General features: G+C 72.1%; 57 protein-coding genes (1 of these 57 cut by a window edge). 26 read left to right on the top strand and 31 right to left on the bottom strand.

The features are described 5' to 3' along the window. Positions 1-446, bottom strand: the 5' portion of a protein-coding gene (locus ACFC51_RS04200) for an alpha/beta hydrolase (RefSeq protein ID WP_376371373.1). Its footprint begins 313 nt before the window's first position; 446 of the gene's 759 nt are visible here — the first part of the coding sequence; the start codon lies at positions 444-446; its stop codon lies beyond the left edge, outside the window. A 103-nt stretch (positions 447-549) separates the two neighbouring features. On the opposite strand from ACFC51_RS04200, the gene ACFC51_RS04195 reads away from it, so the two are divergent. Next, positions 550-1704, top strand: coding sequence for an adenosine deaminase (locus tag ACFC51_RS04195; RefSeq protein WP_376526911.1), 1155 nt, complete (start codon positions 550-552; stop codon positions 1702-1704). 134 nt (positions 1705-1838) lie between these two features. After that, positions 1839-2141: a hypothetical protein gene (locus ACFC51_RS04190; RefSeq protein WP_329232142.1), complete on the top strand. Its 303-nt coding sequence runs from the start codon at positions 1839-1841 to the stop codon at positions 2139-2141. Positions 2142-2221: 80 nt separating this feature from the next. On the opposite strand, the gene ACFC51_RS04185 is transcribed toward ACFC51_RS04190, so the two are convergent. The 5 genes from ACFC51_RS04185 to afsQ1 all read right to left on the bottom strand — a co-directional run bounded on the left by ACFC51_RS04185 (position 2222) and on the right by afsQ1 (position 6064). Then, complete coding sequence (locus ACFC51_RS04185) at positions 2222-2425, bottom strand: PspC domain-containing protein (protein WP_376371378.1); 204 nt, start codon at positions 2423-2425, stop codon at positions 2222-2224. A 91-nt stretch (positions 2426-2516) separates the two neighbouring features. After that, positions 2517-3092 (bottom strand): VanZ family protein, encoded by a 576-nt coding sequence (locus ACFC51_RS04180; RefSeq protein WP_376371379.1) that lies wholly within the window; start codon positions 3090-3092, stop codon positions 2517-2519. 115 nt (positions 3093-3207) lie between these two features. Then, positions 3208-3858, bottom strand: a complete 651-nt coding sequence (locus ACFC51_RS04175; protein WP_376527063.1) for a hypothetical protein — start codon at positions 3856-3858, stop codon at positions 3208-3210. Continuing rightward, positions 3858-5390, bottom strand: a complete 1533-nt coding sequence (locus tag ACFC51_RS04170; RefSeq protein ID WP_376526909.1) for an ATP-binding protein — start codon at positions 5388-5390, stop codon at positions 3858-3860. The genes ACFC51_RS04175 and ACFC51_RS04170 overlap by 1 nt, the downstream gene beginning before the upstream one ends. Continuing rightward, positions 5387-6064, bottom strand: coding sequence for a two-component system response regulator AfsQ1 (gene afsQ1 / locus ACFC51_RS04165; protein ID WP_015578482.1), 678 nt, complete (start codon positions 6062-6064; stop codon positions 5387-5389). Before afsQ1 ends, ACFC51_RS04170 begins: the two co-directional genes overlap by 4 nt. 169 nt (positions 6065-6233) lie before the next feature. On the opposite strand from afsQ1, the gene ACFC51_RS04160 reads away from it, so the two are divergent. Together ACFC51_RS04160 and ACFC51_RS04155 are read left to right on the top strand one after the other, a co-directional pair. Beyond that, positions 6234-6980 carry a SigE family RNA polymerase sigma factor gene (locus ACFC51_RS04160; RefSeq protein ID WP_376526908.1) on the top strand — a complete coding sequence of 249 codons (747 nt, stop codon included), beginning with the start codon at positions 6234-6236 and terminating at the stop codon, positions 6978-6980. Between the two features lie 217 nt (positions 6981-7197). Then, positions 7198-7365, top strand: coding sequence for a hypothetical protein (locus tag ACFC51_RS04155; protein WP_376371388.1), 168 nt, complete (start codon positions 7198-7200; stop codon positions 7363-7365). A 51-nt stretch (positions 7366-7416) separates the two neighbouring features. On the opposite strand, the gene ACFC51_RS04150 is transcribed toward ACFC51_RS04155, so the two are convergent. After that, entirely contained in the window at positions 7417-8121 is a 705-nt protein-coding gene (locus tag ACFC51_RS04150; RefSeq protein WP_376371391.1) for a uridine kinase, read from the bottom strand. A gap of 63 nt (positions 8122-8184) precedes the next feature. Between ACFC51_RS04150 and ACFC51_RS04145 the strand changes: the two genes are divergently transcribed. Then, positions 8185-8610, top strand: coding sequence for a hypothetical protein (locus ACFC51_RS04145; protein ID WP_376371394.1), 426 nt, complete (start codon positions 8185-8187; stop codon positions 8608-8610). A gap of 55 nt (positions 8611-8665) precedes the next feature. Here the strand turns inward: ACFC51_RS04145 and ACFC51_RS04140 are convergent, their stop codons facing one another. Genes ACFC51_RS04140 through deoC form a run of 3 tightly spaced genes read right to left on the bottom strand, consistent with a single transcriptional unit; the run spans position 8666 to position 11950 of the window. Further along, positions 8666-9568, bottom strand: a complete 903-nt coding sequence (locus ACFC51_RS04140; protein WP_376371396.1) for an aldehyde dehydrogenase family protein — start codon at positions 9566-9568, stop codon at positions 8666-8668. Next, positions 9561-10997 carry an aldehyde dehydrogenase family protein gene (locus ACFC51_RS04135; protein WP_376371399.1) on the bottom strand — a complete coding sequence of 479 codons (1437 nt, stop codon included), beginning with the start codon at positions 10995-10997 and terminating at the stop codon, positions 9561-9563. Before ACFC51_RS04135 ends, ACFC51_RS04140 begins: the two co-directional genes overlap by 8 nt. Before the next feature lie 5 nt (positions 10998-11002). Next, the gene (gene deoC / locus ACFC51_RS04130; protein ID WP_376371452.1) at positions 11003-11950 is read right to left on the bottom strand and encodes a deoxyribose-phosphate aldolase; all 948 of its coding nucleotides are present in this window, start codon (positions 11948-11950) and stop codon (positions 11003-11005) included. Between the two features lie 136 nt (positions 11951-12086). Between deoC and ACFC51_RS04125 the strand changes: the two genes are divergently transcribed. Next, positions 12087-12725 carry a PH domain-containing protein gene (locus tag ACFC51_RS04125; protein ID WP_376371401.1) on the top strand — a complete coding sequence of 213 codons (639 nt, stop codon included), beginning with the start codon at positions 12087-12089 and terminating at the stop codon, positions 12723-12725. A 247-nt stretch (positions 12726-12972) separates the two neighbouring features. On the opposite strand, the gene ACFC51_RS04120 is transcribed toward ACFC51_RS04125, so the two are convergent. The 3 genes from ACFC51_RS04120 to ACFC51_RS04110 form a co-directional block, all read right to left on the bottom strand. Next, positions 12973-14613, bottom strand: coding sequence for a phospho-sugar mutase (locus tag ACFC51_RS04120; protein ID WP_376526906.1), 1641 nt, complete (start codon positions 14611-14613; stop codon positions 12973-12975). 192 nt (positions 14614-14805) lie between these two features. Further along, entirely contained in the window at positions 14806-15630 is an 825-nt protein-coding gene (locus tag ACFC51_RS04115) for a purine-nucleoside phosphorylase (protein ID WP_376371406.1), read from the bottom strand. Positions 15631-15734: 104 nt separating this feature from the next. Beyond that, a complete protein-coding gene (locus ACFC51_RS04110; RefSeq protein ID WP_376371409.1) occupies positions 15735-16172 on the bottom strand; it encodes a gamma-glutamylcyclotransferase in 438 nt (145 codons plus the stop codon). Positions 16173-16424: 252 nt separating this feature from the next. Between ACFC51_RS04110 and ACFC51_RS04105 the strand changes: the two genes are divergently transcribed. After that, positions 16425-17864 (top strand): NAD(P)H-quinone dehydrogenase, encoded by a 1440-nt coding sequence (locus ACFC51_RS04105; protein WP_376371411.1) that lies wholly within the window; start codon positions 16425-16427, stop codon positions 17862-17864. A 124-nt stretch (positions 17865-17988) separates the two neighbouring features. Next, positions 17989-18957: a DeoR/GlpR family DNA-binding transcription regulator gene (locus ACFC51_RS04100; protein WP_376371414.1), complete on the top strand. Its 969-nt coding sequence runs from the start codon at positions 17989-17991 to the stop codon at positions 18955-18957. A 24-nt stretch (positions 18958-18981) separates the two neighbouring features. On the opposite strand, the gene ACFC51_RS04095 is transcribed toward ACFC51_RS04100, so the two are convergent. Together ACFC51_RS04095 and ACFC51_RS04090 are read right to left on the bottom strand one after the other, a co-directional pair. After that, on the bottom strand, positions 18982-19602 hold the full coding sequence (locus ACFC51_RS04095) for a TetR/AcrR family transcriptional regulator (RefSeq protein WP_376371416.1): 621 nt from the start codon (positions 19600-19602) through the stop codon (positions 18982-18984). Positions 19603-19694: 92 nt separating this feature from the next. Continuing rightward, entirely contained in the window at positions 19695-21449 is a 1755-nt protein-coding gene (locus ACFC51_RS04090) for an acetyl/propionyl/methylcrotonyl-CoA carboxylase subunit alpha (protein ID WP_376371418.1), read from the bottom strand. Positions 21450-21827: 378 nt separating this feature from the next. On the opposite strand from ACFC51_RS04090, the gene ACFC51_RS04085 reads away from it, so the two are divergent. Then, the gene (locus ACFC51_RS04085; protein WP_376371454.1) at positions 21828-22271 is read left to right on the top strand and encodes a hypothetical protein; all 444 of its coding nucleotides are present in this window, start codon (positions 21828-21830) and stop codon (positions 22269-22271) included. Between the two features lie 12 nt (positions 22272-22283). Here ACFC51_RS04085 and ACFC51_RS04080 read toward each other — a convergent pair whose 3' ends face one another. The 4 genes from ACFC51_RS04080 to ACFC51_RS04065 all read right to left on the bottom strand — a co-directional run bounded on the left by ACFC51_RS04080 (position 22284) and on the right by ACFC51_RS04065 (position 24952). After that, positions 22284-22895 (bottom strand): nucleoside triphosphate pyrophosphatase, encoded by a 612-nt coding sequence (locus tag ACFC51_RS04080; RefSeq protein ID WP_376371421.1) that lies wholly within the window; start codon positions 22893-22895, stop codon positions 22284-22286. A gap of 54 nt (positions 22896-22949) precedes the next feature. Then, positions 22950-23078: a morphogenic membrane protein MmpB gene (gene mmpB / locus ACFC51_RS04075; protein WP_274543556.1), complete on the bottom strand. Its 129-nt coding sequence runs from the start codon at positions 23076-23078 to the stop codon at positions 22950-22952. Positions 23079-23149: 71 nt separating this feature from the next. Further along, positions 23150-23356 (bottom strand): acyl-CoA carboxylase epsilon subunit, encoded by a 207-nt coding sequence (locus tag ACFC51_RS04070; protein WP_376526904.1) that lies wholly within the window; start codon positions 23354-23356, stop codon positions 23150-23152. A gap of 15 nt (positions 23357-23371) precedes the next feature. Beyond that, on the bottom strand, positions 23372-24952 hold the full coding sequence (locus ACFC51_RS04065) for an acyl-CoA carboxylase subunit beta (RefSeq protein WP_376371426.1): 1581 nt from the start codon (positions 24950-24952) through the stop codon (positions 23372-23374). Between the two features lie 174 nt (positions 24953-25126). Here ACFC51_RS04065 and ACFC51_RS04060 point away from each other — a divergent pair, with 174 nt between their 5' ends. The 5 genes from ACFC51_RS04060 to hutH all read left to right on the top strand — a co-directional run bounded on the left by ACFC51_RS04060 (position 25127) and on the right by hutH (position 31130). Then, positions 25127-25996, top strand: coding sequence for a biotin--[acetyl-CoA-carboxylase] ligase (locus tag ACFC51_RS04060; RefSeq protein WP_376371429.1), 870 nt, complete (start codon positions 25127-25129; stop codon positions 25994-25996). 164 nt (positions 25997-26160) lie between these two features. Further along, positions 26161-27360 (top strand): adenylate/guanylate cyclase domain-containing protein, encoded by a 1200-nt coding sequence (locus tag ACFC51_RS04055; RefSeq protein ID WP_376371430.1) that lies wholly within the window; start codon positions 26161-26163, stop codon positions 27358-27360. A gap of 108 nt (positions 27361-27468) precedes the next feature. Then, a complete protein-coding gene (locus tag ACFC51_RS04050) occupies positions 27469-28281 on the top strand; it encodes an enoyl-CoA hydratase/isomerase family protein (protein WP_376371433.1) in 813 nt (270 codons plus the stop codon). 73 nt (positions 28282-28354) lie between these two features. After that, positions 28355-29521, top strand: coding sequence for a diguanylate cyclase domain-containing protein (locus ACFC51_RS04045; RefSeq protein WP_376371436.1), 1167 nt, complete (start codon positions 28355-28357; stop codon positions 29519-29521). 58 nt (positions 29522-29579) lie between these two features. Next, a complete protein-coding gene (gene hutH, locus ACFC51_RS04040) occupies positions 29580-31130 on the top strand; it encodes a histidine ammonia-lyase (RefSeq protein ID WP_376371439.1) in 1551 nt (516 codons plus the stop codon). Positions 31131-31181: 51 nt separating this feature from the next. Here the strand turns inward: hutH and ACFC51_RS04035 are convergent, their stop codons facing one another. Beyond that, a complete protein-coding gene (locus ACFC51_RS04035) occupies positions 31182-31502 on the bottom strand; it encodes a hypothetical protein (protein ID WP_376371441.1) in 321 nt (106 codons plus the stop codon). A 108-nt stretch (positions 31503-31610) separates the two neighbouring features. Here ACFC51_RS04035 and ACFC51_RS04030 point away from each other — a divergent pair, with 108 nt between their 5' ends. The 5 genes from ACFC51_RS04030 (at position 31611) to gdhA (ending at position 37489) form a co-directional block, all read left to right on the top strand. Continuing rightward, positions 31611-32012 carry a hypothetical protein gene (locus ACFC51_RS04030; RefSeq protein ID WP_376371443.1) on the top strand — a complete coding sequence of 134 codons (402 nt, stop codon included), beginning with the start codon at positions 31611-31613 and terminating at the stop codon, positions 32010-32012. 181 nt (positions 32013-32193) lie between these two features. Then, entirely contained in the window at positions 32194-33462 is a 1269-nt protein-coding gene (locus ACFC51_RS04025) for an Ig-like domain-containing protein (RefSeq protein WP_376371444.1), read from the top strand. A 145-nt stretch (positions 33463-33607) separates the two neighbouring features. After that, on the top strand, positions 33608-35092 hold the full coding sequence (locus tag ACFC51_RS04020) for an ABC transporter permease (protein ID WP_376380340.1): 1485 nt from the start codon (positions 33608-33610) through the stop codon (positions 35090-35092). Positions 35093-35138: 46 nt separating this feature from the next. Continuing rightward, positions 35139-35822, top strand: coding sequence for an ABC transporter ATP-binding protein (locus tag ACFC51_RS04015; RefSeq protein WP_376380343.1), 684 nt, complete (start codon positions 35139-35141; stop codon positions 35820-35822). A gap of 287 nt (positions 35823-36109) precedes the next feature. Continuing rightward, complete coding sequence (gene gdhA, locus ACFC51_RS04010) at positions 36110-37489, top strand: NADP-specific glutamate dehydrogenase (RefSeq protein WP_376380346.1); 1380 nt, start codon at positions 36110-36112, stop codon at positions 37487-37489. 149 nt (positions 37490-37638) lie between these two features. Here the strand turns inward: gdhA and ACFC51_RS04005 are convergent, their stop codons facing one another. Both ACFC51_RS04005 and adhP read right to left on the bottom strand, forming a co-directional pair. Then, positions 37639-38016, bottom strand: a complete 378-nt coding sequence (locus ACFC51_RS04005) for a YrdB family protein (protein ID WP_376526902.1) — start codon at positions 38014-38016, stop codon at positions 37639-37641. 250 nt (positions 38017-38266) lie between these two features. Beyond that, a complete protein-coding gene (adhP, locus tag ACFC51_RS04000; protein ID WP_376380351.1) occupies positions 38267-39289 on the bottom strand; it encodes an alcohol dehydrogenase AdhP in 1023 nt (340 codons plus the stop codon). A gap of 241 nt (positions 39290-39530) precedes the next feature. Between adhP and ACFC51_RS03995 the strand changes: the two genes are divergently transcribed. Next, positions 39531-39887, top strand: coding sequence for a helix-turn-helix domain-containing protein (locus ACFC51_RS03995; RefSeq protein ID WP_376380354.1), 357 nt, complete (start codon positions 39531-39533; stop codon positions 39885-39887). 136 nt (positions 39888-40023) lie between these two features. Here the strand turns inward: ACFC51_RS03995 and msrA are convergent, their stop codons facing one another. The 3 genes from msrA to ACFC51_RS03980 form a co-directional block, all read right to left on the bottom strand. Next, on the bottom strand, positions 40024-40731 hold the full coding sequence (msrA, locus tag ACFC51_RS03990; protein WP_376380357.1) for a peptide-methionine (S)-S-oxide reductase MsrA: 708 nt from the start codon (positions 40729-40731) through the stop codon (positions 40024-40026). A gap of 69 nt (positions 40732-40800) precedes the next feature. Further along, positions 40801-40959, bottom strand: a complete 159-nt coding sequence (locus ACFC51_RS03985; protein WP_376380360.1) for a hypothetical protein — start codon at positions 40957-40959, stop codon at positions 40801-40803. 40 nt (positions 40960-40999) lie between these two features. Beyond that, the gene (locus ACFC51_RS03980; protein WP_376380362.1) at positions 41000-42103 is read right to left on the bottom strand and encodes a hypothetical protein; all 1104 of its coding nucleotides are present in this window, start codon (positions 42101-42103) and stop codon (positions 41000-41002) included. Positions 42104-42182: 79 nt separating this feature from the next. On the opposite strand from ACFC51_RS03980, the gene ACFC51_RS03975 reads away from it, so the two are divergent. Beyond that, complete coding sequence (locus ACFC51_RS03975; RefSeq protein WP_376380365.1) at positions 42183-43328, top strand: cystathionine gamma-synthase; 1146 nt, start codon at positions 42183-42185, stop codon at positions 43326-43328. A gap of 51 nt (positions 43329-43379) precedes the next feature. Here the strand turns inward: ACFC51_RS03975 and ACFC51_RS03970 are convergent, their stop codons facing one another. Then, positions 43380-43571, bottom strand: a complete 192-nt coding sequence (locus tag ACFC51_RS03970) for a DUF1059 domain-containing protein (protein WP_376380367.1) — start codon at positions 43569-43571, stop codon at positions 43380-43382. A 78-nt stretch (positions 43572-43649) separates the two neighbouring features. Then, positions 43650-44180, bottom strand: a complete 531-nt coding sequence (locus ACFC51_RS03965; RefSeq protein ID WP_376380369.1) for a MarR family winged helix-turn-helix transcriptional regulator — start codon at positions 44178-44180, stop codon at positions 43650-43652. A gap of 158 nt (positions 44181-44338) precedes the next feature. Here ACFC51_RS03965 and ilvA point away from each other — a divergent pair, with 158 nt between their 5' ends. The 3 genes from ilvA to ACFC51_RS03950 all read left to right on the top strand — a co-directional run bounded on the left by ilvA (position 44339) and on the right by ACFC51_RS03950 (position 47596). Next, positions 44339-45568 (top strand): threonine ammonia-lyase, encoded by a 1230-nt coding sequence (gene ilvA, locus ACFC51_RS03960; protein WP_376380372.1) that lies wholly within the window; start codon positions 44339-44341, stop codon positions 45566-45568. A gap of 151 nt (positions 45569-45719) precedes the next feature. Then, a complete protein-coding gene (locus ACFC51_RS03955; RefSeq protein WP_376380375.1) occupies positions 45720-46742 on the top strand; it encodes an ATP-binding cassette domain-containing protein in 1023 nt (340 codons plus the stop codon). Further along, entirely contained in the window at positions 46739-47596 is an 858-nt protein-coding gene (locus ACFC51_RS03950) for an ABC transporter permease (RefSeq protein ID WP_376380378.1), read from the top strand. The genes ACFC51_RS03955 and ACFC51_RS03950 overlap by 4 nt, the downstream gene beginning before the upstream one ends. Positions 47597-47657: 61 nt before the next feature. On the opposite strand, the gene greA is transcribed toward ACFC51_RS03950, so the two are convergent. Continuing rightward, positions 47658-48155, bottom strand: coding sequence for a transcription elongation factor GreA (greA, locus tag ACFC51_RS03945; protein WP_376381125.1), 498 nt, complete (start codon positions 48153-48155; stop codon positions 47658-47660). A gap of 188 nt (positions 48156-48343) precedes the next feature. After that, positions 48344-48748 (bottom strand): DUF4307 domain-containing protein, encoded by a 405-nt coding sequence (locus ACFC51_RS03940; RefSeq protein WP_376381128.1) that lies wholly within the window; start codon positions 48746-48748, stop codon positions 48344-48346. A 97-nt stretch (positions 48749-48845) separates the two neighbouring features. Between ACFC51_RS03940 and mca the strand changes: the two genes are divergently transcribed. Together mca and ACFC51_RS03930 are read left to right on the top strand one after the other, a co-directional pair. Then, positions 48846-49727 carry a mycothiol conjugate amidase Mca gene (gene mca / locus ACFC51_RS03935; protein ID WP_376381131.1) on the top strand — a complete coding sequence of 294 codons (882 nt, stop codon included), beginning with the start codon at positions 48846-48848 and terminating at the stop codon, positions 49725-49727. A gap of 1 nt (position 49728) precedes the next feature. Further along, on the top strand, positions 49729-49998 hold the full coding sequence (locus ACFC51_RS03930) for a hypothetical protein (protein WP_376381134.1): 270 nt from the start codon (positions 49729-49731) through the stop codon (positions 49996-49998). 82 nt (positions 49999-50080) lie between these two features. On the opposite strand, the gene ACFC51_RS03925 is transcribed toward ACFC51_RS03930, so the two are convergent. Then, positions 50081-53311 carry a tetratricopeptide repeat protein gene (locus ACFC51_RS03925; RefSeq protein WP_376526900.1) on the bottom strand — a complete coding sequence of 1077 codons (3231 nt, stop codon included), beginning with the start codon at positions 53309-53311 and terminating at the stop codon, positions 50081-50083. A 115-nt stretch (positions 53312-53426) separates the two neighbouring features. Next, on the bottom strand, positions 53427-54383 hold the full coding sequence (locus tag ACFC51_RS03920; RefSeq protein ID WP_376381140.1) for a ScbA/BarX family gamma-butyrolactone biosynthesis protein: 957 nt from the start codon (positions 54381-54383) through the stop codon (positions 53427-53429). Positions 54384-54660 lie beyond the last annotated feature (277 nt).

The following is a 54660-nucleotide window of genomic DNA, read 5'->3' as shown; positions in this document are numbered from 1 at the left end:
TTCACCGGTTCGGGTTCCGGATCCGCGTCCTCCGGGAGCCAGGGTGCCATCGCCAGCACGGAGTTGACGGCGTCGTGCCGGGCGGCGCGCAGGGCGGCCCGGCCCCCCGTGCCGTGCCCGGCGAGGCAGACCGGGACGTCACCGTAGCGGCGTACGACCTCGTCGGCCGCCCAGTGGGCGTCGGCCGCCGGGTCCGCGCCGGCGTTCCGGCCGCGGGTCCGGTAGCGCACGACGTGGACCGCCAGCCCGTCGTCCCGGCCCGCGCGGGCCAGGGTCCGGGCGAGCGGCAGCTGCGCCGCGTACGAAAGGGCGGAAGGACGGCGCCGGGAGTCCGTCCCGCCGTCCGGGAGCAGCAGGACCACGCCGCTGACCTCGGGTGCTTCTCCGGCCGTGAGGACGGCCCGTCCCAGCCTGGCGGCAGGCAGGGGAAGTGCGCGCTGTGCCATGACAGAACAGTGTCAGAAGGGAAGGTGTATTCCATCTGGCTTCACCGTCACTGTTACGCATCGGAGCTCGGCGCTCTACGCGCGTAGGCGCTAGAGTGCCGGGATGACGAGCCAGACCCTGAACGTCCCCGGTCCCGACCAGATCCGCCGCGCGCCCAAGGTGTTGCTCCACGATCATCTCGACGGCGGCCTGCGCCCCGGCACGATCGTCGAGCTGGCCCTGGCGCAGGGCTACGACGCCCTGCCCGAGACCGAGCCCGACAAGCTCGGCATCTGGTTCCGCGAGGCGGCCGACTCCGGTTCGCTGGAGCGCTATCTGGAGACCTTCGCCCACACCTGCGCCGTCATGCAGACCCGTGACGCCCTCTTCAGGGTGGCCGCGGAGTGCGCCGAGGACCTCGCCGAGGACGGTGTCGTCTACGCCGAGGTCCGGTACGCGCCGGAGCAGCACCTCACCGCCGGCCTGTCGCTCGAAGAGGTCGTCGAGGCGGTCAACGAGGGCTTCCGCGAGGGTGAGCGCAGGGCCCGCGAGAACGGCCACCGCATCCGCGTCGGCGCCCTGCTCACCGCGATGCGGCACGCCGCCCGCGCGCTGGAGATCGCCGAACTCGCCAACCGATACCGCGATCTGGGCGTGGTCGGCTTCGACATCGCCGGCGCCGAGGCGGGCTACCCTCCCACCCGCCACCTGGACGCCTTCGAGTACCTCAAGCGCGAGAACAACCACTTCACCATCCACGCGGGCGAGGCCTTCGGCCTGCCGTCGATCTGGCAGGCGCTGCAGTGGTGCGGTGCGGACCGGCTCGGCCACGGTGTCCGCATCATCGACGACATCGAGGTCGCCGGCGACGGCGGCGTGACGCTCGGCCGCCTCGCCTCCTACGTGCGGGACAAGCGGATCCCGCTGGAGCTGTGCCCGACCTCCAACCTCCAGACCGGTGCAGCCGCCTCCTACGCCGAACACCCCATCGGGCTGCTGCGGAAGCTGCATTTCCGCGCCACCGTGAACACGGACAACCGGCTGATGAGCGGGACGAGCATGAGCCGGGAATTCGAGAGGCTGATCGACACCTTCGGATACACGCTCGACGACATGCAGTGGTTCACAGTCAATGCGATGAAATCAGCGTTCATTCCTTTCGATGAACGTCTGGCGATGATCAACGACGTGGTGAAGCCCGGATACGCCGAGCTGAAATCGGAGTGGCTCTTCCGTCAGACCGCTGTGACCAGTGCTTCCTCATCCGTGGCGGGCTGAGCGAACGGACGACGGAGCGGCCGGGATCAAGGAATTCCGGCCGTTTTCCGTGTCGCGGCATGTTTGCGGGAGGGATGCACGGCTGACTACGTTGCAGAGCCGCTCACATCCCCTTCCCCAAGGATGAATGTCACATGAAGCAGTCTGCCGTCAGGATTCTCGGTGTCGCCGCTCTCGGTGCCGCTTTCGCCGCCGCCGGTGCGGGCAGCGCCTCCGCCGTCGCCGTGCCCGTCGACGCCCTGGCCGGAGGCCTGCCCTCCAACATCGCGCTCGACTCCGTCACGGAGGCGCTGCCCGCCGTGCAGAAGGCGGCCGGCGGACTTCTCGACCAGCAGCAGCAGCGCGGGAGCAGCAGCGCCCTCTCGGCGCCCGGCACCAACCTGCTCGGCGGCCTGCCCGCCGGCGGACTGACCGGCGTCCTGCCGATCGGTGGCTGACCGGCCGACGACGCACGTGGGGCGCACACCCTGACCGGGTGTGCGCCCCACAGTCGTCACCCTCCCCGTGGTCCCGGCGGTCACCAGGCCGTGGCGGCCGGGCTCTTCTCCGACGGCAGGAGCACCCACAGCGCCAGGTAGAGCAGGAACTGGGGGCCGGGGAGCAGGCACGACACGAGGAAGATGACACGCATCGTCCCTGCGGAGGTGCCGAAGCGCTGTGCCAGCGCCGCGCACACCCCACCGATCATGCGGCCCTGGCTGGGGCGGACAAGTGCGGCCATGGTGGGCTCCTTCGCGAACCGTTCGGGGAGCGTCTCCGTCGCGCTCCCGATACGTCCATGGTCCCTCCGCGAAGGGGTACGAAGCATCGCTCTACGGGGCGATGCCGACCCCGGTAATCGTCGGGGTGGACCCCTGAGGGGCCTCGGCCCGCGGCGAGCGGGTCCCGTTCCCGAACCGCGACAGGTCACCGGCCCCCGCCCGGTTGCCCCGCCGCATCCGTGACCGCGACAGCGGCACGACCAGCAGATGGGCCAGCGCGACGCCGACGGTGTTGAGGAGCAGCGAGTCGACGTCGACGACCTGCCCGGGGACCCCCGTCTGCGCCAGTTCGATGGCCATCGAGATCAGGGCCCCGGCCGCGACCGTACGGGCGAGCGACGCCCACGGCGAGACCAGCAGCCTGCCGCCGGCCATGGGCAGCAGCACACCCAGCGGTGCCAGCAGCAGCAGGCCCTCACCGATACGGCGGCCGGCCTCGGCCGCGCCCAGGGCCAGGTCCGCCTTGATCCCGGCGAACGGCTGGAGGTTCGCGGCCGTCATCCAGGGAACGTCCAGCGGGCGCAGAGTCAGCCAGCCGACGAACAGAAGGTGCGCGAGGAGGAGGGTTACCCCCGCCGCGCGGAAGCGGATGACGGCCGGGCCGTCCGAACTGTGACGCACGTCCACCAAGACGCCACGACCGGCAGGATCGGTTCCGTACGGTTCCGGGAAGGCGCTGTGACGAGTGGCACGGTCCCCTGGCAGGTACCGGGACCGCCCCGCCGACGCCCCCGCGCGGTTCTCAGTCCCGCCCGAGCGCGCCCGGCGCGGGCCCGTCCCCGGGCCGGATCTTCGTCTCCGACGTGCACAGATAGCCCCGCGGGGCGTAGTTCCCCGGCCCGCCGAGCAGCACCGAGCCCCCGGAACCGAGCGGCTCGCTGTCCGCGTACGTGCACACCACCTGCGCGAGCGCCTCCGCCGGCAGGTCGTCCGGCTGCTCGCTGAGACGCAGGGTGCCCTCCGGGTCCCCCTTGTGCGCGGCGGAGACGCGCAGCGCCACCGGCACGTCGGTGGAGAACCCGGCACGCCGCTCGTCCGCCTCCGGCTCCGCCTGCAACTCGCTCAGGAGCGCCTGCGCGATCAGGAGGGAGCCGGAACGCGTCTCGTCGACCTCGACCGTGCGCTCCACGGTGACCAGCTGCGAGGCGCAGACCAGATAGACCCGCACGGAGACGCTCTCCGCCGGTGGCAGGGTCTCCTGTGCCGAGGCGGTCCGGCACGGCATCCGGGACGGCGCGGCCCCGGCGTCGACCGGCACCGAGGTGCTGCGGATGCCGCAGCCCGCGGTCAGTGCCGCACAGGCCGCGGCCGCGGCCAGCGCGGCGGCGGCGCGTCGCGGTGTCCGGGCCGGCCGGACCGTGCGCGGTGCGCCGTACGCCCGCTCGCTGCGGATCACTTCGCGCCGCCCTTCTCGTTCCCGTCGAGATCCTCGTCCCCCGGGGTGCCGGTCAGTGCCTCCGCGTCCCGCGGGAGCCGCAGCACGAACATCGCGCCCTCGCCGTCCGGCAGGTTGGAGGCCGTGATGTCGCCGCCGTGGATGTGCGCGTTCTCCACCGCGATCGACAGGCCGAGTCCGCTGCCCTCGGAGCGGGGGCGGGAGGCGCTCGCCTTGTAGAAGCGGTCGAACACATGGGGCAGGACGTCCTCGGGGATCCCCGGACCGTGGTCGCGCACCTCGATGACCAGCTCGTCCTCGTCGGTCCGTACGGACACCCGCACCGGTGATCCGCCGTGCTTGAGGGCGTTGCCGATCAGGTTCGCCAGGATCACGTCGAGCCGGCGCGGATCGAGCCGCACCATGATGCCGCGCTCCGCGTCCAGGTCGACCGCGTCGAGCCAGGCGCGGGCGTCGATGCAGGCGGTCACCTGGTCGGCGACGTCGACCGTGTCCAGGACGAGACGGGCCGTGCCGGCGTCGAAGCGGGTGACCTCCATGAGGTTCTCGACCAGGTCGTTCAGCCGCCGGGTCTCGCTCACCACCAGGTGCACGGCGGGAGCGATCATCGGGTCGAGGCTGTCGGCCTCGTCCTCCAGCACCTCGGCGACCGCCGTGATCGCGGTCAGCGGGGTGCGCAGCTCGTGGGACATGTCCGCGACGAACCTCCGGCTCGACTCCTCCCGCGCGCTCATGTCCGCGACCTTCTTCTCCAGGGAGCTCGCGGCCTTGTTGAACGTGTGCGAGAGATCGGCGAGTTCATCGGTGCCGGAGACCACCAGGCGGGTGTCGAGCTTGCCCTCGCCGAGCTTGCGGGCCGCGTCGCCGAGCCGCTGCACCGGCCGCAGCACGGTGGTCGCCGCGGCCTGGGCGAGGAGCGCCGAGCCGACCAGAGCCAGCGCGGTGGCGATGCCCAGGGACCAGGCCAGCGAATTGAGGTCCTCGCGTTCCTGGTCGAGCGACTTGAGCATGTACCCGGCGGGACCACCACCGATGATCTTCGTGCCGGCCACCAGGTACGGGGTGTTGCCGAGCGTGGTGCGCTGCCAGAACAGGTGGTACTCGTAGGTGTTGCTCGACGTCAGCGGCTGCTTCTTGTTCACCTGCTTCTGCAGCGAGGCGGGCACGTCGAGCTTGGTGAAGGAGTCGATGTCGGACGCCCCGGTGACGGGCTTGCCGTCATGGGTGCCGATCAGCAGCACGTGGTAGCCGGGGCTGCTGCTCGCCATCTGCTCGGCCGTGTCCCGCAGTTCGTCCGCCGTGGGCTGCTGCGGCAGCGAGGCCGCCCGGTTCTGCATCTGCCGGCGGAAGTCGCCGAGCGCCGCGTCCTGGGTACGCGTCAGGACGGCCTCGCGGTTCAGCCAGTACGCGATGCCCGAGGCGGACACCGCCGCCGTCAGGGCCACCAGTGCGAACACGACCAGGAGCCGCAACCGCAGGCTGGTCCAGCGAAGACCCGCGCGTATGGAACGCTTCGCGGAATCGCTCACTGAGGCGAATCCAGCCGGTAGCCGACACCGCGCACGGTGCGGATCAGGGTCGGCGAGGACGGCACGTCCTCCACCTTCGCCCGAAGCCGCTGCACACACGCGTCCACCAGACGGGAGTCGCCGAGGTAGTCGTGCTCCCAGACCAGTCGCAGCAACTGCTGCCGTGACAGGGCCTGTCCGGGCCGCCGGCTCAGTTCGAGCAGGAGCCGCAGCTCGGTCGGCGTGAGCTGCAGGTCCTCCCCGTTCTTGGTGACGGTCATGGCCGAACGGTCGATGACCACGCTCCCGAACGTCGCGGAGTCGGTGGACTCCCTCTCCCCCCGGCGCAGGACCGCGCGGATGCGGGCGTCGAGCACCCGCCCCTGCACGGGTTTCACGACGTAGTCGTCCGCGCCGGACTCCAGCCCCACCACGACGTCGATGTCGTCGCTGCGCGCGGTCAGCAGAATGATCGGCAGCTGGTCGGTGCGCCGGATCCTCCGGCAGACCTCGAAACCGTCGATCCCGGGCAGCATCACGTCCAGCACGACCAGGTCGGGCCGCTGCTCCCGGAGCAGCTCCAGGCCGTCCTCTCCCGTCGCCGCGGTGGCCACACGGTGGCCCTGGCGTGACAGCGAGAGTTCGAGGGCTGTGCGGATGGCGTCGTCGTCCTCGATCAGCAACAGGAAAGGCACGGGGGCCATTCTGGCCCATGGTGCTGCCACGTTTCGACAATCCCCCCGACTTGATCGGCCGACATGCCCTGTGACAGGCCTGTGACAGTCGGGGGACAGTGCCATGAAACTGCCCCGGCAAGCTCATTGGCACAGGGAACGAACGGACTCCACCGATGGGGGGCGCCAGATGAACGCACTGCACAGCACCACCTCAAGCGCAGTTGTCACGCGCCTTCACGACGTCGGGCGGGGTCCGGAGAAGGCCGGTGTCCAGGGACGGGGGCGCGTGCGCGGCGCAGTACGTCAGCACACGTCGTACCTGGCGATGGTCGACGCACCCACGGGGGAGCACGGGGGAAGCGCGTACGGGGAGGTCACGGGGGAGCGGAAGCCCCAGGACCGGGCCGAGGACGCCGAAGCGGCGTTCACCGCCTACGTCCAGGAGCGCCGCGCCTCCCTGTACGCGACCGCCTACCACCTGACCGGCGACCGGTTCGAGGCCGAGGACCTGCTGCAGAGCGCCCTCTTCTCGACGTACCGGGCGTGGGACAGGATCAGCGACAAGGCGGCGGTCGGCGGGTACCTCCGCCGCACCATGACCAACCTGCACATCAGCGCGTGGCGCAGGCGCAAGCTCAACGAATACCCGACCGAGGAGCTCCCGGAGACGGTGAGCGACACGGACGCGATGCGGGGCACCGAACTGCGCGCGGTGCTCTGGCAGGCGCTGGCGCGGCTGCCCGAACTCCAGCGCACGATGCTGGTGCTCCGCTACTACGAGGGCCGCACGGACCCGGAGATCGCGTCCATCCTCGACATCAGTGTCGGCACGGTGAAGTCGAGCATCTGGCGGTCGCTCCGCCGGCTCCGCGAGGACGACGTCCTCAGCTTCGGCCGTGACGAGGAGGAGTCCTTCGGCGAGCTGGTGGCCTGAGGTCTACGGGGGGAACGGGGTACGGGGGAAACGGGGGAAGGCCGCGGCTTCGGGGGAGGCGGCGGCACGGGGGAACGCGCAGCGGGGGCGGACAGGCCGGGGGGTCCTGTCCGCCCCCGCTCGTCGTTCTCGCGGTGTTGATCACTCGACCGGGTGACTACGCGCGGGTCGGTTCGCACGTGACCGCATCCACGAGCCCTTCACCCCGGCAGGAGTGGTGGCCGGGCTCCGGCCCGGCGCCTGCGACCTGCCGGACGGCCACAGCCTGGCGCTCGTGGTCAACAGCCGCGACGCGCTGTACTCCTTCGCCGGCACCGAGGGCAGCACCGCCACGATCAGTTCCCCGGGTGACGGCGGAGCCCGCCTGGAGCTCCCGCTCGGCTGATCCGGCCGACGGCCGCGGCCTCCACCGCGTGCGGGCCGGTGCCGGGAGGCGTCAGTTCGCCACCCGGCTGAGCGGAGCCCGGCAGCGCCCAGCCGCCGCGGCGGCCAGACGGCCGAGGGCCTCGGCCTTGCCGCAGGGATGGGCGCCCAGCGCCGCATGGCGGGCCACGATGCCCTTCTCGGCCCGCATCAGCCGCCAGCCGCGCCGCAGCAGGAAGGGGACGGACTTGCGGCCCTCCCGCAGATCCCGCGCCAGGCGCCGCCGGAAGGTCGTGGACGGCCGCCCGCGCAGGCACAGCGCGTCGGCGAGCAGTCCCAGCTCCTGGCAGCGCACCACGATGTCCGCCGCGAAGATGCCCTCGGCGACGAACAGGGGGGTCCGCTCGATGTCGAGCGTCTCGTGGCCGGTCCGGGCACTCGTGGCGAGGTCGTACACCGGGACGTGCGTACGCCCTGTGCGGCACAGTTCGGTGATGGCCGCCACGGCCGCGTCCTCGTCCCAGGACAGGGGTGAGTCCCAGTCGATGTCCGCGCTGCCGGTGACCCGAGGCAGTGTCGGATCGTTCGCCTCCTTGTAGAAGTCGTCCAGGCGCAGGACCGGCAGACCGCTGCGGGCGGCGAGGGACGACTTGCCGGAGCCGGACGGACCGGCGAGCAGTACGACGCGCGTGGGGATCGGTTGGGAACTCACAGAACAGAAGTGTGAGGCATTGACCCGCGCAGGGGATCCCCGGGAGGTCCTGTTGGTATCGAGCATCACACCTCAACTACTCTGCGCGCACGGATGATTACCCGACACGTCCCGATCAGGTGGGAAAACATGGCACGTCATGCACTGTCCAAGCCCCGGCACCGCGCACTGCTGCGCGCCGGGCTCACCCTCACCGCGCTGGGCGCGGCGCTCGGCGCGGGAGGTGCGGCGGCCCAGGCGGCGCCGCTGCCCGCGACGCCCGCCACCGGCTCGGACACCGCGGACAGCACGCTGGGGGCGGTCGGTGATGCCGCGGCGCCCGCGCTGACCAGCGCGCTCGGCTACGGCCTCGCCGGGGCGGTCAAGCCCATCACCGATCTCCAGATCGATCCGCTGGCGGGAACGGGCGTGGACCCGCTGGACAACGCGGTGGGAGCCCAGATCGCCGACTTCAAGCCGGTGACCACGGCGCTGGTCACCGACCCGCTGACCAGCGGCGCCGCGCTCGGCGACCTGCCCGTCGTCGGACAGGTGACCGGTCTGATCACCGGCTGACCTGCCGTACGCACACGTGTGGGCCGCCCGGGGGGCGGCCCACACGTGCACGGGGTCAGTACGAGGAGCCGGAGGCCCCCAGTGCACCGGTCGGGTGCCAGACCGTCTTCGTCTCCAGGAAGGCCGTCATCCGGTGCGTGCCGGGGTCGGCGGACCAGTCCGCTCCGTCCACAGCCTGTGGACGGGAGCGCACGACGCGCTTCAGGTTGTCCGCGGCCGCGACCTCCAGCTCCGTCGCCAGACCGGCGTCGGCACCCGTGAGATCGATCGCGTTGACGTCCTGGTGGGACGCGAGCGGAGCCGCGAGCTCGGCCGTCCTGCCGGACAGGATGTTCACCACACCGCCCGGCAGGTCCGAGGTGGCCAGGACCTCGCCCAGCGACAGCGCGGGCAGCGGGGCGGCGGCCGAGGCGACGACCACCGCGGTGTTGCCCGTGGCGATCACCGGGGCGACCACCGAGACCAGGCCCAGGAACGACGACTCCTGCGGTGCCAGAACCGCGACCACGCCGGTCGGCTCCGGGGTGGAGAGGTTGAAGAACGGGCCCGCCACCGGGTTCGCCCCGCCCACGACCTGACCGATCTTGTCCGTCCAGCCCGCGTACCAGACCCAGCGGTCGACCGCCGCGTCGACGACGGCCGCCGCCTTGGACTTCGACAGCCCCTCGGCGTCCGCCACCTCCCGCACGAACTGCTCCCGGCGGCCCTCCAGCATCTCCGCGACGCGGTAGAGGACCTGCCCGCGGTTGTACGCGGTCGCGCCCGACCAGCCGCCGAACGCCTTGCGCGCGGCCACGACCGCGTCCCGCGCGTCCTTGCGGGAGGAGTGCGGGGCGTTCGCCAGCCACTTGCCCTTCGAGTCCGTCACCTCGTACACCCGGCCGCTCTCGGAGCGGGGGAACTTGCCCCCGACGTACAGCTTGTAGGTCTTGAAGACGCTCAGTCGCCCGTCAGACATCGAGGTAGGCCTCCAGACCGTGACGGCCGCCCTCGCGGCCGAAGCCCGACTCCTTGTATCCGCCGAACGGCGAGGTCGGGTCGAACTTGTTGAACGTGTTGGCCCACACCACTCCGGCGCGGAGCTTGTTCGCCACCGCGAGGATGCGGGAGCCCTTCTCCGTCCAGATGCCCGCGGAGAGGCCGTACTGGCTGTTGTTGGCCTTGGCGACCGCCTCGTCCGGGGTGCGGAAGGTCAGCACCGACAGCACCGGGCCGAAGATCTCGTCGCGGGCGACGGTGTGCGCCTGGGTGACACCGGTGAAGAGCGTCGGGGCGAACCAGTATCCCGAGGAGGGCAGTTCGCACGGCGCCGTCCAGCGCTCCGCGCCCTCCGCCTCACCGGTCCCGACGAGCGCGGTGATCCGGGAGAGCTGCTCCGCGGAGTTGATCGCCCCGATGTCCGTGTTCTTGTCCAGCGGGTCGCCGAGCCGGAGCGTGGACAGCCGGCGCTTGAGGGAGTGCAGCACCTCGTCGTGCACGGACTCCTGCACGAGGAGACGCGAGCCCGCGCAGCAGACCTGGCCCTGGTTGAAGAAGATGCCGGTGACGATGCCCTCGACCGCCTGGTCGACCGGCGCGTCGTCGAAGACGATGTTGGCGCCCTTGCCGCCCAGTTCGAGCGTGGCCTTCTTCTCCGTGCCCGCGATCTGCCGGGCGATGGCCTTGCCGACGGCGGTGGAGCCGGTGAAGGCCACCTTGTTCACGTCCGGGTGCTCGACGAGGGCCGAGCCCGCGTCGCCGTACCCCGTCAGGATGTTGACGACGCCCTTGGGCAGGCCTGCCTGGCGGCAGATGTCGGCGAAGAAGAGCGCCGACAGCGGCGTGGTCTCCGCCGGTTTCAGCACCACCGTGTTGCCGGTGGCGAGGGCCGGGGCGATCTTCCAGGCGAGCATGAGCAGCGGGAAGTTCCACGGGATGATCTGGCCGGCCACGCCGAGCGGGCGCGGGTCGGCGCCGTAGCCCGCGTGGTCCAGCTTGTCGGCCCATCCCGCGTAGTAGAAGAAGTGCGCGGCGACCAGCGGGAGGTCCGCGTCACGCGTCTCCCGGATGGGCTTGCCGTTGTCCAGGGTCTCCAGGACGGCGAGCTCCCGGGAGCGCTCCTGGATGATCCGGGCGATCCGGAACAGGTACTTGGCGCGCTCGGAGCCGGGGAGCGCGGACCACTTCTCGAAGGCCCTGCGGGCCGCCTTCACGGCCCGGTCCACGTCCTCCGCGCCCGCTCGCGCGACCTCGGAGAGCACCTCCTCGGTGGACGGGCTGACCGTCTTGAAGACCTTGCCGTCGGCAGCCTCGGTGAACTCGCCGTCGATGAACAGGCCGTACGAGGGCGCGATGTCGACGACGGAGCGGGACTCCGGAGCCGGTGCGTAGTCGAATGCAGATGCCATGGGGATCAGTCCACCGTCACGTAATCGGGGCCGGAGTAACGGCCGGTGCTGAGCTTCTGGCGCTGCATCAGCAGGTCGTTCAGCAGGCTGGAGGCGCCGAAGCGGAACCAGTGGTTGTCCAGCCAGTCCTCGCCCGCCGTCTCGTTCACCAGGACGAGGAACTTGACGGCGTCCTTGGAGGTGCGGATGCCGCCCGCGGGCTTCACGCCGATCTGGACGCCCGTCTGCTCGCGGAAGTCGCGCACGGCCTCCAGCATCAGCAGGGTGTTCGCCGGGGTGGCGTTCGTGCCGACCTTGCCGGTCGACGTCTTGATGAAGTCCGCACCCGCCAGCATCCCGAGCCAGGAGGCGCGCCGGATGTTGTCGTAGGTGGAAAGCTCGCCGGTCTCGAAGATCACCTTCAGCCGTGCGGAGCCGCACTCGGCCTTCACGGCGACGATCTCCTCGTACACCTTGAGGTAGCGCCCGGAGAGGAAGGCGCCGCGGTCGATCACCATGTCGATCTCGTCGGCCCCGGCCGCCACGGCGTCGCGGACGTCCGCGAGCTTGACGTCCAGCGCGGCGCGTCCGGCGGGGAAGGCCGTCGCGACGGACGCCACCTTCACCCCGGAGCCGGCCAGCGCGGCGACGGCGGTCGCCGCCATGTCGGGGTAGACGCAGACCGCCGCGGTGCGCGGGGTCGTGCGGTCGGTGGGGTCGGGGTTGACCGCCTTGGCGGCGAGGGCCCGGACCTTGCCCGGGGTGTCCGCGCCTTCCAGCGTCGTCAGGTCGATCATCGAGATGGCGAGATCGATGGCGTACGCCTTGGAGGTCGTCTTGATCGATCGGGTGCCGAGGGAGGCGGCCCGCGCTTCGAGACCGACCGTGTCGACGCCGGGCAGCCCGTGCAGGAAGCGGCGCAGCGCACTGTCGGACGCCGTCGCGTCGGCGAATGCAGGAGCAGTGGTGGGCATGGTCACCACATGAGCATATCTACGCGCGTAGCGACCTGTACAGGGCCCTCCCCTTTTCGTGCCTTCCCTCCGCGCCGCCCCGAGCGGGCCACGGCCGCGCCCCGCTCGGCGAGCGGCGTCAGGCAGAATCGGGACCATGACGAGCCCCACACCTCCCGCCGAGCCCGCACACGCCGACCGGACCTACCGGTCGGGAGCAGGGCTGGTCAGCGGCGCGCTGCTCATCCTGCTGGTCGGCTGGATCGGCGGCGACGCGGTGGCCCAGGGGGAGGGGCGGGTGCCCTGGCTCGCGCTGGCCGCGCTGCTGACGGTCGTCCCGCTGATCGTGGCGTTCACGCTGCGGCCGGCCGTGTTCGCCGGTGAGGAGCGGATCCGGATCCGCAACCCGTTCCGCACGATCGTCCTCCCCTGGACGGACGTCTCCACCGTGCGCGCCGCCTACTCGAGCGAGATCCTCACCCACTCCGGAGCCACGTACCAGCTCTGGGCGGTCCCCGTGTCGCTGCGTGAGCGCAAGCGCGCAGCCAGGAGGGCCGGCCAGCGGGCGCACGACGACCCCTACGGCCGGACCTCCGTGCACGCCGACGTCCGCGATTCCCAGGCCCGGGCGGCGGCCGCCGACCAGACGGTGGGAGACCTGAGGGAACTGGCCGAGCGCGCCACCGCCCACAACCGGCCGGGCACCGTCACCGCGTCCGTGCGCTGGGCCTACGAGGTGATCGCCCCGGCCGTCGTCGGCGCGGTGCTGCTCGTGGTGCTCCTCGCGATCGGCTGAGGTCCGGGGCCGCCCGGGAGCGCTCAGGAGGACCGATCGCGTCGCGGACGAGGCGGCCGGCCCCAGAACGGGCCGGCCGCCTCGCACCTGCTCGCCGCCCGCCGACCGTGCCCGGACCGTGCCGGGTTCGACCGGGAGCAGGGGCACGGAAGCCGGAAGGGCAGGGGCGCCTCCGGAACGGCCCGGGGGACACACCGTCCGGACGGGGCGGCGCCCCGTCCGGTGCCGTCCCGTGCCGGTGCCGCCGTCAGATCCCCGCAGCCGCCGCCAGGTCCCGCTTGATGCCGGCCAGCAGTTCCGCGCCCCGAGCGCGCGCCGCCGGGAGGGCGGACGCGTCGGCGACCGGGACGACGGCCTCCAGGTAGCACTTGAGCTTCGGCTCCGTGCCGCTCGGGCGGACGATGACGCGGGCGCCCGTGAGGTGGTAGCGCAGGCCGTCCGTGGGCGGCAGGGCGTCCGTGCCCCGGGAGAGGTCCTCGGCCGAGATGACGGCGAGGCCGGCCAGGGCGGTCGGCGGGGTCTCCCGCAGACGGCGCATGGCGTCCGCGATGACCGAGAGGTCCTCGACGCGGACCGACAGCTGGTCCGTGGCGTGCAGTCCGTGCTCCAGGGCGAGATCGTCCAGCAGGTCGAGGAGCGTGCGCCCCTTCTCCTTCAGCACGGAGGCCAGTTCGGCGATCAGCAGGGCGGCCGTGATGCCGTCCTTGTCGCGGACCCCCTCCGGGTCGACGCAGTAGCCCAGCGCCTCCTCGTAGCCGTAGCGCAGGCCGTCGACGCGGGCGATCCACTTGAAGCCCGTCAGGGTCTCCTCGTAGCCGAGGCCCGCCTTCCCGGCGATCCGGCCGAGGAGGGACGAGGAGACGATCGACTCGGCGAACACGCCGGAGACACCCCGGTCCACCAGGTGCGCGGCCAGCAGGGCGCCGACCTCGTCGCCGCGCAGCATCCGCCAGCCGCCCTCGGCCGACGCGTCCGGGACGGCCACGGCGCAGCGGTCCGCGTCCGGGTCGTTGGCGATGATCACGTCGGGCCGCGCCCGGCGTGCCGTCGCGAACGCGAGGTCCATCGCGCCGGGCTCCTCCGGGTTGGGGAAGGCGACGGTGGGGAACGCCGGGTCCGGCTCGGCCTGTTCGGCCACGAGCACGGGCCCGGGGAAGCCGGCCCGGGCGAAGGCCGCCGTGAGCACGGAGGTGCCGACGCCGTGCATGGCGGTGTAGACCGTCCGCACGGTGCGGGGCGACCCGGGGGCGAGGACGGCGTCCGTACGCGCGAGGTAGGCGTCCAGGACCTCGTCGCCGAGGGTCTCCCAGCCCGACTCGGGGCGCGGTACGCCGTCGAGCGGGCCCACCGCCCCGATCGCGGCGGCGATCTCCGCGTCGGCCGGAGGCACGATCTGCGAGCCGTCTCCGAGGTAGACCTTGTAGCCGTTGTCGCGCGGCGGGTTGTGGCTGGCGGTGACCTCCACACCGGCGACGGCCCCCAGGTGCCGTATGGCGTACGCGAGGACGGGGGTGGGCAGCGGGCGGGGCAGCACCGCCGCGCGCAGGCCCGCGCCGGTCATCACGGCCGCGGTGTCGCGGGCGAAGTCGGCGGACCGGTAGCGGGCGTCGTAGCCGATCACGACGAGCCCGCCGGTCCGCCCCTGCGCCTTCAGGTAGGCGGCGAGTCCTGCGGCGGCGCGGATCACGACGGACCGGTTCATCCGCATCGGGCCCGCACCGATCTCGCCGCGCAGGCCGGCCGTCCCGAACTGGAGCGTGCCCGCGAAGCGGTCGGCGAGCGCGGGCTCGTCACCGGCCTCGATGAGCCCTTCGAGCTCCGCGCGGGTCTCGGGGTCCGGGTCCTCGGCCAGCCAGGCCTTGGCGCGGGTGAGGAGGTCCTGCTGCACGGTGTCCGCCTTTCTGCGGGGAGTGGTGGGTGGGGCGGGCGGTGGAGTGCGGTGGACCGTTCCCCTGCCCGCCCCTTCCCGGAACCGGCTCCGCCCCCGGCCCCCGCACGCCGGCGGGGCTGGACGGGTCCGTCGGTGTCTCGGGTTCCGGCGGGGCCGGACGGGTCCGGCTGCGCTTCCCGGGTCAGGGGCTCAGACCCGCTCGAGCACCCGCGCCAGCAGCGCGCCCATGCGCGTGGCCGAGTCGCGGCCTGCTTGGAGGACCTCTTCGTGGTTGAGGGGCTCGCCGCTCAGCCCGGCGGCCAGGTTCGTGACCAGGGAGATGCCCAGGACCTCGGCGCCCGCTTCACGCGCCGCGATCGCCTCCAGGACCGTGGACATGCCGACCAGGTCGCCCCCCATGACACGGACCATGTTGATCTCGGCCGGGGTCTCGTAGTGCGGGCCGGGGAACTGCACGTAGACGCCCTCTTCGAGCGTCTCGTCGATCTCCTTGCACAGCGCGCGCAGCCGCGGCGAGTACAGGTCGGTCAGGTCGACGAAGTTCGCGCCCACGATCGGCGAGGCCGCCGTGAGGTTGAGGTGGTCGCTGATGAGGACCGGCTGACCGGGGCGCATGCCCTCGCGCAGGCCACCGCACCCGTTCGTCAGGATGACGGTCCGGCACCCCGCGGCGGCGGCCGTCCGGACGCCGTGCGCGACGGCGGCGACACCGCGGCCCTCGTAGTAGTGCGTGCGGCCCAGGAACACCAGGGCGCGCTTCTCCCCGATCCGGTACGAGCGGATCGTGCCGCCGTGGCCCTCCACGGCCGGGGCGGGGAACCCGGGGAGCGCGGTGACCGGGAACTCGGCCTCCGGAATGCCGAGCGCATCGCCCGCGGGGGCCCACCCGGAGCCCATCACGAGAGCGACGTCATGGGTCTCGGCGCCGGTCAGCTCGCGCAGGCGGGCGGCGGCGTCGGCGGCGGCGGCGTACGGGTCGCCCTGGATGTGGTCCGGAATAACAGATGCGTTCACGCGGATGAGGGTAACCGCTGATTCCCTACGCGCGTAGATGTGTCCGTGGAGAGTCTGGCTGGAGGTATTCGTACTTTCGTACAGAAGGGCCCCGGGGGCCGGGCTCAGCAGGGGCGCTTGCGGAGGTTCATCACGTAGTCGTGGGGTGCGCCCGCGGACTCGGCGGCGTCCGCCACCTCGCCCAGGTAGCGGGCCGAGGGCAGCCCGCCCTCGTAGCCGTTGAGGACGTACATCCAGGCCGGTTCCTCGCCGTCCAGGGTGTGCACGCGCACCCGCATGCGCCGGTAGATGTCGAGGCCGACACCCTCCCAGCGGTCCATGGAGTCCTCGTCCATCGGAGCCAGGTCGTACAGCGCGACGAACACCTGGGAACGGGGTGCCTCCACCACCGTGGCCAGCGCGCCCTCCCAGCCCATCTGCTCCCCGCCGAAGGTGAGCCGCCAGCCGCTGAGCCAGCCCGTGCCGCGCAGCGGGGAGTGCGGTGCGCGGCGCGTCATCAGCCGCGCGTCGAGGTTGCCGGCGTACGCGGCGTAGAGCGACATGGGGTCGAGGGTACGTGAGGCGGCCCGGGGGACGAGGGTTCGGCCGAGGATCGTCCCCGGCCGTGAGCGGGCCGCCGGGCCGCGGGGACCGTGGCCCGGCCAGGCCCGTTCCCGTATGGAGGGCCCCGGGGCGAAGCACCTTGGCGCGTGCGGGACAATGAACTACGTACTGCATACGCCGGGGCGATCCCCCGGACCCCCGGCCGGGGCGGCAGACGGCCGTGGGATGACACCACGCGAGGCGGACATTTCGTGACCCGGATCGTGATCATCGGCGGCGGCCCCGGCGGCTACGAGGCGGCACTGGTCGGCGCCCAGCTCGGCGCGGAGGTGACCGTCGTCGACTGCGACGGTCTCGGCGGCGCGTCGGTCCTGACCGACTGCGTGCCCTCCAAGACCCTGATCGCGACGGCCGAGGTGATGACCACCTTCGACTCCTCCTACGAGGAGCTCGGCATCATCGTCGCCGACGACACCCCGCACCTGGAGCAGGCCGCCCGGGTGGTCGGGGTCGACCTCGGCAAGGTCAACCGGCGGGTCAAGCGCCTCGCGCTCGCCCAGTCGCACGACATCACCGCCTCCGTCACCCGTGCGGGCGCCCGGGTCATGCGCGGCCGGGGCCGGCTGGACGGCCTCCAGGCCGCCGACGGGTCCCGCCAGGTCGTGGTGACCGCCGCCGACGGCACCGAGGAGCGGCTCACCGCCGACGCGGTCCTGATCGCGACCGGCGGCCACCCCCGCGAGATCCCGGACGCCCAGCCGGACGGCGAGCGCATCCTGAACTGGACCCAGGTCTACGACCTGGACGAGCTCCCCGAGGAGCTCATCGTGGTCGGCTCCGGGGTCACCGGCGCCGAGTTCGCCGGTGCGTACCAGGCACTCGGCTCGCGCGTGACCCTCGTCTCCTCCCGCGACCGGGTGCTCCCGGGCGAGGACCCGGACGCCGCCGCCGTCCTGGAGGACGTCTTCCGGCGCCGCGGCATGAACGTCATGGCCCGCTCCCGCGCCCAGTCCGCCAAGCGCGTCGGCGACCGGGTCGAGGTCACCCTGGCCGACGGCCGCGTCATCTCCGGCACGCACTGCCTGATGGCGGTCGGCGCGATCCCCAACACCGCGGGCATGGGCCTGGAGGAGTCCGGAGTCCAGCTCAAGGAGTCCGGGCACATCCGGACCGACCGGGTCTCCCGCACCAGCGCCCCCGGCGTGTACGCGGCCGGTGACGTCACCGGGATCTTCGCCCTGGCCTCGGTCGCGGCCATGCAGGGCCGCATCGCCATGTACCACTTCCTCGGCGACGCGGTGGCGCCGCTGAACCTGAAGACGGTCTCCGCGAACGTCTTCACCGACCCCGAGATCGCCACCGTCGGTTACAGCCAGGCCGACGTCGACTCCGGCAGGATCGACGCCCGTGTCGTGAAGCTGCCGCTGCTGCGCAACCCGCGTGCCAAGATGCAGGGCATCAGGGACGGTTTCGTCAAGATCTTCTGCCGGCCCGGCACCGGCATCGTCGTCGGCGGCTGTGTCGTCGCTCCGAGGGCCAGTGAGCTGATCCACCCGATCTCGCTCGCCGTCGACAACAACCTGACGGTGGAGCAGATCGCCAACGCCTTCACCGTGTACCCGTCGCTGTCCGGCTCGATCGCCGAAGTGGCACGGCAGTTGCACACGCGGAAGAGCGCCGGCGAGGCGTAGCGCGTACCGGTTCGTTCACAGGCGGGGCCTCCGTATACCACTGGGAGGCCCCGCCTGCGTACAACTTCTCTTATTCGGCGCAAACTGCTGAAAAGCAACGCACGGCCAGGTTACTGTCAGTTTCGTGTTCGCTGCAGAACGTCGTCAGTTGATCCTCGAAATGGTGCGCGCCAACGGGGCGGTATCGCTCCGTGAGCTCGCCCGCGTCGTCCAGACCTCCGAAGTGACCGTACGGCGGGACGTGCGGGCGCTGGAGGCAGAAGGACTCCTCGACCGCCGGCACGGCGGTGCGGTCTTGCCGGGCGGTTTTACGCGGGAGTCCGGCTTTCCGCAGAAATCCCATCTCTCCACCGCGGAGAAAACGGCCATCGCCGACCTGGCGGCCGGTCTGGTCGGTGAGGGCGAGGCCATCGTGGTCGGCGCCGGAACGACCACGCAGGAGCTGGCCCGCCGGCTCGCGCGGGTGCCCGGCCTGACCGTGGTCACCAACTCACTGCTGGTCGCCCAGGCGTTGGCCCATGCCAACCGGGTGGAAGTGGTGATGACCGGTGGCACGCTGCGCGGGAGCAACTACGCGCTCGTCGGCAGTGGTGCCGAGCAGTCGCTCCACGGGCTGCGGGTGACCCGGGCGTTCCTGTCCGGGAGCGGGCTGACCGCCGAGCGCGGACTGTCCACGTCCAACATGCTCTCCGCGAGTGTGGACCGGGCACTGGTGCAGGCCGCGGCCGAGGTGGTGGTCCTCGCGGACCACACCAAGCTCGGCTCGGACACCATGTTCCAGACCGTGCCCACGGACCTGATCACCCGTCTGGTGACGGACGAGCCGCCGGTCCACGACGAGCGGGCCGCCACCGAGCTCCAGGCCCTCGCCGACCAGGGGGTGGAGATCACGGTGGCGGGGCCCGACGCCGAGTCCGGCGCCGGCGACGCCCTGCCGCAGGGCCGCCAGACGCGGCAGGACATGCCGCTGCCGGGTCAGCGGCGCACCCAGGGCGGCCACGGAGGGCCTGGGGGCCTCGGTCCCCAGCTGCGCAGCGCGGCGTCCCTGGCGGACGGGCCGGTGGGCAGGGTCGCGGATCTGCGGCGCCGGTAGGGGGGAGCGCCCTCGACGAGTCCGTCAGCTTCCGGGCGGACTCGACGGTTCGCAGTCGCCCGGACCGGCCTTCAGTCCCCGCAGAGTCAGCCGCAGCAGGCGGTCGGCCAGCGCGGGATCGGCCGGGGTCTGCTCCGCGGCCAGCGCGATCGCGTTGGTCAGCTGCAACAGGTCGTCGATGGACACGTCCGCCCGCACCGAGCCGCTCGACTGGGCGCGGGTCAGCAGGCGTGCTCCTGCCTGGCGCAAGGGCACATGGCAGGACGTCAGGGCCGAAGTCTCGTCGCCCGGGGCCGACATGAGCGCCTGGGCCAGGCCGCGGTACTCACCCGCATGAGTGACGATCGCGCCGAGCCACTCCACCAGCGCGGTGCACGGCCGGTCCGCCTGTGCCAGCTCGCGGGAGCGGTCGAGCAGGGCGGTCAGCGCTTCCTGGAACACCGCGTTCATCAGGGCCTGGCGATTGGGGAAGTGCCGGTACAGCGTGCCGATGCCCACCCCCGCCCGCCGGGCGATGTCCTCCAGCGAGGCGTCCGTGCCCCGGTCGGCGAAGGACGTGCGGGCCTCGCGCAGCAGCCGGTCGTAGTTGCGGCGCGCGTCGGCGCGCATCGGCCGGGCCGGTCCCGGTGCCGTGCTCATGGCCATCGCCCTGTCCTCCTGGTGTCCGCTCCGCGTCCCAAGGATGCCACTGGGGGCCCGGCAGGTGCCGGGCCCCCAGGGGAAGACGGAGCGGGTACTCAGTCCTTGATCTCGCAGATCGCCGCGCCGGAGGACACCGAGGTGCCGACCTCCGCAGCCAGGCCCTTCACCGTGCCGGAGCGGTGGGCGTTGAGGGGCTGTTCCATCTTCATCGCTTCGAGGACGACGATGAGGTCGCCTTCCTTGACTTCCTGGCCTTCCTCGACGGCGATCTTCACGATCGTTCCCTGCATCGGGGAGGCGAGCGTGTCGCCGGAGGCGGCGGAGCCGGCCTTCTTCGCGGCGCGGCGCTTGGGCTTGGCCCCGGCGGCAAGACCGGTGCGGGCCAGGCTCATGCCGAGCGAGGAGGGAAGAGAGACTTCCAGGCGCTTGCCGCCGACCTCGACGACGACGGTCTCGCGGCCGGACTCCTCGTCGGTGTCCTGGTCGGCGGGGACCGTGAACGGCTTGATCTCGTTGACGAACTCCGTCTCGATCCACCGGGTGTGGACGCGGAACGGGTCCGAGGTGAACGCGGGGTCGGTGACGACCGCGCGGTGGAAGGGGATCGCGGTCGCCATGCCCTCGACCTGGAACTCGGCCAGGGCGCGTGCGGCACGCTGGAGGGCCTGTTCGCGGGTGGCGCCGGTGATGACGAGCTTGGCGAGCAGGGAGTCCCACGCAGGGCCGATGACGCTGCCGGACTCGACACCGGCGTCCAGGCGGACACCGGGACCGGTCGGCGGGGCGAAGAGGGTCACGGTGCCGGGAGCGGGCAGGAAGCCGCGGCCCGGGTCCTCGCCGTTGATGCGGAACTCGAAGGAGTGGCCGCGCACGGCCGGGTCGCCGTAGCCGAGCTCCTCGCCGTCGGCGATGCGGAACATCTCGCGCACGAGGTCGAGGCCGGTGACCTCCTCGGTGACCGGGTGCTCGACCTGGAGGCGGGTGTTGACCTCGAGGAAGCTGATCGTGCCGTCGAGGCCGACGAGGAACTCCACGGTGCCGGCGCCGACGTAGCCGGCTTCCTTCAGGATCGCCTTCGACGCCGCGTACAGCTCGGCGTTCTGCGCCTGGGACAGGAAGGGGGCCGGGGCCTCCTCGACCAGCTTCTGGTGGCGGCGCTGGAGCGAGCAGTCACGGGTGGAGACGACGACGACGTTGCCGTGGGTGTCGGCCAGGCACTGGGTCTCCACGTGCCGGGGCTTGTCGAGGTAGCGCTCCACGAAGCACTCACCGCGGCCGAACGCCGCGACGGCCTCACGGACCGCCGAGTCGTACAGCTCCGGGATCTCCTCGAGGGTGCGGGCCACCTTCAGGCCGCGCCCGCCACCGCCGAAGGCGGCCTTGATCGCGATCGGCAGGCCGTTCTTCTCGGCGAACTCCACGACCTCGCCCGACCCGGACACCGGGTCGGGTGTGCCGGCCACCAGCGGGGCGCCGGCGCGCTGGGCGATGTGACGGGCGGCGACCTTGTCACCGAGGTCCCGGATCGCCTGCGGCGGCGGGCCGATCCACGTCAGACCCGCGTCCAGCACGGCCTGGGCGAACTCCGCGTTCTCCGACAGGAAGCCGTAACCCGGGTGGATCGCGTCAGCCCCGGAGTCCTTCGCGGCCTGCAGCACCTTGGCCATGTCCAGATAGCTGGCGGCCGGGGTGTCACCGCCCAGGGCGAACGCCTCGTCCGCCGCGCGCACATGCAGAGCATCCCGGTCCGGATCGGCGTAGACGGCCACGCTCGCGATTCCGGCATCCCGGCAAGCCCGAGCAACACGGACAGCGATTTCGCCACGGTTGGCGATGAGCACCTTGCGCACGATGACTCCCTCCTTGAGAACAAGCTGAGTTTAGGGACTACCGACACGGCCGTACGACCCGTCCCCAATAGTGAACTTGCCCACACGGAGTGTGATTCGAGGCTTGCTCGAGTCGCGAAATCCCTTGTCGCACCACGGTACGCCGGGATCCTCAACCGCACAGTAGCCACGAAGTGTGGCCCAAGTCTCTGTCCGGACGGTCAACGCCGCGCGGCGTTTCTTTGTGGAGTCCCTACGAACGGCCGAGGGAAACTTTGCTTCGCCCCCGGGGCGCCGCCTTGCGTGCACGAGCTGTGCGCATCCCCTTGTCCGCAGCATTACCGGTTAGTAGGGTCCGCGCTACCGCACGTACTACAGGTAACAGGGGGTGGCGCCGTGGTGCGCAGACCAGTGGCCTTCGTGACCGCGCTCGTTCTGTTCGTGGAAGCCGTGGGCATCGTGCTCGTCAACGGTGTCCTCGCGACGGTCGCCGACAACCAGAGCATGTCCCTGGCGGGGATGGATCCTGACGCCATGGTCACCGGCACCTGGGTGATGGGAGGCGTCTTCGGTGCCCTGCTCCTGCTCTGCGGGTTCATACCGCTGCTGGCGGCTATACGGGACCGGGGTCCGGGCCGCTTCGGCCGGATCACCCTCATCGCGTGCGCGGTCGTGCACGGGGTGCTGGGGGCGCTGGCGGTCGGGCTGATCGGGTGGGCGGCGTTCGCGTTCCTGATGGCCGTCCTGGCGCTGATCGTCCTGACCCTGGTGGTCTTCGAGCGGCGTGCGCCGGAGACGAAGGCCGAGGGGGCGGGCGTCGGAGGGACGCCGGCCCCCGTGTGAGGCGGGCGCCGCTCAGACCCACAAGTCGGTGATCGGCGTGCCCACTTCGCCGAGCAGCCGGCGCAGCAGCGGCAGCGACAGGCCGATGACATTGCCGTGGCTGCCCTCGATCGCCTCGACGAACGGCGCCGAGCGGCCGTCCAGGGTGAACGCCCCGGCGACGTGCAGGGGCTCGCCCGAGGCGACGTAGGCCGCCACCTCGGCGTCCGTCGGCTCACCGAACCGGACGACGGTGGACGCGGTCGCCGACGCCGTGCGGCCGGTGGCCGTGTCGACGACGCTGTGGCCCGTCTGCAGGATTCCGGACCGGCCGCGCATCGACTTCCAGCGGGCGGTGGCCTCCTCGGCGTCGGCGGGCTTGCCGTACGCCACGCCGTCCAGTTCCAGCACCGAGTCGCACCCGACGACGAGCGCGCCGGCGGCCTCCGGGCGGGAGGCCACCGCGGCGGCCTTCGCCCGGGCCAGGACGAGCGCCAGCTCGCCCGGGGTCGCAGCCGTGACGGCGTCCTCGTCCACACCGCTGACGACCACCTCGGGGGCGAGGCCCGCCTGGCGCAGGAGTCCGAGACGGGCGGGGGACGCGGAGGCGAGCACGAGGCGGCGCTGATCAGTCATGCCCGCCATCGTAGGCGGGGCCGGAGGGACCGGGGGAGCCCCCGGATCCGGGCGGGACGGCTCTCAGCGGGTCCCCAGGACGAACATCGCCACGACCATGGCCAGCGCCAGCAGCAGTCCTGCGCGACGCATCATGTCCACGGCGTCGCGCAGTTCCTTCGGCGGCTTGTTCTCGGGGTCGGACCACAGCATGGTTCCGATGGTGCTCCCGGTACGGCGGCGGCGCCTGAGTACACGTACTCAAGCGCCGCCGGAGCCCTGCTTCAGGAGGGCCAGTACGTCCGCGCCCACGACCGGGGACCCGGCCTGAGCGCGCCCTGCCGGGCGATCCGTCCCGGGTCGGACCACTGCTCGGGCGGCAGCGGGGCACCGGACGGCACGTCGGCCACCGCCGCGGCGCGCGCCCGGACCACGGCGAGGGCCGCGGCGAGCTCCTCCGGGGTCGGATTGCCCCGTACGACCTTGATCATGGTGGCTCCCGGTGGTTAGAGGGGGATGTTGCCGTGCTTCTTCGGCGGCAGCGACTCGCGCTTCGTACGGAGCTGGCGCAGGCCCTTCACCAGGTGGGCCCGGGTCTCCGACGGCATGATCACCGCGTCGACGTACCCGCGCTCGGCCGCGACGTAGGGGTTGAGGAGCGCGTCCTCGTAGTCCGTCATCAGCTCGGCGCGGGTGGCGTCGGGATCCTCCGCCGCCGCGATCGTGCGCCGGTGCAGGATGTTCACTGCGCCCTGGGCGCCCATCACCGCGATCTGGGCCGTCGGCCAGGCCAGGTTCAGGTCGGCGCCCAGGTGCTTGGACCCCATGACGTCGTACGCGCCGCCGAACGCCTTGCGGGTGATCACCGTGATCAGCGGGACGGTCGCCTCCGCGTACGCGTAGATCAGCTTGGCGCCGCGGCGGATGATGCCGCCGTACTCCTGGTCGACACCCGGCAGGAAGCCCGGCACGTCGACGAAGGTGAGGACCGGCACGTTGAACGCGTCGCACGTACGGACGAAGCGCGCGGCCTTCTCGCTCGCGTCGATGTCCAGACAGCCGGCGAACTGCATCGGCTGGTTGGCGACGACACCGACCGGGTAGCCCTCGATCCGCCCGAAGCCGGTGACGATGTTCGGCGCGAACAGGGCCTGCGTCTCCAGGAACTCGCCGTCGTCGAGCACGTGCTCGATGGCGGTGTGCATGTCGTACGGCTGGTTCGCCGAGTCCGGGATGAGGGTGTCGAGCTCGCGGTCCTCGTCGGTGGTCCCCAGGTCGGCCTCCTCCGGGAAGGCGGGCGCCTCGGAGAGGTTGTTCGACGGGAGGTAGGACAGCAGGGACTTGACGTACTCGATGGCGTCCTTCTCGTCGCCCGCCATGTGGTGGGCGACGCCGGACGTCGTGTTGTGGGTGCGGGCGCCGCCCAGCTCCTCGAAGCCGACGTCCTCACCGGTGACCGTCTTGATGACGTCCGGGCCGGTGATGAACATGTGCGAGGTCTGGTCGACCATGACCGTGAAGTCGGTGATGGCGGGGGAGTAGACCGCACCGCCCGCACAGGGCCCGACGATCAGGGAGATCTGCGGGACGACGCCGGAGGCGTGCACGTTGCGGCGGAAGATCTCCGCGAACAGTCCGAGCGCGGCCACCCCCTCCTGGATGCGCGCGCCGCCTCCGTCGTTGATGCCGATCACCGGGCAGCCGGTCTTCATCGCGAAGTCCATGACCTTGACGATCTTCTCGCCGTAGACCTCGCCGAGCGAACCGCCGAAGATGGTGAAGTCCTGCGAGTACACGCAGACGGGGCGGCCGTCGACCGTGCCGTACCCGGTGACCACACCGTCCCCGTAGGGGCGGTTCTTCTCGATGCCGAAGTTGGTCGACCGGTGCCGTGCGAACTCGTCGAGCTCCACGAACGAACCTTCGTCGAGCAGGAGCTCGACCCGCTCACGGGCGGTCAACTTGCCCTTCGCGTGCTGCTTTTCGACGGCACGGGCGGAACCTGCGTGTGTGGCCTCTTCGATACGGCGCTGCAGGTCCGCGATCTTGCCCGCGGTGGTGTGGATGTCGCTCTGCGGCTCGGACATCGGGTGGCGGCTCCCTGCCTGGTCACGGGGACGGCTGGTACATCCGGTTGACGTGCTGGACCGGTACGTGCTCGACGGCGGCCCGCTCGTCGGCGGGCCTTGCTACTGACCCGTAGCGTATCGGCGCGGATACGGTTCGGCAGTGCGTCGTTGGCCACACCTAATGTGGGTTGCATGACACCTCCCGATGCGCCGCACAACCGCTGGTCGGACCTGGACAGGCCGCCCCTGAACGTCACTGCGCTGCGCCGCGGACTGCTGAGGCCCGACGGCCTGTGGACCTCTCTCGACATCGTCGAGGCGACCGGCTCCACCAACTCCGACCTCGCCGCGCGGGCCGCGACCGGAGGTCTGGCCGAAGGGGCCGTCCTGGTCGCCGAGGAGCAGACGGCGGGCCGCGGGCGGCTCGACCGGACCTGGACGGCACCGCCGCGCTCCGGCCTCTTCCTCTCCGTCCACCTGACCCCCGGCACGGTGCCCGCCGAGCGCTGGGGATGGCTTCCGCTGCTGGCCGGGGTCGCCGCCGCCACGGGGCTCGCGCAGGCCGCGGGCGTCGACATGGCACTGAAATGGCCCAACGACCTCCTGGTGACGATCGGCGGCACCGAACGCAAGACCGGCGGCATCCTCGCCGAGCGCGCCGGGGACGGCGTCGTCATCGGTATCGGGATCAACGTGTCGCTGCGGGCGGCCGAGCTGCCCGCCCCGCACGCCGGTTCGCTGGCGCTCGCCGGAGCGGTCTCCACGGACCGCGAGACCCTGCTCCGGGCCGTCCTGCGGTCGCTGGAGCAGTGGTACGGCCGGTGGCGGGACGCCGGCGGCGACGCCGCCGAGAGCGGGCTCCAGGCGGCCTATGCGGCGGGGTGCGCCACCCTCGACCGGACGGTGCGCGCGGAGCTGCCGGGCGACCGGTCCGTCGTCGGCGAGGCCGTGGCGATCGACGGGGACGGACGCCTCGTGCTGGCGACGGGCGACGGGCTCCAGGAGCCGGTGTCGGCCGGAGACATCGTCCACCTGCGCGGGGAGGCCGGCGGCCTCACCTGATCCTGTGCTGCGCACATACGGGTGACGTCTCGTGCGCGCGGGGCGCCGGACAGGTGAGAACCGCGCCACCGGCGACGTGAGCCAGGGCACACCTGCCGTATCGTTGAGGCGATCCAGCGACAGATCGGCAGGGCAGTGCGCAGGGAACGGGCAGGAGGCGGCCGGTGACCGTCGACGACACGAACTCCGACGACGGCGCGGAGCCCTCGTCGGGGGCGTCGGTCCACTCGACACCGCATCACGAGGTCGACCACACGGCGGAACCGACCGACGACCCGCTGGCCATCCGGCTGGAGGCCCTGATCCTGGGGGCCGACCGCCGCTACACGCCGTTCCAGGCGGCCAGGACGGCCGGGGTGTCCATGGACCTCGCGTCCCGGTTCTGGCGTGCCATGGGCTTCGCCGACATCGGACAGGCCAAGGCGCTCACCGAGGCCGACGTGCTGGCGCTCCGCCGGCTCGCCGGGCTCGTGGAGGCGGGACTGCTCAGCGAGCCGATGGCGATCCAGGTGGCCCGGTCCACCGGGCAGACCACCGCCCGGCTCGCGGAGTGGCAGATCGACTCCTTCCTGGCGGGGCTCACGGAGCCTCCCGAGCCGGGCATGACCCGCACCGAGGTCACGTATCCGCTGATCGAGCTGCTCCTGCCCGAGCTGCAGGAGTTCCTGGTGTACGTGTGGCGGCGCCAGCTGGCCGCCGCGACGGGCCGGGTCGTGCAGACCGGGGACGACGAGGAGATGGTCGACCGCCGGCTCGCCGTGGGCTTCGCCGACCTCGTCGGCTTCACCCGGCTGACCCGGCGGCTGGAGGAGGAGGAGCTGGGCGAGCTGGTCGAGGCCTTCGAGACGACCTCCGCGGACCTGGTCGCCGCCCACGGGGGACGGCTCATCAAGACCCTGGGCGACGAGGTGCTCTTCGCCGCGGACGACGCGGGCACGGCGGGCGAGATAGCGCTCCGGCTGGTCGAGGCGATGGCCCAGGACACGACGATGCCGTCGCTGCGGGTCGGTATCGCGTTCGGCACGGTCACCACGCGCATGGGCGACGTGTTCGGCACGACGGTGAACCTGGCCAGCCGGCTCACGTCGATAGCGCCGAAGGACGCGGTGCTGGTGGACGGTGCCTTCGCCGAGGAGCTGATCAGGAACGGCGACGCCCCCGCCTCCGAGGCGCAGGCGGCCGAGGAGGCCGCGGCGGCGGCCGAGCGGGCCCGGCTCGCGGAGAAGGAGGGCCGGCCGGACGCGGAGGAGCCCCCGCTGCCGGCGTACCGCTTCGGGCTGCAGCCGATGTGGCAGCGGCCGGTGCGCGGACTGGGCGTGGTGGAGCCGTGGCTCCTGGCCAGGCGGGGCAAGCCCTCGTCCTGACGTGGTGGGCGGGTCCCGGCACCGGGCTCCCGCCCACGGCCCGTTGAGGGCAACTCACCCGACTGCCTAGGATCCCGGTAACGCTCGTTAACCGTCAGGGGTGCAGTCATGGGTGTCACGTCCGAGCAGAGGTTCGGGGAATTCGTCGTCGTGCGGCGGCACGAGGACCGGGAACACGTGGCCGAGCTGGTGCTCGACCGCCCGAAGGCGATGAACGCCGTGAGTACCGCGATGGCGGTCTCCATCGCCGAGGCGTGCGCCGCCCTCGGAGCCGACCGCGGTGTGCGCGCGACCGTCCTCACCTCCAGCCACGAGCGGGCCTTCTGCGTGGGCGCGGACCTCAAGGAGCGGAACTCCTTCACCGACGCCGAGCTCGTCCGGCAGCGGCCCACCACGAGGGCCGCGTACACGGGTGTGCTGGAGCTGCCGATGCCGGTGGTCGCCGCCGTGCACGGCTTCGCCCTCGGCGGCGGTTTCGAGCTCGCGCTGGCCTGTGACGTGATCGTGGCCGACCGCACGGCCGTGGTCGGCCTGCCCGAGGTGTCCGTCGGCGTCATCCCGGGCGGTGGCGGTACGCAACTGCTGCCCCGGAGGATCGGCGCGGCGCGCGCCGCCGAGCTGGTCTTCACCGCCCGGAGGGTGGAGGCTGCCGAGGCGCGTGAGCTGGGCCTGGTCGACGAGCTGGTCGAGGCGGGCCGGGACCGCGAGGAGGCGCTGGCCCTCGGCGCCCGCATCGCGGCGAACTCCCCGGTGGGGCTCCGCGCCGCCAAGCGGGCGCTGCGGCTGGGCCAGGGGCTCGACCTGCGGGCCGGGCTGGAGGTGGAGGACGCCGCCTGGCGCTCCGTGGCCTTCTCCGGGGACCGGGCCGAGGGAGTGGCCGCGTTCAACGAGAAGCGGACGCCCGACTGGCCCGGGGAGTGACCGGGAGGGCCCACTGAAGATCATCAGTGCCGCCAACTGCTCAAATCTGGGTAAAGCTACCTAAGCTGGGGCAATGGGCGGTGAAGATGCGCGCCTGCGCGCAGTGGTTGCGCTGGCACAGACGATGGCGGCGGCCTACACCGCACGTGAGTCCTGGCATGCCGCCGCGGTGGGGGCGTGCGAGGCGCTGGGCGGCAGCTTCGCCGCCCTCTCCGTCTGGGAGCGGGAGCAGGGCAGACTGCGCGTGCTGGTCAACGCGGGGGAGCGGGCCGAGGGGGAGGAGGAGTTCCCCGAGAGCGAGTCCTACCCCGTGCACCAGTTCCCGGAGATCACCGAATTCCTCCACGAGCGCTGGGCGGGCGGGGGCGAGCCCGATGCCTGGGTGGAGACCGCGGACGGCGGGCCGGGCTCCGGCGGCCCGGCCCGGGGCGCCCGCCCGTACTGCCACCAGCGGGTCGCCGCGCTGCGCCGGCGCGGGCGGGGCTGCTGCGTGGTGGCGCCGATCGTGCTGCACGGGCGGGCCTGGGGCGAGCTGTACGTGGCCCGTCCGGCAGGGGCCCCGGTCTTCGACCGGGACGACGCGGACTTCGCGACCGTGCTGGCCGCCGTCGCGGCGGCGGGCATCGCGCAGACCGAGCGGCTGGAGGAGGTCCGCAAGCTGGCCTTCACGGACCCGCTGACGGGCCTCGCCAACCGCAGGGCCGTCGACCTCAGGCTCGACGAGGCGGTGGACCTGCACCGTTCCGAAGGTGCCGTGGTCAGCCTGGTCGTCTGCGACCTGAACGGGCTCAAGGCGGTCAACGACACCCACGGCCACGCCTTCGGAGACCGGCTGCTGGAACGTTTCGGCTCCGTGCTCTCGCTCTGCGGTGCGATGCTCCCCGGGGCGCTCTCCGCGCGGCTGGGCGGGGACGAGTTCTGTCTGCTGGCCGTGGGGCCCGCGGCGGACGACGTGGTCAGGGTCTCCGAGGAGCTCTGCGCCCGCGCCGTGGCCCTGGAGCTCGGCGACGGGGTCGCCTGCGGTGTCGCGTCCACGGGCGACGACATCGGGCCGGTCCACTCCGCGCGCCGGCTCTTCCGCCTGGCGGACGCCGCCCAGTACCAGGCGAAGGCGGCGCACTCGCGGCGGCCGGTGGTCGCGGGACGCGACGGTGACGTGATCAGGCTCGCCGACTCGCCGCCCCGGTCCCCCCACGACCGCCGGAGGCTGCGCGGCAACCCGCCCGGCGGCGATCGGTAAGGGGTCAACCGGGCGACCACTGGTGACATGGCGGGTTTCAGTCCGTAGGCTTCTGAATATGAATATGCATACAGTCGTGGTGGGGACGTCCGGTACCACCGCCGAGGACGTCATCGCCGTGGCCCGCCAGGGCGCCCGGGTGGAGCTCTCCGCAGCCGCGGTCGAGGCGCTCGCCGCCGCCCGCGAGACGGTCGACGCCCTCGCCGCCAAGCCCGAGCCGGTCTACGGCGTCTCCACCGGCTTCGGCGCCCTCGCGAGCCGGCACATCGGCCCCGGCCTGCGGGCGCAGCTGCAGCGCAACATCGTCCGCTCGCACGCCGCCGGCATGGGCCCACACGTCGAGCGCGAGGTCGTACGGGCGCTGATGTTCCTGCGGCTGAAGACGCTGGCCTCCGGTCACACCGGCGTGCGTCCCGAGGTCGCGCAGACCATGGCCGACGTGCTCAACGCGGGCATCACCCCCGTCGTCCACGAGTACGGCTCGCTCGGCTGCTCCGGCGACCTCGCCCCGCTCTCGCACTGCGCCCTGACCCTCATGGGAGAGGGCGAGGCGGAGGGCGCCGACGGCACCGTGCGCCCGGCAGGCGAACTGCTCGCCGCCCACGGCATCACCCCCGTCGAACTCCGCGAGAAGGAGGGCCTCGCCCTCCTCAACGGCACCGACGGCATGCTGGGCATGCTCGTGATGGCCTTGGCGGACCTGAAGAACCTCTACACCGGCGCGGACATCACCGCGGCGCTCTCCCTGGAGGCGCTCCTCGGCACCGACCGGGTCCTCGCCCCTGAGCTGCACGCCATCCGTCCGCACCCCGGCCAGGGCGTCTCCGCCGACAACATGCTGCGGGTCCTCGCCGGGTCGGGCCTCACCGGCCACCATCAGGACGACGCCCCCCGGGTCCAGGACGCCTACTCCGTGCGCTGCGCCCCCCAGGTCAACGGTGCGGGGCGCGACACCCTCGCCCACGGACGGCTCGTCGCCGACCGCGAACTGGCCTCCGCCGTCGACAACCCGGTCGTCCTGAGCGACGGCCGTGTCGAGTCCAACGGAAACTTCCACGGGGCGCCCGTCGCCTACGTCCTCGACTTCCTGGCGATCGTCGCCGCGGACCTCGGATCGATCACCGAGCGCCGCACGGACCGGCTGCTGGACAAGAACCGCTCGCACGGGCTGCCGCCGTTCCTCGCCGACGACGCCGGGGTCGACTCGGGGCTGATGATCGCCCAGTACACGCAGGCCGCCCTGGTCAGCGAGCTGAAGCGGCTCGCCGTCCCGGCGTCCGTCGACTCGATCCCGTCCTCCGCGATGCAGGAGGACCACGTCTCGATGGGCTGGTCGGCCGCGCGGAAGCTGCGTACGGCCGTCTCCGGCCTCGCGCGCATCGTGGCGGTGGAGCTGTACGCCGCCACGCGCGCCGTGGAGCTCCGCGTGGCCGAGGGGCTGACCCCCGGGCCCGCTTCGCTCGCCGTCATCGCGGCGCTGCGGGACGCCGGTGTCCAGGGGCCCGGCCCGGACCGCTTCCTCTCCCCGGACCTGGCCGCTGCCGACGCGTTCGTGCGGGAGGGGAAGCTGGTCGCGGCGGTGGAGGCGGTGACCGGCCCGCTGGCCTGAGACCGGAGGGCCGCCGCGTCCCGGTGACGGGGCTGCGGCGGCCGCACCGTCTCAGACGCCGCGGGCCGCCATGCCGCCGCGGCGCACGGAGTACGCGACGAACCCCGCGCCGACGCACAGCGACGCCGTGCCGCCGACCAGGTACGGCGTCGTGTCGACGCCCGTACCGGTGTCGGCCAGCGTGTCCTGCGAGGTGAACTCCCCCGTGGCCGAGGCTTGTCGGAACTCCGTGGAGGAACCGGCGGACGAGCCGGTGGACCCACTGTGTGCGCCCGACCCGCCGGTCGCGTTGGCCGAGGGGACGAACCAGAGAGCGCAGAGCAGGGTGCCTGCTGCCGTGGTGGTCAGCAGCGTGCGACGAGCGATGGACACAGAATCGATCCCCTTGCGACAACCATCAGTTAGCCCCGTGGGCCGATGCTAAGCAAAGCAGCGGGTCGGAGGAAAGCCGCGGGTCCCGGGAGCCTTACGCTCCGGCGTATGAGCACTTCGGAGACACCCTCATTTGTTCGGCTTCGCGTGGAGTTGGTGCTGGAGATCAGCGACGCGGACGCCCTGACCGGTACCGCGCTGGAGAGCATCGCGGCCGATTTCACCGCCTCCGGCGCGGCCGCCGACGAGTCCGCCGAGGAACGTACGCATGCCGAGGAGACGGTCAGGGAAGACGCAGCGGAAGCCCTTGCCTCGCTGATCGACCCGTTCGATCTGGTCAGCCAGGTGCCCGGGGTCGAGCTCGCCCAGGCCTCCTGGAGCAGCGAGACGATCGACTACGACCCCGATGCCGAGGAATGGGCCGCCGGAGAGGACGGGGACGAGGCGTACTACGGGATCGAGGACAATGAGACGGACGACGAAGAAGGTGGCGGACACACGGAACGCTGACGCCCTCGGGGCACTCCTCACTGGTGGCGGGAACCGCCGCGGTCCCGGATGCGTCGATGAGTGGTGTTCCCCACATCCCCGGCGGATGTGGAACGGAAGACCCGGTCGCGGTGTTCTTGGAACATTGACGGGGCATCGCCGTCGGGCGACCCTGTCCGGGGATCTTGGGGAATCGGCAACGATGGAGAAGCGTGTGATCACGGACAGCAAGCGGCGCAAGGGCCTCATGGCCGCGTCCGCACTGCTCGGCGGCGTTCTGGTGCTGTCGGCCTGTAGCGACGACGGCGGGAACACCGGTGCAGGTGCCGACAGCCCGAAGACGTCACAGGCGCAGGTGGACGAGGCGGCCGCCAAGGACACCTCCGAGGCGCAGATAACGATCGCCCCGAAGAACGGGGCGACCAACGCGAGCATCAACAACGCCGCGATGGTCACCGTCGCCAAGGGCAAGCTGACCGAGGTCACCATGACCACGGCCGACGGCGACGCCGTCGAGGGCACCCTCGCCGCCGACGGGTCCAGCTGGAAGCCCAGCGGCCAGCTCGAACGCTCGACGACGTACAAGATCAGCGCCACGGCGGCCGACTCGAAGGACCGCGAGGCACACGCCAACAGCTCCTTCACCACGGTGTCGCCCGAGAACAGCTTCATCGGGAACTTCACGCCCGAGGACGGCTCCACCGTCGGCGTCGGCATGCCGGTCTCGATCAACTTCAACAAGGCGATCACCAACAGGAAGGCCGTCCAGGACGGCATCAAGGTGACGTCGAGCAGCGGCCAGGAAGTGGTCGGTCACTGGTTCAACAACCAGCGCCTCGACCTGCGCCCCGAGGACTACTGGCAGGGCGGCTCCACCGTCACGCTGAAGCTGGCCCTGGACGGCGTCGAGGGCGCCGACGGCGTCGTCGGTGTGCAGCAGAAGACGGTCACCTTCAAGGTCGGCCGCAACCAGGTCTCGACCGTGGACGCCAAGGCGCACACCATGACGGTCACCCGGGACGGCAAGACCGTGAAGACCATCCCGATCTCCGCCGGCTCCGCCGACAACCCGACGTACAACGGCCAGATGGTGATCTCCGAGAAGTTCAAGGAGACCCGCATGGACGGTTCGACGGTCGGCTTCACGGACGACGACGGCAAGGGCGAGTACGACATCAAGGACGTCCCGCACGCCATGCGGCTGTCCACGTCGGGCACGTTCATCCACGGCAACTACTGGGGCGCCAAGTCGATCTTCGGCAGCGCGAACACCAGCCACGGCTGCGTCGGCCTGTCCGACACGAAGGGCGCCGGCGACTCCGGCACCCCTGCCGCCTGGCTGTACAACAACTCGCTGATCGGCGACCTGGTCATCGTCACGAACAGCCCCGACAAGACCATCGCCCCCGACAACGGCCTCAACGGCTGGAACATGAGCTGGTCGGAGTGGACGGCGGGCTCCGCCGCCTGATCCCCGCCCTTTCCCCCTCCGAAGGCGGCGGCACCCGGATTCCCCCGGGTGCCGCCGCCTTCGGCGTACACGGGGCGCCAGGGTTCTCATCCAGCTCTCATCGGGCCCTTAACTCCTCATCACGCCCGCTCCATAGCTTCGCGCCATGTTCTTCACCTACCTCCGGCGCGAGCTGCGCCGCCGCAGAAAGGCGGCGCTCGTCGTCGCCTCGGGGCTCGCCCTCGGTATTGCGCTGGTCATCATCGTCAGCTCCGTCTCCTCGGGCATGAGCAAGGCCCAGGACAAGGTCCTCGAATCGCTGTACGGCCTCGGCACCGACATGACGGTGACCAAGGCGGCCGCCGCGCAGAGCTCCGGCGGCACCGGACGCCCCCGGTTCGAGTTCGACGCCAAGGACGACGAGGACGCGACCCAGAGCACCGACCGGGTCATGGTCCAGGGCTTCCAGACGCTGGCCTCCAGCACCGTCGGCAAGGTGGGCGAGCAGGACGGCGTCGCCGACGCCGTCGGCGGACTGAGCCTGACGGTCATGAAGGTGGACGGCCAGTTCAAGCGCGGCGAGTTCAAGCAGGACGAGAGCTCGGGGCAGAGCGGGCAGGGCGGCCCGGGGGGCGGCCAGGGCGGCGGCGGCCAGCCGCAGGGCCGGGTCGAGGGCGGCGGAGCATCCTTCGACGTCAACTCCTTCACCGTCTACGGCACCGACGTCACCCAGCAGGACCTCGGCCCGCTGACCTCCTCCAAGATCACCAAGGGCCGGACCTTCAAGGCGGCCGAGACCGACGCCGAGGTCGCGGTCGTCGACTCCGCCTACGCCAAGGAGAAGTCGCTCGCGGTCGGCAAGACCGTCGCCATCTCCGGCACCACGTACTCGATCGTGGGCGTCTCCACGGCGGACAGCGGTGACGCGGCCGCCAACGTCTACATCCCGCTGAAGCAGGCGCAGACCGTCGCCGACTCCAAGGACAAGGTCACCACGGTCTACGTCAAGGCCGCCGACTCCCAGCAGATCGACACCGTCAAGGCCGCCATCCAGAAGAACATCTCGGGCACGACGGTCACCACCTCCGCGGATCTCGCCGACACGGTCTCCGGTTCCCTCTCCACCGCCTCCGACCTGGCCTCCAGTGTCGGCACGTGGCTCTCCGTCGCCGTCCTGGCCGCCGCGTTCCTCGTCGCCGGACTGCTCACCTCCTCCGCCGTCAGCCGCCGTGTGCGCGAGTTCGGCACCCTCAAGGCCCTCGGCTGGAAGAGCGGCCGCGTCACCCGCCAGGTCGTCGGCGAAGCCCTCGTCAACGGCCTGATGGGCGGTGTCCTCGGCATCGCCGTCGGCCTCGCGGGCGCCTACGCGGTGACCGCCGTCAGCCCCACCCTCAGCGCCCAGCTCGGCTCCACGGGCGGAGGCGGCGGCATGGGCGGCGGCGGCATGGGCGGCGGCCCGATGGGCGGCGGCGGCCCCGGCCGCCAGACCGCGTCCAAGACCCTCGACATCGCGCTGACCGCCCCGGTCTCCCTCACCACGATCCTCATCGCCGTCGGCCTGGCCGTGGCGGGCGGGCTGACCGCGGGGGCCTTCGGCGGCTGGCGGGCGTCGCGGCTGCGGCCGGCCGACGCACTGCGCCGCGTCGCGTAACACCGCCCCGCCCCACCCCTCCCGTACGTACAGCAGGAGTCCACACGTGTACCAGCTCAAGGGCGTCACCAAGCGCTACATGCGCGGCAAGAACCCCGTCGACGCGCTCGCCGGCGTCGATCTGACCATCGAGGACGGCGGACGGCTCGTCATCCAGGGCCCGACGGGCGGAGGCAAGTCCACGCTGCTGCAGATGCTCGGCGGACTGGACCGGCCGACCTCGGGCACCATCGAGCTCGACGGTGTCGACCTGGCCAAGCTCCCCGAGTCCCGGCTGACCAAGGTCCGTGCCGAGTCCATCGGATTCGTCTTCCAGAGCTTCAACCTGATCCCGACGCTCACCGCCCAGGAGAACGTCGAGACGGCGCTCGTCCCCCTCGGCCTCGGGGCGAAGACCCGCCGCGAACGCGCGGCGGAGGCGCTGGAGTCGGTGGGCCTGGGCGACCGGCCCACCCACCTGCCGAGCGAGATGTCCGGCGGCCAGCAGCAGCGGGTCGCGATCGCCAGGGCCCTGGTGAAGCGGCCGAAGGTCCTGCTCGCCGACGAACCGACCGGCAACCTCGACGAGTCCATGCGCGACGAGATCATGGAACTGCTCGACGGCCTGTGGAAGGAGCACGGACTGACCTTCGTGATGGTCACCCACGACAGCTCCCTCGCCCGCAAGGCACCCCGGGTGGCGACCATCCGCAAGGGAAAGGTCACGGTCACGGAGAACGCGGCGGCGTGAATCCGCACCGGCGCGCGGACCTCACGGCCGTCCTCCTCCGGCTGTGAGGTTCGCCACCCGTACGGCCCCGCGGGGCGGGCGCCGTACGGCCCCGCGCCGACGGGCGTACGGGTGCAGAAAGGAACCTACCGGGGCGAACAACCCCGTCCGTTCCGTGGATGTCGCCCGGGCGAGGCCGGGCCGCGCTGCGAGACTTGCCGGGTGCAACGGCCCCCACGGGCCGTAGGCGCCTCCGGGGACAGGGGGCGCCGACGCGCACGAGCCCACCCACGGAAGGTCTTGATCAGATGCCGGCCAGTTCCGAAATCCTGACCCCGCGCACCGCCGGGAACCGCGTCATCGAACCCCTCTACGCGGAGATCCTGCGGCGCAACCAGGGCGAGGGCGAGTTCCACCAGGCGGTGCGTGAGGTCCTCGAAACCCTCGGCCCCGTGCTGGCGCAGCGCCCGGAGCTCGTCGACGCCCGCATCATCGAACGGGTCTGCGAGCCCGAACGCCAGCTCATCTTCCGGGTGCCGTGGTCGGACGACGCCGGCGACATCCACGTCAACCGCGGCTTCCGCGTCGAGTTCTCCAGCTCGCTCGGCCCGTACAAGGGAGGGCTGCGCTTCCACCCCTCGGTCAACCTCGGCATCGTGAAGTTCCTCGGTTTCGAGCAGATCTTCAAGAACGCCCTCACCGGCATGCCGATCGGCGGCGGCAAGGGCGGCGCGGACTTCGACCCCAAGGGGCGGTCCGACGCCGAGGTCATGCGCTTCTGCCAGTCCTTCATGACCGAACTCCACCGCCACCTGGGCGAGTACACCGACGTCCCCGCCGGTGACATCGGCGTCGGCGGCCGGGAGATCGGCTACCTCTTCGGCCAGTACAAGCGGATCACCAACCGCTACGAGTCCGGTGTGCTCACCGGGAAGGGCCTCGGCTGGGGCGGCGCCCAGGCCCGTACCGAGGCGACCGGCTACGGCTGCGTCCTGTTCACCGCCGAGATGCTGCGCGTACGCGGCGAGTCCCTCGACGGCCAGCGCATCGCGGTGTCGGGCTCCGGCAACGTGGCCATCTACGCGATCGAGAAGGCCCAGCAGCTCGGCGCGACCGTCGTGACCTGTTCCGACTCCGGCGGTTACGTCGTCGACGAGAAGGGCATCGACCTCGACCTGCTCAAGGAGATCAAGGAGAACGGCCGCGGCCGGATCTCCGAGTACGCCGAGCGGCGCGGCGATCACGTGCGGTACGTCGAGGGCACAGGCGTCTGGAGCGTCCCCGTGGACGTGGCCCTGCCCTGCGCCACCCAGAACGAACTCCACGAGGCCGACGCGCTGGCCCTTGTGCGCAACGGGGTCAAGGCGGTCGCCGAGGGCGCCAACATGCCCACCACCCCGGAAGCCGTCCACATCCTCCAGGAGGCGGGTGTCGCCTTCGCCCCCGGCAAGGCGGCCAACGCGGGCGGCGTGGCCACCAGCGCGCTGGAGATGCAGCAGAACGCCTCCCGCGACTCCTGGACCTTCGCCCACACCGAGGAGCGCCTCGCGCAGATCATGCGGCACATCCACGACTCCTGCCACACCACGGCGGAGAAGTACGGCAGCCCGGGCAACTACGTGGTCGGCGCGAACATCGCGGGCTTCGAGATCGTCGCGGACGCGATGCTCGCGCAGGGCCTGATCTGACGGTGCCGCGATGCGGGGCCGGGGCGGCGCGCCCCGCCCCCGCGACTGCGGACCGGGACGGTGCGCGAGGCCCGGTGGGCACCACCGGGCCGGTGTGCGAGGGCGCCGGGGGTGCTGCCGGGCCGCTGTGCGGAGGGCGCCGGTGGGTGCTACCGGCGTCGGTAGTACTCGGCGCAGCCGGTGTTCGCCACCGTCACCGCGGCCAGGACCACGGCCGCCGCCGGGTGCCCCGTCGCGTACACCGCTGCCGCGCCGCCTCCGAGCACCACGGTCTTCACGGCCAGCACCCCCGGGAGCGGCAGGGGGATACGGGCGCGGGGTGCGGCGAACAGGCCCCACAGCACGACTGCCGCCGCGGGCGCCCCGATCCCGAGCGCCGACGACGCCGCCGCACCCTCCGGCGCCGTGAAGCCCCACCAGGCCAGAGCGCCGATCGCGACCAGTTCGAGGACGAACGCGAGCACCTCGTTCGCCGCGAACCAGGGGCGGTCCCACGGGACAGGGCCGTGGTCGTCGCCTGCCGTCATACGGAGTCCTCTCGTGTCCCGGCCCCCTCAGGGGCTGTGCCCAGGGGCGCCGTACGGGTGCCCGGTGCGGTACCGGACGGTTCCAGGAGGGTGTCGACCCGGCCGCGGACGTCCCGGCGCTGCCCGGACAGCACGGGGCCGCAGACGACCACCGGCAACCGGCCCGGCGTCAGCGTACGGTTCCGCCCCCTCCGCCGGGCGCGGAAGGGCCGGAATCGTACGCGCGGGAGGCGCCGTTGCCCCGGGACGCTCAGAGGCTCATGTCCATCACCACACGGCCGTCGATGCGGCCGGCGGTCATCTCGTCGAAGATCTGGTTGATGTCGGTGAGCGGGCGGAGCGTGTACGTCGGCTCGATGAGCCCCCGGGCGAAGAAGTCGAGGGCCTCGGCCAGATCTGTGCGCGTCCCCACGATGGAGCCCCGGACCGTCAGGCCGAACAGCACCGTGGAGAAGATGTCCAGGGGGAACTGCTCGGGCGGCAGTCCCACCAGGGCCAGCGTCCCGCCCCTGCGCAGGGCGCCCACGGCCTGGGAGAACGCCGCCCCGTTGACGGCGGTCACCAGCCCGCCGTGCACCCCGCCGCCGGTGAACTCCGCGATCGTGGCCGCCGCGTCCGTGTCGGTCAGGGCGTTGACCGCAAGCTCCGCACCGTGGCGGCGGGCCAGCGCGCACTTCTCGTCGGACACGTCGACGGCGACCACCCGCATGCCCATGGCGCGCGCGTACTGCACGGCGATGTGCCCCAGACCGCCGATACCCGAGACGAGCACCCACTGCCCCGGCCTGACCTCGGACTCCTTGAGCCCCTTGTAGACGGTCACCCCCGCGCAGAGGATCGGCGCCGCGGCGGCCAGGTCCACGCCCTCCGGGATCACGGGGGCGTACGCGGAGTCCACCAGCATGTACCGGCCGAACGAACCGTCGACCGAGTAGCCGCCGTTCCGCTGGTCCGGGCAGAGGGTCTCCCGGCCCGTCCCGCAGAACTCGCACGCCCCGCAGGCGGACCAGAACCACGCGTTGCCGACGGTGTCGCCGACCGCGAGGCGCGAGCACCCGTCACCGACGGCGACGACCTTCCCCACCCCTTCGTGGCCGGGGACGAAGGGAACGGCCGGCTTCACGGGCCAGTCGCCGTGCGCCGCGTGCAGGTCGGTGTGGCACACGCCGGAGTAGCGCACCTCGACGAGGGCCTGCCCCGGCCCGGGCACCGGGAGTTCCACGTCCTCGACGACGAGGGGAGCGGAGAAGTCCTTGACGACCGCTGCCTTCATGACCTGCATGGTGACGCCTCCGGAGGTCCGTTCCGGCGACGGGGCCCGGAGGCCCCCGCCCGTCACATCAGTCTGCTGTCGTGGCTGCGGGGGCGCGACCGCTGACTTTCCCGCGGTCCCTGGGGCGGGCGACCGCCCGTCTCGACCGCGTTCCTCGACAGCTCTTCTGCCGACAGCAGATCCGCCCGGAGCGGAAGGGTTTCCCCTCCCGCTCCGGGCGGATCGTTCCTACGCTCGGACGATGAGCAGCCACACCCCGGAATACGCCCGGGTCACACCCCTGCGTCCTGTCCCCGCCGTGCGTGAGCCCCTCTGGCGTGACGTCGTCGGCGACGTCCTGCGCCGCGAGCGGCGCGCGCAGGAGCGGACCCTCAGGGACGTGGCCGAGGCCGCGCAGATCTCCGTGCCGTACCTCTCCGAGGTGGAGCGCGGCCGTAAGGAAGCCTCGTCCGAGGTGCTCGCTGCGGCGGCGGGCTCGCTCGGGCTCGGGCTGGCCGACGTGCTCTCCCTGGCGCAACGAGAGCTCGCCCGCCGGAACGTCTCCTCCCGCGTGTCCCCGGCCCGCTCCTCGGCGGGTGAGGTGCGGCTGGCCGCCTGACCGCCCGCCCGCGCACGGGCCGGGGGGCGGAGCCTTCTACTCCACCGGTGACGCGGTCACGGCCCTCCGGAGCTTCCCCCGCCCGCAGCCGGGCGGGGGAACAGGGCAGCGATCACGTGGTCACGGAGGGCGGGGCTCAGCCCTCCGTCGGCGCCGGTGCGATGCCCGTCGGGCAGGCGCGGCCCCAGTTCGTCTCGGAGGGGGACTCCAGCGTGGCGCCCGTGCCGCCGATGCCGCAGTAGCCGTCGGGGTTCTTGTCGAGGTACTGCTGGTGGTACGCCTCCGCGGGCCAGAAGGTGCGGCCCTCGGCCGGGAGGATCTCCGTGCTGATCGTGCCGAAGCCGGCACCCGTCAGCACCTGCTGGTACGCCTCGCGGGAGGCCTCGGCGGCCTCCGCCTGCTCGGGGGAGTGGGTGTAGAGCGCCGAGCGGTACTGCGTACCCACGTCGTTGCCCTGGCGGAAGCCCTGGGTCGGGTTGTGGGACTCCCAGAAGAGCTTCAGCAGGTCCGCGTAGCTGACGACCTTCGGGTCGAAGACGACTCGGACCGCCTCCGTGTGGCCGGTCAGGCCCGAGCAGGTCTCCTCGTACGAGGGATTCTCGGTGTAGCCGCCCTGGTAGCCGACGAGCGTCGTCCAGACGCCCTCCGTCTGCCAGAACTTGCGCTCGGCGCCCCAGAAACAGCCCAGCGCGAAGTCGGCGACCTCCAGGCCCTGCGGGTACGGGCCCGTCAGCGGGTTGCCGAGGACGGTGTGGCGGTCCGGCACCGTGAATTCGGGGGTGGGGCGGCCGCGCAGGGCCTCCTCCGGGGTGGGGAGCTGCGGGGTGCGGCGGGTCAGGAACATGCGGGGGCTCCTCCTGGGGTCGTGGTCCACCCCGTACAACGCGGTGGGGGTGCCGGGGATTCCATGACGTCAGGCCGCCGGGGCCCGGGGACCGCGCCCTTCGTCGTCCTTGCGGCCCCCGGCCTCCGGGGTCTCGTAGGAGGACAGGTAGGAGGCCGTCTTCCTGCGCGCCCGCAGCCAGAACCAGACGGCGAGGGCTATCAGGATCAGCGGGATCAGTCGTGCCATGGGTGTGCCGGTCCAATCCGGGGAGGGCGGGTGTGCCGGGTCAGTGGAGCAGGGTCGCGGGGCTGCCGCCGTTGGCCTCGTACCCGGCGACGGCCAGCGCCCGGTACACCGTGTACTCGGCGGCCGGGTCGGCGTTCTGGGTCCAGGGCAGCGCCCCCACGTGGCCGTCGATGTGGACGAGCTGGTGCATCGCCTCCGACCAGCGTTCCATGCGGACGAGGAAGAGGACCAGCAGGTGCCGGACGTGCGCGAGCATCGGGTCGTCGGCGCGGGCCGCGTGCACTGCGAACATCGCGCCCTCGACCGCCTTCGTCACGACGGCACCCCGGTAGAAGCCCTGCACCAGATTGACCTCGGGCAGGTGCTCGTACACGGCGAACAGCGGCAGCGCGGCGAGCAGCGAGCCCTGCGGGGCGCGGGCGGCGGCCGCCGTCGCGAAACGGTCGGCCTCCTCGCGGGAGCCGTGCCACTTCTCGCACCAGAAGTGCAGGGCGGCGATGTGGGCGCCCATGTGCGCGGGGGCACGGTCGATGATCTTCGCCCAGAGCTGGTCGAACTGCTCGTGGGAGTACCCCAGCCCACGGGCCACGGCGAGCTCCACGAGGTACGGGACGGGATCGCCCGGAGCGAGCAGGGCGGCCTCGCCGCAGACCGTACGGGCCTCCTCCAGGATGATCCGGAAGTCGTCGGTGCCCACGGTGCCCGTGCGCCACGCCTGCTGCACCAGGAACTCCGCGTGCACCGCCGCCGCGCCCGCGTCCTTCGGGGCCTCGGCCCGCCACGCCCGCAGCCACGCCCCGCCCGTACCGGGCTGCCGGGCCAGCTCCAGCGACGCCGCGCCGGCGAACGCCTGCACCCGCTGCCAGCGGATCTCGCTCTCCTCGGGCGTCCCCGCGAGCAGCTGGGAGGCGGCTCGCCAGCTCCCGGTTCCCTGCACGACGTCCAGCACGTCGAGGAGGTCCTGGTCAGGACCCGGCATCCGGACGTCCAGCTCCTCCTGGCGCGCGAAGCCGTAGGTGTCCGGGTCGGCGGCGTCGGGCGAGCCGGGCGCCACCTGGCGGATACCGCCACGGCGGCGCAGCACGAGCGGGCCGGCGACGGCGACGAGCATGCACAGGGCGAGCAGGAACCACAGAATCTCCATGCGGTCCATTGTCCCCGGACGGCAGAGCGGGCGGCGAGTGGCCTTCAACTCCCCTCCCGACGAACTACGCTCGGGCCCCATGAGCGACCAGCACAGCTTCGAGACCCTTGCGATCCACGCCGGCAACACGGCGGATCCCCTCACCGGCGCCGTGGTCCCGCCGATCTACCAGGTGTCCACGTACAAGCAGGACGGCGTCGGCGGACTGCGCGGCGGCTACGAGTACAGCCGCAGCGCCAACCCCACCCGCACCGCGCTGGAGGAGAACCTCGCGGCGCTGGAGGGCGGCCGACGCGGACTCGCCTTCGCGTCGGGCCTCGCCGCGGAGGACTGCCTCCTTCGTACGCTGCTGACCCCCGGTGACCACGTCGTCATCCCGAACGACGCGTACGGCGGCACGTTCCGGCTGTTCGCGAAGGTCGCCTCCCGCTGGGGTGTGGAGTTCTCGGTCGCCGACACCTCGGACGTGAGCGCGGTACGGGCGGCGCTCACCCCGCGCACCAAGGCGATCTGGGTGGAGACGCCGTCGAACCCGCTGCTCGGCATCACCGACATCGCGGCCGTCGCCGGAGTGGCCCGCCAGGCGGGCGCCCGGCTGGTCGTCGACAACACCTTCGCCAGCCCCTACCTCCAGCAGCCGCTCGCGCTCGGCGCCGACGTCGTGGTGCACTCCACCACCAAGTACATGGGCGGTCACTCGGACGTCGTCGGTGGCGCGCTCGTCGTCAGCGACCCGGAGCTGGCCGAGGAACTGGCGTACCACCAGAACGCGATGGGCGCCGTGGCCGGACCGTTCGACGCGTGGCTGGTGCTGCGCGGCATCAAGACCCTCGCGGTCCGCATGGACCGTCACGACGAGAACGCCACCAAGGTCGCCGACCTCCTCACCCGGCACCCGAAGGTGACCCAGGTCCTCTACCCGGGCCTCCCGGAGCACCCCGGCCACGAGATCGCCGCCAAGCAGATGAAGGCGTTCGGCGGGATGGTGTCGTTCCGGGTCGCGGGCGGCGAGGAGGCGGCGGTCGAGGTCTGCAACCGCGCCAGGCTCTTCACGCTCGGCGAATCGCTCGGCGGTGTCGAGTCGCTCCTGGAGCACCCGGGCCGCATGACGCACGCCTCCGCCGCGGGTTCCCCCCTGGAGGTGCCGGCCGACCTCGTCCGGCTCTCCGTCGGCATCGAGAACGCCGACGACCTGCTGGCCGACCTCACGCAGGCACTGGGCTGACGGCAGGAGTCCGCCCGGCCGGGATCTCCCGGCCGGGCGGACCGTGCGGCCTCAGACCGCTACCTTCTCGTCCTCCAGCGAAGCCCGGATCTGCTCACGCATCTCGGGGCTGTCCTGGTGCTCGTGGACCGATACCGCGTGCTCCACCGCGGCCCGGACCACTTCGTCCTCCTCACCGGAGATGGTGAGGGAACAGTTCGACACACTCGGGTACTTGCGGCAGTCGGCGACTTTCCGTGTCATGGCGGCCTCCTCGATGGACGAGTGCACGCACTTCAAGCGTAGGTCCGAAACGCCGCGCCCACAGGCCGGGAGTGTCCCTCAGCTGTCCTGGGCCGGCTGGTTCGCCGCCTGCCGGGCCGCCAGCGAGGAGTTGAACCGGGTCAGCAGGGCGCAGAAGGTGTCCCGCTCCTCCTCGCTCCACCCGTCGGTCACCTGGGACATCAGCTCACGCCGCGAGGCGCGGACCTCGTCGAGCCGGGCCTGGCCGCGCGGCGACAGCTGCAGCACGACGGCGCGCCCGTCCTCCGGGTGCGAGGTGCGCTTGACCAGACCGGTGTCGACGAGCGGCGCGACCTGCCGGGTCACGGTCGAGGAGTCGATCCCCATCCCCGCGGCCAGCGCCTTGACGCCCATGGGGCCTTCCACGTCGAGGCGGTTGAGCAGCAGGTAGGCCGCCCGGTCCATCGAGTTGCGGACCTGGCCGACACCACCGAGGCGGGTCTGCTCGGCACGCCGGGCGAAGACGGCCACCTGGTGCTGGAGCGCGTCGAGGAGGTGGTCCGTTCCCGGATGTCCGGGGGCCGCGCCCCCGGAAGGAGACGCAGCAGTCGTCATGTCCTGAGGGGGCATGGCCGTGGGCTCTCTTCGTGCGAGTGTCGGATGGGTGGGGGACAGAGTACGCGGCCACGGGGCAACGTGTACCAGCGCTGCACAAACCTGTGGACACCACCGCAGGCCGCCATGAGATGCGACGGCCCGGACCGCTCCGAGCTGCAAGACTTGCTGTCATGACCTTCCGTACGTCAGGCCCCTTTCCTCCGCTGATCCTCGACGACGTCCGAGGGGCGCAGAAGATGCTGTCCGGGGTGGCCCGAACGACCGGGATGGAGGGCAGCCGCCATCTCAGCTCCCTCGTCGGCGCACCGGTCCACCTCAAGTGCGAGAACCTCCAGCGCACCGGTTCCTTCAAGCTGCGTGGCGCGTACGTGCGGATCTCCGGTCTCAGCCCTGTCGAGCGGGCGTCCGGCGTGGTGGCCGCGAGTGCCGGAAACCATGCGCAGGGTGTAGCACTCGCCTCCTCGCTGCTCGGCGTACGTTCGACGGTCTTCATGCCCGTGGGCGCGCCCCTGCCGAAGGTGGCGGCGACCCGCGAGTACGGTGCCGAGGTCCGGCTGCACGGGCACGTCGTCGACGAGACGCTCGCCGCCGCCCAGGAGTACGCCGAGGAGACCGGCGCCGTCTTCATCCACCCCTTCGACCACCCGGACATCATCGCGGGCCAGGGCACCGTGGGCCTGGAGATCCTGGAGCAGTGCCCCGAGGTCCGCACGATCGTCGTCGGCATCGGCGGGGGCGGTCTCGCCGCGGGCATCGCGGTCGCCGTGAAGGCGCTGCGCCCCGACGTCCGGATCGTCGGCGTCCAGGCGGCGGGCGCGGCCGCCTTCCCTCCCTCGCTGTCCGCAGGGCACCCGGTGGCGCTCGACGCGGTGCAGACCATGGCCGACGGGATCAAGGTGGGGCGGCCCGGCGACCTCACGTTCCCGCTGGTCCAGGAGCTGGTGGACGAGGTCCGCACGGTCTCCGAGGACGAGCTCTCCAGTGCGCTGCTGCTGTGCCTGGAACGGGCGAAGATGGTCGTCGAGCCCGCCGGGGCGAGCCCCGTCGCGGCGCTGCTGAGCGACCCGGGGGCCTTCCGCGGACCCGTCGTCGCCGTGCTGTCGGGCGGCAACGTGGACCCCCTGCTGATACAGCGCATCCTGACGCACGGCATGGTCGCGGCGGGCCGCTACCTGAGCCTGCGGCTCCGGCTCACCGACCGTCCCGGGGCGCTGGCCGCCCTGCTCGCCACCCTGACCGTCGCCGACGCCAACGTGCTGGACATCCAGCACGTGCGGACCGATCCCCGGCTGGGGCTCAGCGAGGCCGAGGTAGAACTCCACCTGGAGACCAAGGGGCCCGGGCACTGCGACGAGGTGGCCTCCGAACTGCGTTCCGCAGGTTACCTGGTGAGGATCTGAGCGGCGGGATCTCCCGGCAAAACCTGTTGTCGGCGGCTGCGCACGGCCTTTACTGTGCATCGCCGAACATCCCGGTGTTCCCGGCTCGCAGCAGCCGGAAACTCTACGATCCGCTCAGGAATTCACGCGAAAGCAACTGGGGGAATCCCGTATGCCAGGCGCCATTTACGCCGAAGGCCTGGTGAAGACCTTCGGCGATGTACGAGCACTGGGCGGCGTCGACCTCGACGTACCCGAAGGCACCGTCCTCGGGCTGCTGGGGCCCAACGGTGCCGGCAAGACCACCGCGGTACGCGTCCTGACCACCCTGCTCCAGCCCGACAGCGGGCGGGCCGTCGTGGCAGGCATCGACGTGCTGAAGAATCCCGACGAGGTGCGCCGCTCGATCGGCCTCTCCGGCCAGTTCGCCGCCGTCGACGAATACCTGACGGGCCGTGAGAACCTCCAGATGGTCGGGCAGCTCTACCAGATGAGTGCGCGCGACGCGAAGAAGCGCGCCGCCGTGCTCCTGGAGAAGTTCAACCTCGCCGACGCGGCCGACCGCACCGCGAAGACGTACTCCGGCGGCATGCGCCGCCGTCTCGACCTGGCGGCGGCGCTCGTCGTCTCCCCGCCGGTCATGTTCATGGACGAACCCACCACGGGACTCGACCCGCGCAACCGGCAGCAGCTGTGGGAGGTCATCCAGGAACTCGTCGCCGGCGGCACGACGCTCCTGCTGACCACGCAGTACCTGGAGGAGGCCGACCACCTCGCCCACGACATCTGCGTCATCGACCACGGCAAGGTCATCGCCCGCGGTACGTCCGACGAGCTCAAGGCCCGTACCGGCGGCGAGCGCGTCGAGGTCGTCGTGCACCGGCCCGACGAGATCGAACCGGCCCGCTCGGTGCTCGCCGCGTACGGCAAGGGGGAGATCTCCGTCGCCGAGCACACCCGCAAGCTGACCGTGCCGGTCACCGGCGGCGCCAAGCTGCTCGCCGAGGTCATCCGCGACCTGGACACCCACGGTGTGGAGATCGACGACATCGGTCTGCGCCGCCCCACCCTGGACGACGTCTTCATCTCGCTGACCGGTCACGCCGCCGAGCTGGAGAAGAACGGCCAGGACCCGTCGGTCCCGTCCGACGCACCGACCGAGGCCGAAGAAGGCCGGAAGGAGGACAGCCGGTGACCGCCGTCACGGACACGCCGGACGTCATGCCGCTGAAGACCCGGGGGACGATCGGCCGGTCCGTCGCCGACTCCCTCGTCGTCGCCAGGCGCAACCTGATCCGCATGGCCAGGATCCCCGAGATGGTGATCTTCGGACTGGTCCAGCCGATCATGTTCGTGGTGCTCTTCACCTACGTCTTCGGGGGCTCCATCAAGGTCGGCGGCTCCCTGTCGTCGACGGCCTACAAAGAGTTCCTGATGGCCGGCATCTTCGCCCAGACCGTCACCTTCGCGACCGCGGGCGCCGGTGCGGGCATCGCCGACGACATGCACAAGGGGCTGATCGACCGCTTCAGGTCCCTGCCGATGGCCCGGGGCGCCGTCCTCACCGGACGTACCCTCGCCGACCTCGTGCAGACCGCGCTCACCCTCGTCGTGCTCGCCGGGGTCGCCCTCATCATCGGGTGGCGGACCCACGAGAACCTCGGGAAGGTGCTGCTCGGCTTCCTGCTGCTGCTCCTGCTCGGCTACGCCTTCTCCTGGATCGGCGCGCTGATCGGCCTGGTCGTGCGCACCCCGGAGGCGGCGACGTCCGGCGGGCTGATCTGGCTCTTCCCGCTGACGTTCATCTCGAACGCCTTCGTGGACGCCAACCAGATGCCGACGGTCCTGCGTCACATCGCGGAGTGGAACCCCTTCAGCGCCACCGTGCAGGCCTGCCGTGAGCTGTTCGGCAACCTGCCGCCGGGGTTCGTCACCCCCGACGCCTGGCCGATGCAGCACCCGATCCTCGCCTCGGTGATCTGGTCGGTCGTGATCGTCGTGGTCTTCCGGACGCTCGCGGTCCGCAGGTACCGCTCGGCCACCGCCTGACCCCGCGCACGAAGGAGCCCCGGCCGCGCACGCGGCCGGGGCTCCTTCGTGGACTCCGGGATCAGCCCTGGTACGGCTTGGCGGAGACGATCTTCACGGTGGCCTTCTTGCCGTTCGGGAGCTCGTACTCCGCGTCGTCGCCCACCCGCTTGCCGTTCACGCCGGTGCCGAGCGGGGACTGGGGGGAGTAGGTCTCGATGTCGGTGCTCGCGTACTCGCGGGAGGCGAGCAGGAAGGTGACCGTGTCGTCCAGGTCGCCGTCGAAGGCGATGGTCACGACCATGCCGGGCTCGACCACGCCGTCGTCGGCGGGGGCCTCGCCGACCTTCGCGTGCTCCAGGAGCTGGGTCAGCTGACGGACCCGGAGCTCCATCTTGCCCTGCTCCTCCTTGGCCGCGTGGTACCCGCCGTTCTCGCGGAGGTCACCCTCCTCGCGGGCCGCCGCGATCTTGACGGAGATCTCCGTGCGCGCGGGACCAGACAGGTACTCCAGCTCCGCCTTCAGCTGGTTGTACGCCTCCGGCGTGAGCCAGGTGACGTTATCGCTGGTCTGGGTCACAGGGTGCTCCTCGTCGGTGCTGGGAATACAAAGCAACGCCCTACCCCAAGCATGCGCTGCCACGGGTGGGCGAAACAACGAGCCTAACAATTCCGCGCGAAAAGGGGGAGAAGGTAAAACGTCACACGCGCGTTCCTGCAGGTCGGGGCGGGAGCGCGGGCATCAGGGGCGGCGCGCGCCCCGCGCGGTCAGCCGTCCGCGGAGCACCCCTTCAGCTCCACCGCCGTGGCCCTGGAGGTGGTGCGCAGGGAGACGACCTCGTCGATCCGCTCGGAGCGCTCGTCGAAGCGGAAGTCCGCCCGGCCGACCTCGCCGCCGTCCTCGCTGAGGGCGCGGAGCGTGCAGTGCCCGTCGGCGTCCCGGTCCTTGCGGACCTCGAGGTGGGCCTCCGCGCGGCTGTCCGAGACGACCTTGGACTTGATGAGCTCCGCGCTGACGTCCTGGCCGGCCACGTAGTCGTAGCCGAACCAGCCGATCATGGCCAGGAAGAGCACCCCCAGGACGGAGCCGGTGATCTTCAGCGTGCGGTCCGCGCGTTCGTCCTGCGACCGGCCGTAGCGCCCCTCGGGCAAGGCCTCGCGAACCGCTGCCATGATCGTTCCTCCCGTACCGGGGATCGAGGAATTTTCCACCCCCCGGTTCAGTCACTATAGAAGCCGACCACTGCGACCAATCACTGAGGACCGAGTCTTGACCGAGCAGCTGAGACTGATGGCCGTGCACGCCCACCCCGACGACGAGTCGAGCAAGGGCGCGGCCACCATGGCCAAGTACGTGTCCGAGGGGGTGGACGTCCTGGTCGTCACCTGCACAGGGGGCGAGCGGGGCTCCATTCTGAACCCGAAGCTCCAGGGGGACGCGTACATCGAGGCGAACATCCACGAGGTGCGCCGCAAGGAGATGGACGAGGCCCGGGAGATCCTCGGCGTCGGGCAGGAGTGGCTGGGCTTCGTCGACTCCGGTCTGCCCGAGGGCGACCCGCTGCCGCCGCTGCCCGAGGGCTGCTTCGCGCTGGAGGACGACGAGACGGCGGCGGGCCGCCTCGTCGCGAAGATCCGGGCGTTCCGGCCGCAGGTGATCACCACCTACGACGAGAACGGCGGGTACCCGCACCCCGACCACATCAAGACGCACACGATCTCGATGATCGCGTTCGAGGCCGCCGCGGACACCGAGAGGTTCCCCGAGGCGGAGTTCGGCCCGGCCTGGCAGCCGCAGAAGCTGTACTACAACCAGGGCTTCAACAAGCCGCGCACGGTCGCCCTCCACGAGGCGCTGCTGGCCCGTGGGCTGGAGTCCCCGTACGGCGACTGGCTGGAGCGCTGGAAGGAGTTCGGGCGCGCCGAACGCACGCTGACCACGCACATCCCGTGCGACGACTTCTTCGAGATCCGTGACAAGGCGCTGATCGCGCACGCGACGCAGATCGATCCGGACGGCGGCTGGTTCCGGGTCCCGATGGACGTCCAGCGGGAGGTCTGGCCGACCGAGGAGTACGAGCTCGCCAAGTCCCTGGTCGACACCTCCCTCCCCGAGAGCGACCTCTTCGCGGGCATCCGCGACAATGCCTGATATGTACGCGACCCAGGCACTGACGCAGCTCGTTCCGCTCGCCGCCGACGAGCTCGACAAGAACAAGGTGACCCCAGGGGTCCTCGGCTTCCTCGTCTTCGCGGCGCTGGCCGTCGGGGTGTGGTTCCTGATGAAGTCGATGAACCGCCACATGGGCAGGGTCGACTTCGAGGAGGCCCCCGACCCGGCCGCGGAGCCCGAGGGCACCGACGGCAGGACCGAGGCGGCCGCCTCCGGTGCGACGAAGGCGGGCCCCTCCGGCCAGGACTGACGCGGGCAGGCCGGCGCGGCGCGGCCGGCGCACCGGGCCGGGCGGCCTGCGGGCCCGCCCCGCCCGCCCGGCGCCCGTGCGCTCAGGGCCGTACGCCGACCGGCACCCCCATCACCTCGCGGGCGTGCCGGGACGGCGTCAGGCCGAGGCGCCATGCCTGCCAGCCCTCGTCCAGGTCGACCCCGCGGTTCAGGACGACCCGGAAGGCCTCGGCGCAGTCCTCCAGCTTCGCGTCGCGCAGCGGGTGGGCGGCCTCCAGCAGGTCCGCGAGCTCCTGCTGGGCCACCGCCGTGCCCACCTCGCTGCCGCCGGGTGAGGCGTACGGCAGCAGGGTGCACCGCAGGAACGCCGCCCAGTCGCCGCCCCGGACGTCGCCGTACGACGCGAACAGGGTGATCGCCTCGCCGCAGAGATCCAGCGCCTGCGCCGCGCGGTTGTTGCCCCCGTCGACCAGCGCCAGCTCCAGGCAGGTCCAGGCCTCGCCGTGGGCCACCCCGATCCGCCGGAAGTCGGCCCGGGCGTCCATCAGGAGCTGCCGGGCGAAGCCGGAGTTGCGCAGGTTGCCCGTCTGCGCGGCCCGCTGGTCGCGGGTGACGCGTCCCGAGTGGTGGCGGGCGCAGGCCAGCCCGTAGACGTCCCGCATCCGGGAGAACATCGTGCGGGCCCGCTCCAGCTCCCGTACGGCCTGGTCGGTGTCGCCGTCCTCCTCCAGGGCCTGCCCCAGGTAGTACCGGGTCCAGGCCTCGCCCCGCGCGTCCTCGTTGCCCCGGTGCCGGGCGAGGGCCCCGCGCAGCTGCTCCACCGCGGGAGCCGTGCTGCCGGCCTCCCCGTCCATCAGCCGGGCGCGGGCCAGCTGGGTCAGGGCCCAGGCCTCCCCGCGCTCGTCCCGGGTGCGGCCGTACAGGTCCAGCGCGATGGACAGCTCCTCATCGGCCCGCGCGACCTCGCCCATCCGCAGGCAGACCTGGCCGAGCTGGAAGTGCGTCCACGCCTCGCCGTGCAGCGACTCGCCCTCACGGTGCAGGGCCAGCGCGGTGTCCAGCAGGGTCAGGGCCTCCGCCAGATCGCCCCGGTCGCGCTCGACGGCGGCGAGGGCGTGCAGGGACCAGGCGCGGTCCTCGGCCTGCTCCGGCGAGGCCTGGAGGCCGAGGGCCTCCCGCAGCCGCGCGGATGCCTCCCGCAGATTGCCCTGGTGGTGCAGTGTGATGCCGAGCGAGCAGAGCGCGAGGGCGGCGCCCGCGTCGTTCTGCGCCTCGCGGTAGAGGCCGACGACGGAGGACAGCGTGGTGCGGGCCTTGTCCAGCTCGCCGAGCTGCCGGGCCGCGATGCCCGTGCGCCACTGGACGGACCGCTCCAGGAGCCCCTGGTCGACGGCGCGTGTCAGCTCGCTGATCTCGCCGAGCCGGTAGAGGTCCCCGCGCAGCAGGCAGTAGTCGCACAGGGCGCCCAGGAGGTGGAGCACCGCCCCCTGGTCGACGCCCTCCGTGTGCCGCAGCGCCGAGGTGATGAAGCTCGACTCGTCGTCCAGCCAGCGCAGGGCGGCGTCCAGCGAGCTGAAGCCGTGCGAGCCGAACTGGCCGGCGCGGGTGGACATCTTGCCGTCCACCATGCGGATCACGGAGTCGGCGAGCTCCGCGTAGTTCTGGATGAGGCGCTCCTGCGCCGCCGTACGGTCCGTCGCAGGTTCCTCGTCCAGCAGCCGTGCCTGGGCGAAGTCCCGCACGAGGTCGTGCAGCCGGTAGCGCGCGCCCCGCACATGGACGAGGAGCCCGGCCCCGGCCAGTGACTCCAGGAGGCGGCCGGCCTCCTGCTCGTCGGAGGAGAGCAGCGAGGCCGCGGCGGCCGCCCCGAGGCTGGAGCGTCCGGCCAGGGCGAGCCGCCGCAGCAGCCGGCGGCCGGCCTCCGACTGGTCGGTGTAGCGCAGCCACAGGGCCCGCTCCACGGGGGCGACGGGACCGTACGCCCCGAGGGCGGCCGCGAGCTCCGCCCGGGTACGCGCGCCGAGTGAGGACCCCGCGACGCGCAGGGCGAGCGGCAGGCCGCCGCACAGCTCGGTGACGGCGTCGGTCGACGGGTAGTCGTACGGGCCGGCCTCCGCGTCGTGGGCCGATGCGCGCAGCAGTTCCTCGGCGCCCGCCGCGTCCAGAGCCCCGACGGCCAGGTGGTGCACCCGGGCCGGGGTGTCGCCGGGCAGGTCCAGCGGTTCGCGTGACGTGACCAGGACGAGGCTGTCGGAGCGCTCGGGGACGAGCGTGCGGACCTGGGCGGCGTCGGTGGCGTCGTCCAGGACGATCGTCACGGGCGTCCCCGTCAGGTGCTGGTGGTAGAGCTCGCTCAGCCGGCGTACCTGCTGGTCGGGGGAGGAGCGCTCACGGAAGAGGAGCTGTTCGCGCGGCGCGCCCAGCCGGTTGAGCAGGTGCAGCAGGGCGTCCCGGGTCGGCAGCGGTGCCTCGCCGGAGACGTCGCCGCGCAGGTCGACCACGCACGCCCCGCGGAACTGGTCCCTGAGCTCGTGAGCCGCCCGTACGGCGAGGGCCGTGCGTCCGGAGCCCGGGGCGCCGTGCAGGACGACGACGGTCGGCCTGGTCTCGGTGGCGGCACGTGCCGCGTGCACCCACTGGCCGATCCGCGCCAGTTCGGTGCGGCGGCCGGCGAACGGGCCGTCCGCGGAGGGCAGATGACCGAAGGACTGTTCGAGGAGTGAGCGGGTGCGGGCGGCCGCGCTGCGGTCCCCGCCGCGCAGTTGCGGCACCACCGACGCTCCCGCCTTCTTCTTCGGCGGGCGGGTGGAGGCGGTCAGTACGCGCTGCTGGTCGAGGAACGGGCGGATGCCGCGGACCTCCAGGGCCGTCAGCCACGCCAGCCGCAGCTGTTCGGGGCCGCCGGGCCGGCTCAGCTCGCCCGCCCTGCGGTGTGCGGCGGGCCAGTGGGAGGCCGTCACCCGGGCCACCGTCGCCGTCGTGCCCGCCACGGCGACGACGGCGCCCGCGCCGAGGGCGAGACCGGTCGCGGTGCCGAGCGCCAGGTCCGCCCCGAAGGCCGCCGCGGCGGCAACTCCCGTGACCAGCAGCGGGGTTCCCAGCGTCGCTCTGCTGAACTGTGCCGCCCATGGCTGCCGCCCGGCCTCCGCCGCGTCCAGCGCCTGCGTGTAGGCGGCGTACTCGTCGGCCGCGCCCGCGGAGATGGCGTCGAGCGCGCCCCGCGCACGCGCCAGCAGCGCGCCGGAGTCCGTCCGGCCGCCTGTCCGTCGTGTCTCTTCCTCCACGGCGCGTACCAACAGCCGTTCGGCTTCCGCCCGATGGCTGTCCCGCATGTGTCCCCCCAGGGTTCCGGCAACGTCGACCCGACCAGCTGTCACACGCACCCAGTGTCCTGCGTACGGACCGTCAGCGCGAGAGAGCGACCGGCCGGGCCGGCCCCGGGGCCGCTCAGTCGCACAGGCTCGCGACCACGAGGCTGTCGAAGGCGAGGCGGCCGGACTGCCACGCGGTGACCCGGACCGCGGCGTCCTCGCCCGCGTCCTGTGCGGGGAGTCTGGTCGCGGAGATGCGGCAGGGGGTGGCCAGGTCGAGGGGGGCGTGGAAGGCGCTGCGCAGTTCGACGGGGAGGACGCGGTAGGGGGCGCAGGCGGCCTGGACGGCCTGGCGGGCGGCCTCCACGAGGACCATGCCGGGGATCTCGTCCGTGGGGTGGTCGAAGAGCACCGGATGGCCGGGGTCGACCCGCAGGTCCCAGGTCAGGCCGCGGCGGGCCGCGGCGCTGCGGGGGATGCCGAGGACGACGTCGCGCTCGTCGAGGCGTCCCACGATCTCGGGCGGCACGGGGTCGGGCAGGGGCGGGTACGCGCCGTCCTTCCGGGTGGCGGGACCGACGGGGGCCGACGCGTGCAGCGTCAGCCGTCCCGCGCCGGCGAAGTCGCCGCCGCGCAGCAGATCGGCCTCCAGGGTGAGGGCGGTGAGGCTGTCCCGGCGGCGCCGGACGTCGGTGGTGGCCGCCTCCAGACGCATCTCGGCGGGCCGGGTGCCCAGCAGGATGGCGCCCGGCACTATCTCGAACTCCAGTTCGGTTATGGTGAAGCGGTGATCGGCCGGAGCCCCGTAGTACGTCTGCCCGACCAGGACCGACGCCTGCCGGAGCGACTCCGCCGCGAGCAGGGGGTCGTACCAGGCACCGGCGACGGGCGCGTAGAAGTGGTGCCCGCGCGGCCACTGCGCGCCCAGCCGGAACGCGTCGGGTCCCAGCCGCCGCCAGTCCGTGATCAGCACCTCCGTCACCGCGCTCCGGTCGACGAGATGGCGTGGCGCGCTCCGGACGAAGCGGAGGCCGGCCTCGTCCCTGGCATCCGGCGGCAGGGGCAGGGTGAGCGTGGAATCGGTGGGGGACACGCAGGTTGCCTTTCTCGTGGGCGACGAGGCGGGGTCGCGTACCGGTGAGGGTGCCGGGGCCGGCCGGAGCGGGCCGAGGACGCCGGTGGCCTCGGCCCGGCGCGCGGCAGGCGGTGAAACGCGTGGCGGGCAGCCGGCCGCCGTCATGCCCGGGGCGGGCTCCCGGGGTGGCGGGTCCCCCCGCCGGGGGGCCCGCCCCCCCCCGCCCGACCGGGGTGAGGGCGCCGGGCGGGGGGTGGAGCGGGGCCCGGGGTGTAAGAGGGGGCGCCCCCGGTGC

The sequence above is a fragment of the Streptomyces sp. NPDC055962 genome (assembly GCF_042270185.1).
In the GTDB taxonomy this organism is placed as follows: Bacteria; Actinomycetota; Actinomycetes; order Streptomycetales; family Streptomycetaceae; genus Streptomyces.
Note: the sequence above shows the minus strand (reverse complement) of the source record. Positions and strands in the feature narration are given on the sequence as shown.

What these genes read in the sequence shown, in the direction of transcription:
- ACFC51_RS03980 (WP_376380362.1), bottom strand. Translation starts at nt 42,103, where the DNA reads ATGGAGATTCTGTGGTTCCTGCTCGCCCTGTGCATGCTCGTCGCCGTC.
- gdhA (WP_376380346.1), top strand. Translation starts at nt 36,110, where the DNA reads ATGCCGGCCAGTTCCGAAATCCTGACCCCGCGCACCGCCGGGAACCGC.
- ACFC51_RS04050 (WP_376371433.1), top strand. Translation starts at nt 27,469, where the DNA reads ATGGGTGTCACGTCCGAGCAGAGGTTCGGGGAATTCGTCGTCGTGCGG.
- ACFC51_RS04045 (WP_376371436.1), top strand. Translation starts at nt 28,355, where the DNA reads ATGGGCGGTGAAGATGCGCGCCTGCGCGCAGTGGTTGCGCTGGCACAG.
- ACFC51_RS04110 (WP_376371409.1), bottom strand. Translation starts at nt 16,172, where the DNA reads ATGTCGCTCTACGCCGCGTACGCCGGCAACCTCGACGCGCGGCTGATG.
- deoC (WP_376371452.1), bottom strand. Translation starts at nt 11,950, where the DNA reads ATGCCCACCACTGCTCCTGCATTCGCCGACGCGACGGCGTCCGACAGT.
- ACFC51_RS04025 (WP_376371444.1), top strand. Translation starts at nt 32,194, where the DNA reads ATGGAGAAGCGTGTGATCACGGACAGCAAGCGGCGCAAGGGCCTCATG.
- ACFC51_RS04080 (WP_376371421.1), bottom strand. Translation starts at nt 22,895, where the DNA reads ATGGCGGGCATGACTGATCAGCGCCGCCTCGTGCTCGCCTCCGCGTCC.
- ilvA (WP_376380372.1), top strand. Translation starts at nt 44,339, where the DNA reads ATGACCTTCCGTACGTCAGGCCCCTTTCCTCCGCTGATCCTCGACGAC.
- ACFC51_RS03970 (WP_376380367.1), bottom strand. Translation starts at nt 43,571, where the DNA reads ATGACACGGAAAGTCGCCGACTGCCGCAAGTACCCGAGTGTGTCGAAC.
- ACFC51_RS04065 (WP_376371426.1), bottom strand. Translation starts at nt 24,952, where the DNA reads ATGTCCGAGCCGCAGAGCGACATCCACACCACCGCGGGCAAGATCGCG.
- ACFC51_RS03940 (WP_376381128.1), bottom strand. Translation starts at nt 48,748, where the DNA reads ATGGCAGCGGTTCGCGAGGCCTTGCCCGAGGGGCGCTACGGCCGGTCG.
- ACFC51_RS04160 (WP_376526908.1), top strand. Translation starts at nt 6,234, where the DNA reads ATGAACGCACTGCACAGCACCACCTCAAGCGCAGTTGTCACGCGCCTT.
- ACFC51_RS04005 (WP_376526902.1), bottom strand. Translation starts at nt 38,016, where the DNA reads ATGACGGCAGGCGACGACCACGGCCCTGTCCCGTGGGACCGCCCCTGG.
- ACFC51_RS04150 (WP_376371391.1), bottom strand. Translation starts at nt 8,121, where the DNA reads ATGCTCGATACCAACAGGACCTCCCGGGGATCCCCTGCGCGGGTCAAT.
- ACFC51_RS04145 (WP_376371394.1), top strand. Translation starts at nt 8,185, where the DNA reads ATGGCACGTCATGCACTGTCCAAGCCCCGGCACCGCGCACTGCTGCGC.
- ACFC51_RS03925 (WP_376526900.1), bottom strand. Translation starts at nt 53,311, where the DNA reads ATGCGGGACAGCCATCGGGCGGAAGCCGAACGGCTGTTGGTACGCGCC.
- ACFC51_RS03965 (WP_376380369.1), bottom strand. Translation starts at nt 44,180, where the DNA reads ATGCCCCCTCAGGACATGACGACTGCTGCGTCTCCTTCCGGGGGCGCG.
- ACFC51_RS03985 (WP_376380360.1), bottom strand. Translation starts at nt 40,959, where the DNA reads ATGGCACGACTGATCCCGCTGATCCTGATAGCCCTCGCCGTCTGGTTC.
- ACFC51_RS04095 (WP_376371416.1), bottom strand. Translation starts at nt 19,602, where the DNA reads ATGGCCATGAGCACGGCACCGGGACCGGCCCGGCCGATGCGCGCCGAC.
- ACFC51_RS03955 (WP_376380375.1), top strand. Translation starts at nt 45,720, where the DNA reads ATGCCAGGCGCCATTTACGCCGAAGGCCTGGTGAAGACCTTCGGCGAT.
- ACFC51_RS04060 (WP_376371429.1), top strand. Translation starts at nt 25,127, where the DNA reads ATGACACCTCCCGATGCGCCGCACAACCGCTGGTCGGACCTGGACAGG.
- msrA (WP_376380357.1), bottom strand. Translation starts at nt 40,731, where the DNA reads ATGTTCCTGACCCGCCGCACCCCGCAGCTCCCCACCCCGGAGGAGGCC.
- ACFC51_RS03995 (WP_376380354.1), top strand. Translation starts at nt 39,531, where the DNA reads ATGAGCAGCCACACCCCGGAATACGCCCGGGTCACACCCCTGCGTCCT.
- ACFC51_RS04125 (WP_376371401.1), top strand. Translation starts at nt 12,087, where the DNA reads ATGACGAGCCCCACACCTCCCGCCGAGCCCGCACACGCCGACCGGACC.
- ACFC51_RS04020 (WP_376380340.1), top strand. Translation starts at nt 33,608, where the DNA reads ATGTTCTTCACCTACCTCCGGCGCGAGCTGCGCCGCCGCAGAAAGGCG.
- ACFC51_RS04190 (WP_329232142.1), top strand. Translation starts at nt 1,839, where the DNA reads ATGAAGCAGTCTGCCGTCAGGATTCTCGGTGTCGCCGCTCTCGGTGCC.
- ACFC51_RS04195 (WP_376526911.1), top strand. Translation starts at nt 550, where the DNA reads ATGACGAGCCAGACCCTGAACGTCCCCGGTCCCGACCAGATCCGCCGC.
- ACFC51_RS04185 (WP_376371378.1), bottom strand. Translation starts at nt 2,425, where the DNA reads ATGGCCGCACTTGTCCGCCCCAGCCAGGGCCGCATGATCGGTGGGGTG.
- ACFC51_RS04030 (WP_376371443.1), top strand. Translation starts at nt 31,611, where the DNA reads ATGAGCACTTCGGAGACACCCTCATTTGTTCGGCTTCGCGTGGAGTTG.
- ACFC51_RS03975 (WP_376380365.1), top strand. Translation starts at nt 42,183, where the DNA reads ATGAGCGACCAGCACAGCTTCGAGACCCTTGCGATCCACGCCGGCAAC.
- mmpB (WP_274543556.1), bottom strand. Translation starts at nt 23,078, where the DNA reads ATGCTGTGGTCCGACCCCGAGAACAAGCCGCCGAAGGAACTGCGCGAC.
- ACFC51_RS04135 (WP_376371399.1), bottom strand. Translation starts at nt 10,997, where the DNA reads ATGGCATCTGCATTCGACTACGCACCGGCTCCGGAGTCCCGCTCCGTC.
- ACFC51_RS03930 (WP_376381134.1), top strand. Translation starts at nt 49,729, where the DNA reads ATGTACGCGACCCAGGCACTGACGCAGCTCGTTCCGCTCGCCGCCGAC.
- ACFC51_RS04140 (WP_376371396.1), bottom strand. Translation starts at nt 9,568, where the DNA reads ATGTCTGACGGGCGACTGAGCGTCTTCAAGACCTACAAGCTGTACGTC.
- hutH (WP_376371439.1), top strand. Translation starts at nt 29,580, where the DNA reads ATGAATATGCATACAGTCGTGGTGGGGACGTCCGGTACCACCGCCGAG.
- adhP (WP_376380351.1), bottom strand. Translation starts at nt 39,289, where the DNA reads ATGAAGGCAGCGGTCGTCAAGGACTTCTCCGCTCCCCTCGTCGTCGAG.
- ACFC51_RS04070 (WP_376526904.1), bottom strand. Translation starts at nt 23,356, where the DNA reads ATGATCAAGGTCGTACGGGGCAATCCGACCCCGGAGGAGCTCGCCGCG.